Origin of the sequence: Rothia santali (genome assembly GCF_024199905.1) — a bacterium.
In the GTDB taxonomy this organism is placed as follows: Bacteria; Actinomycetota; Actinomycetes; order Actinomycetales; family Micrococcaceae; genus Rothia; species Rothia santali.
Map to the genome: position 1 here is coordinate 1 of NZ_JANAFB010000027.1, position 45,579 is coordinate 45,579.

Annotated in this window: 38 protein-coding genes and 1 pseudogene; 15 read left to right on the forward strand and 24 right to left on the reverse strand. The window is 73.2% G+C overall.

What is annotated here, in order from left to right:
• From NBM05_RS10765 to dinB, 7 genes are all read right to left on the reverse strand, one after another.
• On the reverse strand, window positions 1-965 hold a 965-nt coding region (locus NBM05_RS10765; protein WP_254167179.1), incomplete at its 3' end, for a Mur ligase family protein.
• 140 nt (window positions 966-1,105) lie between these two features.
• Window positions 1,106-2,980 (reverse strand): peptidoglycan D,D-transpeptidase FtsI family protein, encoded by a 1,875-nt coding sequence (locus NBM05_RS10770; protein WP_254167181.1) that lies wholly within the window; start codon window positions 2,978-2,980, stop codon window positions 1,106-1,108.
• Window positions 2,981-3,145: 165 nt separating this feature from the next.
• Window positions 3,146-3,955 carry a cell division protein FtsL gene (gene ftsL, locus NBM05_RS10775; protein WP_254167182.1) on the reverse strand — a complete coding sequence of 270 codons (810 nt, stop codon included), beginning with the start codon at window positions 3,953-3,955 and terminating at the stop codon, window positions 3,146-3,148.
• Window positions 3,952-4,938, reverse strand: a complete 987-nt coding sequence (rsmH, locus tag NBM05_RS10780; RefSeq protein WP_254167184.1) for a 16S rRNA (cytosine(1402)-N(4))-methyltransferase RsmH — start codon at window positions 4,936-4,938, stop codon at window positions 3,952-3,954. Before rsmH ends, ftsL begins: the two co-directional genes overlap by 4 nt.
• Window positions 4,939-5,125: 187 nt before the next feature.
• A complete protein-coding gene (gene mraZ, locus NBM05_RS10785; RefSeq protein WP_254167186.1) occupies window positions 5,126-5,557 on the reverse strand; it encodes a division/cell wall cluster transcriptional repressor MraZ in 432 nt (143 codons plus the stop codon).
• Between the two features lie 269 nt (window positions 5,558-5,826).
• Window positions 5,827-6,210, reverse strand: a complete 384-nt coding sequence (locus NBM05_RS10790) for an SCO2097 family morphological protein (RefSeq protein ID WP_254167188.1) — start codon at window positions 6,208-6,210, stop codon at window positions 5,827-5,829.
• A 75-nt stretch (window positions 6,211-6,285) separates the two neighbouring features.
• Window positions 6,286-7,575, reverse strand: a complete 1,290-nt coding sequence (dinB, locus tag NBM05_RS10795) for a DNA polymerase IV (RefSeq protein ID WP_254167190.1) — start codon at window positions 7,573-7,575, stop codon at window positions 6,286-6,288.
• Window positions 7,576-7,689: 114 nt separating this feature from the next.
• Between dinB and NBM05_RS10800 the strand changes: the two genes are divergently transcribed.
• Window positions 7,690-8,802, forward strand: coding sequence for a polyprenyl synthetase family protein (locus tag NBM05_RS10800; protein ID WP_254167192.1), 1,113 nt, complete (start codon window positions 7,690-7,692; stop codon window positions 8,800-8,802).
• Between the two features lie 39 nt (window positions 8,803-8,841).
• Here the strand turns inward: NBM05_RS10800 and NBM05_RS10805 are convergent, their stop codons facing one another.
• Complete coding sequence (locus NBM05_RS10805; protein WP_254167194.1) at window positions 8,842-9,210, reverse strand: Rv2175c family DNA-binding protein; 369 nt, start codon at window positions 9,208-9,210, stop codon at window positions 8,842-8,844.
• Between the two features lie 67 nt (window positions 9,211-9,277).
• On the opposite strand from NBM05_RS10805, the gene NBM05_RS10810 reads away from it, so the two are divergent.
• The gene (locus NBM05_RS10810; RefSeq protein ID WP_254167196.1) at window positions 9,278-10,609 is read left to right on the forward strand and encodes a protein kinase domain-containing protein; all 1,332 of its coding nucleotides are present in this window, start codon (window positions 9,278-9,280) and stop codon (window positions 10,607-10,609) included.
• Between the two features lie 149 nt (window positions 10,610-10,758).
• Here the strand turns inward: NBM05_RS10810 and NBM05_RS10815 are convergent, their stop codons facing one another.
• Together NBM05_RS10815 and NBM05_RS10820 are read right to left on the reverse strand one after the other, a co-directional pair.
• On the reverse strand, window positions 10,759-12,117 hold the full coding sequence (locus NBM05_RS10815) for a class II 3-deoxy-7-phosphoheptulonate synthase (protein ID WP_254167249.1): 1,359 nt from the start codon (window positions 12,115-12,117) through the stop codon (window positions 10,759-10,761).
• 100 nt (window positions 12,118-12,217) lie between these two features.
• Window positions 12,218-13,165, reverse strand: a complete 948-nt coding sequence (locus tag NBM05_RS10820; RefSeq protein ID WP_302183906.1) for a 1-acyl-sn-glycerol-3-phosphate acyltransferase — start codon at window positions 13,163-13,165, stop codon at window positions 12,218-12,220.
• Between the two features lie 185 nt (window positions 13,166-13,350).
• Between NBM05_RS10820 and NBM05_RS10825 the strand changes: the two genes are divergently transcribed.
• Together NBM05_RS10825 and NBM05_RS10830 are read left to right on the forward strand one after the other, a co-directional pair.
• The gene (locus tag NBM05_RS10825; protein WP_254167200.1) at window positions 13,351-14,181 is read left to right on the forward strand and encodes an alpha/beta hydrolase; all 831 of its coding nucleotides are present in this window, start codon (window positions 13,351-13,353) and stop codon (window positions 14,179-14,181) included.
• A gap of 36 nt (window positions 14,182-14,217) precedes the next feature.
• Window positions 14,218-16,062, forward strand: coding sequence for an AMP-dependent synthetase/ligase (locus NBM05_RS10830; protein WP_254167202.1), 1,845 nt, complete (start codon window positions 14,218-14,220; stop codon window positions 16,060-16,062).
• 23 nt (window positions 16,063-16,085) lie between these two features.
• Here the strand turns inward: NBM05_RS10830 and NBM05_RS10835 are convergent, their stop codons facing one another.
• Window positions 16,086-17,510: a mycothione reductase gene (locus tag NBM05_RS10835; RefSeq protein ID WP_254167204.1), complete on the reverse strand. Its 1,425-nt coding sequence runs from the start codon at window positions 17,508-17,510 to the stop codon at window positions 16,086-16,088.
• A 103-nt stretch (window positions 17,511-17,613) separates the two neighbouring features.
• Window positions 17,614-21,063 (reverse strand): pyruvate carboxylase, encoded by a 3,450-nt coding sequence (locus NBM05_RS10840; protein WP_254167206.1) that lies wholly within the window; start codon window positions 21,061-21,063, stop codon window positions 17,614-17,616.
• A 299-nt stretch (window positions 21,064-21,362) separates the two neighbouring features.
• Here NBM05_RS10840 and NBM05_RS10845 point away from each other — a divergent pair, with 299 nt between their 5' ends.
• Window positions 21,363-22,136, forward strand: a complete 774-nt coding sequence (locus tag NBM05_RS10845) for a ParA family protein (RefSeq protein WP_254167207.1) — start codon at window positions 21,363-21,365, stop codon at window positions 22,134-22,136.
• Here NBM05_RS10845 and NBM05_RS10850 read toward each other — a convergent pair.
• From NBM05_RS10850 to NBM05_RS10875, 6 genes are all read right to left on the reverse strand, one after another.
• The gene (locus NBM05_RS10850) at window positions 22,133-22,669 is read right to left on the reverse strand and encodes a MerR family transcriptional regulator (protein ID WP_254167251.1); all 537 of its coding nucleotides are present in this window, start codon (window positions 22,667-22,669) and stop codon (window positions 22,133-22,135) included. The two genes, NBM05_RS10845 and NBM05_RS10850, sit on opposite strands and share 4 nt — an antisense overlap.
• A gap of 284 nt (window positions 22,670-22,953) precedes the next feature.
• Window positions 22,954-23,715 carry a transcriptional regulator FtsR gene (ftsR, locus tag NBM05_RS10855; RefSeq protein ID WP_302183901.1) on the reverse strand — a complete coding sequence of 254 codons (762 nt, stop codon included), beginning with the start codon at window positions 23,713-23,715 and terminating at the stop codon, window positions 22,954-22,956.
• Between the two features lie 67 nt (window positions 23,716-23,782).
• Window positions 23,783-24,235 (reverse strand): FHA domain-containing protein, encoded by a 453-nt coding sequence (locus tag NBM05_RS10860; RefSeq protein WP_254167209.1) that lies wholly within the window; start codon window positions 24,233-24,235, stop codon window positions 23,783-23,785.
• A gap of 209 nt (window positions 24,236-24,444) precedes the next feature.
• Window positions 24,445-24,831 (reverse strand): glycine cleavage system protein GcvH, encoded by a 387-nt coding sequence (gene gcvH, locus NBM05_RS10865; protein WP_254167253.1) that lies wholly within the window; start codon window positions 24,829-24,831, stop codon window positions 24,445-24,447.
• Between the two features lie 143 nt (window positions 24,832-24,974).
• The gene (locus NBM05_RS10870; protein WP_254167211.1) at window positions 24,975-28,460 is read right to left on the reverse strand and encodes a proline dehydrogenase family protein; all 3,486 of its coding nucleotides are present in this window, start codon (window positions 28,458-28,460) and stop codon (window positions 24,975-24,977) included.
• A 180-nt stretch (window positions 28,461-28,640) separates the two neighbouring features.
• Window positions 28,641-29,600, reverse strand: coding sequence for a sugar-binding transcriptional regulator (locus tag NBM05_RS10875; protein ID WP_254167213.1), 960 nt, complete (start codon window positions 29,598-29,600; stop codon window positions 28,641-28,643).
• A 146-nt stretch (window positions 29,601-29,746) separates the two neighbouring features.
• Here NBM05_RS10875 and NBM05_RS10880 point away from each other — a divergent pair, with 146 nt between their 5' ends.
• The 5 genes from NBM05_RS10880 (at window position 29,747) to NBM05_RS10900 (ending at window position 35,838) form a co-directional block, all read left to right on the forward strand.
• Complete coding sequence (locus NBM05_RS10880; protein ID WP_254167220.1) at window positions 29,747-31,495, forward strand: glycerol-3-phosphate dehydrogenase/oxidase; 1,749 nt, start codon at window positions 29,747-29,749, stop codon at window positions 31,493-31,495.
• 204 nt (window positions 31,496-31,699) lie between these two features.
• Window positions 31,700-32,506 (forward strand): MIP/aquaporin family protein, encoded by an 807-nt coding sequence (locus NBM05_RS10885; protein WP_373689322.1) that lies wholly within the window; start codon window positions 31,700-31,702, stop codon window positions 32,504-32,506.
• Window positions 32,507-32,579: 73 nt separating this feature from the next.
• Window positions 32,580-34,157, forward strand: coding sequence for a glycerol kinase GlpK (gene glpK, locus NBM05_RS10890; RefSeq protein WP_254167228.1), 1,578 nt, complete (start codon window positions 32,580-32,582; stop codon window positions 34,155-34,157).
• 201 nt (window positions 34,158-34,358) lie between these two features.
• Window positions 34,359-35,144, forward strand: a complete 786-nt coding sequence (locus NBM05_RS10895) for an alpha-ketoglutarate-dependent dioxygenase AlkB (RefSeq protein ID WP_254167230.1) — start codon at window positions 34,359-34,361, stop codon at window positions 35,142-35,144.
• Window positions 35,137-35,838, forward strand: coding sequence for a DNA-3-methyladenine glycosylase I (locus NBM05_RS10900; RefSeq protein WP_254167232.1), 702 nt, complete (start codon window positions 35,137-35,139; stop codon window positions 35,836-35,838). The genes NBM05_RS10895 and NBM05_RS10900 overlap by 8 nt, the downstream gene beginning before the upstream one ends.
• Window positions 35,839-36,064: 226 nt before the next feature.
• Here NBM05_RS10900 and NBM05_RS10905 read toward each other — a convergent pair whose 3' ends face one another.
• Together NBM05_RS10905 and NBM05_RS10910 are read right to left on the reverse strand one after the other, a co-directional pair.
• Complete coding sequence (locus NBM05_RS10905; protein WP_254167233.1) at window positions 36,065-37,381, reverse strand: MFS transporter; 1,317 nt, start codon at window positions 37,379-37,381, stop codon at window positions 36,065-36,067.
• A gap of 104 nt (window positions 37,382-37,485) precedes the next feature.
• Window positions 37,486-37,947, reverse strand: a complete 462-nt coding sequence (locus NBM05_RS10910) for a MarR family winged helix-turn-helix transcriptional regulator (RefSeq protein ID WP_254167235.1) — start codon at window positions 37,945-37,947, stop codon at window positions 37,486-37,488.
• A 220-nt stretch (window positions 37,948-38,167) separates the two neighbouring features.
• On the opposite strand from NBM05_RS10910, the gene NBM05_RS10915 reads away from it, so the two are divergent.
• From NBM05_RS10915 to NBM05_RS10925, 3 genes are all read left to right on the forward strand, one after another.
• Window positions 38,168-39,844 (forward strand): ABC-ATPase domain-containing protein, encoded by a 1,677-nt coding sequence (locus NBM05_RS10915; RefSeq protein WP_309248152.1) that lies wholly within the window; start codon window positions 38,168-38,170, stop codon window positions 39,842-39,844.
• Between the two features lie 138 nt (window positions 39,845-39,982).
• A complete protein-coding gene (locus NBM05_RS10920) occupies window positions 39,983-40,339 on the forward strand; it encodes a DUF3817 domain-containing protein (RefSeq protein ID WP_254167237.1) in 357 nt (118 codons plus the stop codon).
• A gap of 121 nt (window positions 40,340-40,460) precedes the next feature.
• Window positions 40,461-41,024 (forward strand): dihydrofolate reductase family protein, encoded by a 564-nt coding sequence (locus NBM05_RS10925; protein ID WP_254167239.1) that lies wholly within the window; start codon window positions 40,461-40,463, stop codon window positions 41,022-41,024.
• Window positions 41,025-41,158: 134 nt separating this feature from the next.
• Here the strand turns inward: NBM05_RS10925 and NBM05_RS10930 are convergent, their stop codons facing one another.
• The 3 genes and pseudogenes from NBM05_RS10930 to NBM05_RS10940 form a co-directional block, all read right to left on the reverse strand.
• Entirely contained in the window at window positions 41,159-42,007 is an 849-nt protein-coding gene (locus tag NBM05_RS10930; RefSeq protein ID WP_309248153.1) for an alanine racemase, read from the reverse strand.
• Window positions 41,938-42,189 (reverse strand): annotated as a pseudogene (locus NBM05_RS10935) (D-TA family PLP-dependent enzyme); the annotation flags it as partial. The pseudogene NBM05_RS10935 and the gene NBM05_RS10930, both read right to left, overlap by 70 nt.
• A gap of 101 nt (window positions 42,190-42,290) precedes the next feature.
• On the reverse strand, window positions 42,291-42,818 hold the full coding sequence (locus NBM05_RS10940) for an SRPBCC family protein (protein ID WP_254167242.1): 528 nt from the start codon (window positions 42,816-42,818) through the stop codon (window positions 42,291-42,293).
• A 65-nt stretch (window positions 42,819-42,883) separates the two neighbouring features.
• Here NBM05_RS10940 and NBM05_RS10945 point away from each other — a divergent pair, with 65 nt between their 5' ends.
• Window positions 42,884-43,489 carry a TetR/AcrR family transcriptional regulator gene (locus NBM05_RS10945; protein ID WP_254167244.1) on the forward strand — a complete coding sequence of 202 codons (606 nt, stop codon included), beginning with the start codon at window positions 42,884-42,886 and terminating at the stop codon, window positions 43,487-43,489.
• Window positions 43,490-43,589: 100 nt separating this feature from the next.
• On the opposite strand, the gene NBM05_RS10950 is transcribed toward NBM05_RS10945, so the two are convergent.
• Entirely contained in the window at window positions 43,590-44,042 is a 453-nt protein-coding gene (locus tag NBM05_RS10950; RefSeq protein WP_254167246.1) for a glycosyltransferase family 2 protein, read from the reverse strand.
• 609 nt (window positions 44,043-44,651) lie between these two features.
• Between NBM05_RS10950 and NBM05_RS10955 the strand changes: the two genes are divergently transcribed.
• Window positions 44,652-45,056 (forward strand): hypothetical protein, encoded by a 405-nt coding sequence (locus NBM05_RS10955; RefSeq protein WP_254167248.1) that lies wholly within the window; start codon window positions 44,652-44,654, stop codon window positions 45,054-45,056.
• Window positions 45,057-45,579: the final 523 nt, after the last annotated feature.

Below are 45,579 nucleotides of genomic sequence, written 5' to 3' on the forward strand. Positions count from 1 at the left end.
CCGCCCCGGGCGCGGCCTACCGCCGGATCGAGATCACCTCGTCGCCGGGGGCCACCCGCTCGGCGGGCAGGCCGTCCACCGCCTCGAACCGCGGGGTGTTGGTGACCAGCACCGGCGTGACGAGGGGTGAACAGCTGGGCCTTGCTGCGGAAGTAGGCCTCCATGCTGCCGTGCTGGTCCAGGTGGTCCTGCGTCAGGTTGGTGAAGCCCGCGACGTCGTACACCAGCCCGTCCACGCGCCGGTAGTCCAGCGCGTGCGAGGAGACCTCCATGGACATCGCGGTGATGCCCCGCTCGCGCATCACGGTGACCAGCGAGTGCACGTGGGTCGACTCGGGCGTGGTGAGGCGGCTGGGGATGCGGTCCTCGCCGGCCAGGATCTCGATCGTCCCGATCAGCCCGGTGGTGCGGCCCAGGGCCTCCAGGAGGGAGTTGAGCATGTAGGTGGTGGTGGTCTTGCCGTTGGTGCCGGTGACCGCGAAGAGCTGCTGCTCGGTCGCGGAGGCGGGCTGGCTCGCGTAGACGCGCCCGGCGACCGGGCCCACGACCTCCCGGACCCGCTCCACCAGGAGCACCGGCAGCCCGACGCCCAGCGAGCGGAGGATCTCCGCCCCGTCCGCGTCGGTCAGGACGGCGCGGGCGCCGCGCTCCACGGCGTCGGCCGCGAAACGGGCCCCGTGGACGTTGGAGCCGGGCACGGCCACGTACAGGTCCCCGGCCTGGACCTCGTGGGAGTCCATGCTGACGCCGCGGATCTCGGTCTCGGGCGCCCCGGTCAGCTCGGCACGGCGTCCGTCCTCGCGGATGAACGCGGCGACCTCCTCCAGGCTCCGGGCGGGGGCCGTGGCGGGGCGCAGCGTCTGGGCGGTGCCCCGGATCCGGCCGGCCGGCTGCGCCGGGTCCGTGCCTGCGGCCTCCCCCGCGCCGGGCGCGGCGGGATGGGCCGGGGATTCCTCGTGGGGCATCTGGGACTTCCTTCTCTGGCGGGCGGACGTGGACACTCTACGCTCCTGGCACCCTGACTCGGGCATCCTCCGCGGGAGCGTGACGCGAAGGGGGCGGGGCGGACCCGCCCGAGGGACGTGACGATTCTAGTCGGGCCTCACTACTGCCCTCCGTCGCGGTCGCCGTCGCCGTGACCGTCTGCGAACTTGGGGATCTCCACCGGGTCCGTCGTCGAGCGGGGCACCCGGTAGTGCTGCAGCACGGCGCGCATGATGCGCGAGAACGCCACCGTGGTGCCGATCGCGGTGACCTCGCCCTGCGGGCGGTGCATGACCACCGCCACCAGGTACTCGGGGTCGTCGATGGGCGCCATGCCCACGAAGGACGTGGTGTACCCGTCGAAACCGCTGCCGTCGTCGGCCGGGGCCTCGGCCGTGCCGGTCTTGCCGCCGACCCGCCAGCCGGGCACGGCGGCCTCCTTGGCGCCGCCCTCGGTGACTACGACCTCCATGATCTCGCGCATCTTGCGGGCCGTGTCGGAGGAGACCACGCGGCTGCCCTCGGGGGCGGGGCGGTCCTCCTCCTCCCCGTCCGCGTCCGTGATGGAGTCCACGATCTTGGGCGTGAGCTTGACGCCGTCGTTGGCGATGGCCTGGTAGGCCATCACGGTCTGGAGCGGGGTCTGCGAGACGCCCTGGCCGAACAGGATGGTGTACTGCTGGCGGACGTCCCAGGAGTCCGGCTCGGCGAACAGGCCCTGGCCCTCGCCGGGCAGCTCGATCCCGGTCGGGCTGCCGACGCCGAACTTCCGGAACCAGTCGTAGCGCTCCTGCCGGCTCAGCTGCTTGCCCGCGAGCACGGTGCCGGTGTTCATCGAGTCGGCGATGATGCCGGCCAGCGTGCGCCGCTCGTCGCCGTGCTCGAAGGAGTCGGTGATCAGCTCGCCGTCGATCCGCAGCTGCGCGGGGACATCGAACTCCGTGGTGGGCTCCGAGTGCCCCGAGTCGATGACCGCTGCGGCCGTGAGGACCTTCTCGGTCGAGCCGGGCTCGGTCAGGTGGGTCACGGCGCGCGGGCTGAAGTCCCCGCCGTCGGCGTCGGAGAAGTCGTTGGGGTCGATCGTGCTGGAGTCCGCGAGCGCCAGGACCGCGCCGTCCGAGACGCGCATGACCACGGCGGTCCCCCACTCAGCGTCGAGCTCCTCGGCGCGGGCGCGGACCTGCTGCTGGGCGAAGTACTGGATGTCGCGGTCGATCGTGAGCCGCACGGTCTTGCCGTTGCGGGCCGGGCGGTTGACGTCCTCGCCCACGGGGATGCGGATGCCGTCGGCGCTGATCTCGTAGGAGCGCTCGCCGTCCTCGCCGGCCAGGTCGGCGTCGAACTGCTGCTCGATCCCGCCGGCCGCGCCCTCCGAGTTGAGGAAGCCGACCACGGATCCGCCTACCGATCCGTCGGGATAGCTGCGCTTGGACACGGCCTCGCCGTAGAGGAACTCGGCGCCGAGGTCCATGACGGCGTTGTACACGTCCGGGGTCACGTCCTCGGCGACGACGGCGTAGCGGCTGTCCCCGTCGAGGGACTCCATCACCTCGCGGTCGGGCAGGTCGAGCAGGTCCGCGAGCTGGTACACCAGCTCCTCGGGGGAGACCTCCTCGATCGCATCCCCGCGGATGCGCGAGAACGAGGTCACGGCGGACTGGTCCACGGTGATCTTGTAGCGCTGGATGGAGCGGGCCAGCACGGCGCCGCCGGCGTCGTGGATCTCCCCCCGCAGCGCGGGCTCCACCTGGGTCCGGCGACGCCGCTCGAGCGCCTGCTCCGCCCGCCCCACCGGATCGATCGCCTGGACGTAGAAGAGGCGCCCGGCCAGGACGGCCAGCACGGCGAGGAAGGCGGAGATGCCGAGGAAGCTGCGGCGCAGGATGCCCTGGGCCGGCCGCGGGGCGGCCTTCGAGGCCTCGGCGCCGGCCCCGTCCCGGGGCTCGCCGCCGCGCTGCTCGCCCGACCTCGGGGGTCGGTCCTCCGTTGAATCCACTGGCTCCTCGTCTTCCTCAGCTCGTCGCGGCGCGCGGCGCGGCACCGCGCGTCGCGAAACTATCAAGTGTAGGGCGCGGGCGCACGGACGCGCGAACGCCCGCGGGCCGGCACGCGGGACCGGCGGGACGGCCCGCACGCGCCGGCGGGGCTGCCCGGCGGCGGTCTATCCGGCCGGGGTCTGGCCCGCGGCCTCGCCGCCGGTGCCTTGGGCGCCGGCGCCCTCGCCGGTGCCCTGGGCGCCGGTCTGCCCCTGGGCGGCGCCGGCACCGTCGTTCCCGGTCCGCTGCCCGGCGTCGGCCTCGGATCCCCGGTCACCGTCCGAGCTCCCGGCCTCGCCGGAGCCTCGGTCGCCGTCCGCCTTGTCCTCCTCGGCGGCCCGCCGCTCGGCCTCCCGGGCGGCGTCGGTGTCGCTGTCCTTCGGCGGGTCGATCAGGTTGACCTGGCCGGAGTGCTCGGCCTCCTCGCGGTCCTCGGCCGGGGGCTGCGCCGGCTGGGCCTCGCCGGACAGCGAGGAGCTCGCGAGGTCCAGCTGGCCCTGGTCCGCGGAGGCGACCATGCCCAGCTGGGAGGCCCGGATCGCCAGGTTCTGGGGCGCCTCCTGGTACTGGATCTCCTGGCCGATCGCCTGGTTCTCCTCCATGAGCGAGCGCTGCTCGCCGCGCAGCTGGACGAGGTCGTACTGGTTGGAGGACATCGAGATGTTCAGCAGCAGGACGAAGCCCAGGGCCACCAGCACGCCGAAGATCGTGGCGATGACGGCCGGGATCCGGCGCCGGCGGCGCGCGGCGGGGGCCAGGGCGAGGGCCGGTCGCGCCGCGGCGGGCGCCGGGTCCGAGGGGGCCTCGGGGGCCTCGGCAGGCGCGGCGGCGCTCACGACCCGCAGGCCGCGCCGCTCCCTGACCGCCGTGAGGTGCAGAGCGCTGGGCGCGCCGTTCTCGGTCTCCGAGTCCGGGTGCCGGGGTTCTGCACTCATCTTGCCGTCCTAGTCTCGCGGATCTTCTCTGCGGCGCGCAGCTTGGCCGACGCCGCGCGGGGGTTGCTCTGGATCTCCTCCTCGGTGGGCGGCTCCGCCCCCCGGGTGAGGATCTTCAGCTCGGGCCGGTGCTCCTCGAGCTCCACGGGGAACCCCTTGGGGGCGGTGGAGACCGCCCGGCTCGTCATCGCCCGCTTGACGATCTTGTCCTCCAGCGAGTGGTAGCTCATGGCCACGACACGCCCGCCGAGCCCGACGGCGTCGAGGGCCGCCGGAACGGCCCGCGTCAGAACTTCAAGCTCTTGGTTAACTTCAATGCGAAGCGCTTGGAAGGTCCGCTTCGCCGGGTGGCCGCCCGTCCGCTGCGACGCCGCCGGGACCGCCCGCGCGAGGATCTCGACGAGCTCCCCCGTCCTGGTAATCCGGTGATCTTCACGAACCTCTACCAGAGCTTTAGCGATGCGGCCGGCGAACCGTTCCTCGCCGAGCTCCTTCAGCACGCGACGCAGCCGGGCCTCGTCATATTCGTTCACGATCTGCTCGGCGGTCAGCTCGTCCTCGGCGTTCATGCGCATGTCCAGCGGGGCGTCGTAGGAGTAGGCGAAGCCGCGCTCCCGCTCGTCCAGCTGGAGGGAGGAGACGCCGAGGTCGAACAGGACGCCCTCCACCGACGCCCGTCCGATGCTCTCGAGGACCTCGGGGATCTCGTCGTAGACGCCGTGGAAGGGGACGAACCGGTCGCCGAAGCGCCGCAGCCGGGCCCCGGCGAGCTCGTGCGCCTGGGGGTCGCGGTCGACGCCCACGACCCGCAGCCGCGGAAAGGCCTCCAGCAGCGCCTCGGTGTGGCCGCCCATCCCGAGGGTCGCGTCGACGACGACGGGACTCTCGCCCGCGAGGGCGGGCTCCAGCAGGCGCACGCACCGCTCCAGCATCACCGGAACGTGGCGCTCCTGCGCCGGCCGCTGATTCTCAGAGGTCTGCATCGGGGGTCTCGGCCTCCATGTCGTAGATCGTCGGCACCGGGCCGCCCGTCGGGCCCGGCGAGGGTGTCCTGCTCTCTCACGCCTGATCCCCATCCAAACGCTTCCGCCCGCCCGCACCCTGCCTCAGGGGAAGATGAGTCAGGAGGCGGCGCACCGAAAGCATCGGCTGGAGATCACACGCCAGACGTCACAGCAAACCCGGGAGCACCTCCTCGTCGGTCTCGGAGAACTCGTTCTCCTTCTCGGCCAGGTAGGCCTCCCATGCTCCGGCGTCCCACACCTCGGCGCGGGTCCCCGCCCCGATCACGGCCAGGTCCCGCTCCAGCCCGGCGTAGTCCCGCAGCGCCTGAGGGATGGTCACCCGGCCCTGCTTGTCCGGGACCTCGTCCGATGCCCCCGAGAGGAACACCCTGATGTAGTCCCGGGCCTGCTTGGAGGAGATCGGAGCCTGCCGCATCTGCTCGTGGACCCGCTCGAACTCGGCCTGGCTGAACACGTACAGGCAGCGCTCCTGCCCGCGGGTCAGTACGAGGCCCTCGGAGAGCTCCGCACGGAACTTGGCCGGGAGGATGAGGCGACCCTTGTCGTCCAGACGGGGCGAGTGGGTTCCGAGAAACAACTCACCACCTCCGCGACTGAGCAAGGGACGATCACCTGAGCATCCGGGTCGGGTATGAGCTATACCTCTCCCGTGCGCTCCACTTTACTCCACTTCACACCACAGACACCACGATGACCTCCACCTGACACACTTTCGGTGGGTTTTCCCAGGCGCGTTCCGGCGCGCGCCGTTTCGGGCACGCATGCGAAAGGACCGGCGGCCGACGCTGATGCGTCGGCCGCCGGTCCTTCTGCGCGGGGTATGGGAGTCAGAACACGCCGGCTGGGCTACGGCCGCTCCTGCCTCTTGTCCCACTGGTGCTCGAGACGGGACATGAACGAGGACTGACCGGACGAGGCACCCCGGTCCGCGCGACCGGAGGCTCCGGCCTCGCGCTTCTTGCCGAGCGTCGCGAGGTACACGCCCGCCCCCATGATGACGAATCCCACGACGCCGATGATGATGAGCTTGGTCGCGACGCCGGCGATGACGGCCGCGAGGCCGATCACGGCGACCACGACGCCCAGGACGATGTGCCGGACCGAGGGCATCCGCACCGTACCGGATCCGCGGGTCTCCCCGTGCATGCTCTCGGCAAACTTGGGATCTTCGTGGTTGAGCTGCTGTTCGAGCTGCTCCAACAACTTCTGTTCACGCTCAGATAGGGGCATGATGTTCTCCTCTTCCCGTGGAGGCGCCTTTCATGAGGTGCGGGCCGGCGACTCCGTCTCTTAAGGATAGTGGTTTTAGGGCGTCTTTTCATCGGACACGGGGGACGGATCCTCACGCGATCCGGAGCGTCCGTCCGGGGCGTAACGCGGCGAGATCTTCCCCGTGACCAGGCGGGCCGGCTGGAGCCCCTGCGGGCCGAACTTCTCCCGGATGACGTCCATCGCGCTCTCCGCCCCGTCCCACTCGGGCGCGTCGTGCAGCCCGGCCGCGCCGTCGCCGTCCCAGAGGGAGAGCTGCCGGCCGGCGTCGCCCTCGTCCAGGCGCTCCACGCGCACCCCGATCAGCCGGACGCGGGAGGGCAGCGGGCCCATGTCCTCCAGGAGCCGCCGCGCCGCCTCGTACACCTCGCGCCCGGTGGTCACGCCCTGGTCGAGCGCGCGGGAGCGGGTGTGAGTCGTGAAGTCGCGGTCCCGGACCTTGATCGCGACGCCGCGCGCCCGCCGCCCGGAGCGACGCAGCCGGCGCGCGACGTCGTGGCTCAGCTGCAGGACGACGGCGAGGATCTCGCGCAGGTCGTCCGTGTCGTAGGAGAAGGTGTGCTCGGCGCCCATGGACTTCTCGAGCCGCTCGACCACCACGGGCCGGTCGTCGATGCCCCGCACGATCTGGTGCAGGTGCGTCCCGGCGGCCTGGCCGAGCCGGCGCCTGAGGTACTCGAGCCCGGCGCCCCGCACGTCCGCCGAGGTGCGCAGGCCGGCGTCGTCGAGGCTCGCGGCGGTCTTCTCCCCCACCCCCCACAGGCGGCGGACCGGCAGCGGGTCCAGGAACTCGAGGATCCGGCGGTCCGGCACGAGCCACAGGCCGTCCGGCTTGGAACCGGTCGAGGCCATCTTGGCGATGAACTTGTTGCCGGCCACCCCGATCGAGGCCACGAGCCCGGTGGACTCGAGGATCTCCCGCCGGATCCCCCGGGCGATGGCGACCGGGCCGCCGAGCCGGCGCCGGGCCCCCGTGACGTCCAGGAACGCCTCGTCCACGCTCACCTGCTCCACGAGGTCGGTGACCGAGCGCAGGATCTCCATGACCCGGCGGGAGTACTCGCGGTAGCCGCCGTGGGAGGGCTCGAGGTACACCGCGTGGGGCGCGAGGCTCCGGGCGCGGGCGGTCGGCATCGCCGAGCCCACCCCCAGGGCGCGCGCCTCGTACGAGGCCGAGAGCACGACCGAGCGCGGCCCCGAGCCGGCGACGACGACCTGCCGCCCCCGGAGCTCCGGCCGCTGCAGCAGCTCCACGTTGACGAAGAACGCGTCCATGTCCACGTGCAGGATCACCCGATCCCTGAAGTCCGGCTCCGCGTCCGCCACGGTCCGCTCACCCCCTCGCCTCTCGCTCGTCGCCTACACTGAAGAGCAGTGCTCAAGCCACAACTATTCCCCGGGGCCGCGTGCGGGCGGCCACGGGAGGACAGGACCGCGCCCGTGAACTCCCCCGCCCACAGCCTCGCCCCCGAGACCGCCCTCAGCGCGCAGGAGCAGCGCTACGTCGAAGCCGTGGAGCGGGTCCTGCTGGACCACACCACGCGGCAGCGCCTGCTGCTCACCGAGGTCTCCCTGGACGCGCTGCCCCTGATCGACGCCATCGAGGACCTGTGCCGGGGCGGCAAGCGCCTGCGCGCGCTCTTCGCCTACTGGGGATGGCGCTGCGCCGGCGGGGACCCCGAGGCCCCGGAGATCGTCCGGGCCGGTGCGGCCATCGAGCTGTTCCAGGCGGCCGCCCTCATCCACGACGACATCATCGACCACTCGGACACCCGCCGGGGCCGCCCCTCGGTGCACCGCCGCTTCCAGGGCGCGCACGAGGCCGAGGGCTGGCGGGGCAGCGCGGCCGGCTTCGGCGAGATGGCCGGGATCATCGCCGGGGACCTGTGCCTGTCCTTCTCCGAGGCGGTCTTCGCCTCGATCGGCACCCAGCCGGCCGCGAGCGGCAAGGCCCGGCGGATCTTCGACACGATGCGCACCGAGGTCATGGCCGGGCAGTACCTCGACGGGCTGTCGGAGGCCATCGGGGGCGAGGACCCGGAGGTCGCCCTCGAGCGAGCCAGCACCGTGATCCGCTTCAAGTCGGCGAAGTACTCGTGCGAGCACCCGCTGGCGATCGGCGCCGCCCTGGCCGGGGCCGCCGAGCCGCTGCTGAGCCAGCTGCGCGGCTTCGGGCTGCCGCTGGGCGAGGCCTTCCAGCTGCGCGACGACGTCCTCGGCGTCTTCGGCGAGCCCGAGCGGACCGGCAAGCCGGCCGGCGACGACCTCCGGGAGGGCAAGCGCACCGTCCTGATCGCCCTGACCGAGCAGCGCGGCGGACCCGACGACGCCGCGCTCCTCGACGAGGCGCTGGGCGACCCGGAGCTCGACGCCGCCGGCATCGAGCGGCTGCGCGAGGTCATCCGGGCGACGGGGGCGCTGACCGAGCTCGAGGGCATCATCGACGCCACCGAGCGCCAGGTGCGGGCGGCCCTGCGGCGCATCGAGGCGGACCCGGAGAGCAAGCGCGCCCTGGAGGTCATGGCCTCCAGGGCGCTGCACCGGGCCTCCTGAGGCCGGGCGGCCGGGGCACCGGCCGGGCGGGGACGGGTCCTACCAGGCCAGGGCCTGGGCCCGGCGTCGGACCTCGGTCTTGCGGCCGTCGTGCAGGGCGTCGATGGGCCGGCCCGGCAGCGACTCGTCCTGGGTGAACAGCCAGGCGATGGCCTCCTCGTCGGAGAACCCGGAGTCGGCCAGCACCACCAGGGTCCCCTTGAGGGACTCCAGCACGCGGTCCTCGCGCATGAACAGCGCGGGGACGCGCCGGACGCCGTCGGCGTCGCGCACGGCCAGCAGCTGGCGCTCCGAGATCAGCGTGTGGACCCGGGTGACCTTGAGGTCGAGGGTCTCGGCGATGTCGGGGATGGTGATCCAGTCCTGCACCAGATCGAAGAGCTCTGTGGAATTTTCTGTTGCACTCACGCTCCCAGCGTAGACCAGGCCCGGGCCGTTCCGGCACGCGCCGCGACATCGCCTAGAATCGGTGGTCATGAAACCAACGGCACCGGGACCCCACACGGGTCGGACCCTCGACGGCCGCTACCTCCTGGGCGACCTCATCGCCCGGGGCGGCATGGGCGCGGTGTACCGGGGGCTGGACGAGCGGCTGAACCGCGCCGTCGCGGTCAAGCTGCTCAAGGAGTCGCTCAGCACCGACGCCGTCACCGTCCGGAGGTTCGCCGAGGAGGCGCGCGCCGCCGCGGCGATCGCCGACCCGCACGTGGTCTCGGTGTGGGACCAGGGTCTGGACGAGAGCGGGGAGACCCCGCTGGCGTTCCTGGTCATGGAGCTGGTCGACGGCGCCACGCTGCGGGACCTGGTCAAGCGCCGCTCCCCCATGACCGTGCGCGAGATGCTGCGGGTGGCGATCCCGCTCGCCCGCGGGCTGGCCGCGGCCCACCGCTCGGGGCTGGTGCACCGGGACGTCAAGCCCGAGAACGTGCTGGTCTCCCCGCGGGGATCCGTCAAGGTCACCGACTTCGGGCTGACCCGCCAGGTCCAGGCCGAGTCCGCGACCGTGACGCTGGTCGGCTCGGCCAACTACATCGCACCGGAGCTGGTCAAGCGGGAGCCGGCCGGGACCGCGGCGGACACCTACTCGGTCGGCATCGTGCTCTACGAGATGCTGACCGGCGTGCCACCGTTCCGCGGCGCGACCCCGTACGCCGTCTCGATGGCCCACGTCAACGACCCGATGCCGGACATCGGCCGCCGCTTCCCGGGCCTCGACCCCGAGATCGCGGAGGTCATCGCCTGGTGCTGCGCCAAGGACCCGGACAACCGGCCCCAGCACGCCGAGGACCTCCTGGGCGAGCTGCTGCACATCCAGGAGGACCTGGGCGACGAGGCGCTGGACCGGCAGCCGCCGGGGTACCGGGTGGACGCGCGGGACCTGTTCAGCGTGCTCAGCACCGACTCGCACACCGCCGCCGTGGACCTGGTGGGAGCGGAGGGGCCGGTCACCGGTCCCACGGTCGCCGTGCCCTCACGGGAGGAGCCCGACGCCGCCGCGGACCCGGGCGGGGAGGACGCCACCCGGGTCTTCTCCCCCGGGCAGCTCCCGGTCGGCCGCGGGGGGCGTGATCCGGTCCCGGAGCGGCCCGAGGAGCCGGGCGATCCGGCCGTCCCGCTGCACACGCTCGGCCGGAGCGGCCAGCACCGCGGGTGGGTGTGGCTGCTGGTCTTCGTCCTGGCGGCGTGCACCGCCGGGTACCTCGGGTGGCTGCTCGGCGTCGAGATCCTGTCCCACCAGCAGATCGGCGCCGCCGTGCCGGCATCGGCGGCCGGGCTCGCCACGGGGATCGCGGCGGGGGTCGGGTGAGGGGCGCGACCTGACCCCCCCATCGGCGGCGCCGGTGTGGCGCGGTCCTGGGCTCCGTCCCGGCACGCACAACGCCCCGGACATCGACCCCGCAGGGTCGGCGTCCGGGGCGTCGTGCTCACCGGAGGGGGCGGTGTGGCCCCTCTCGATCAGCGCCGGGCCAGGAACTCCGCGACCAGGAACGCGACCTCGAGCGACTGCATGTGGTTCAGGCGCGGGTCGCACAGCGTCTCGTAGCGGTCGGCGAACGCGGCCTCGTCCACCGCGTCCGAGCCGCCGAGGCACTCCGCGACGTCGTCGCCGGTCATCTCCACGTGGATGCCGCCCGGGAAGGTCCCGAGCGCCTCGTGGACCTCGAAGAAGCCGCGGACCTCGTCGATCACGTCGTTGAAGCGGCGGGTCTTGAAGCCGGAGGGCACCGAGATGGTGTTGCCGTGCATCGGGTCGGTCACCCACACGACCTTCGCGCCCGAGTCGCGCACGCCCTGGACCAGGCCGGGCAGGTTCTCCCGGATCTTGGAGGCGCCCATGCGGGTGATGAAGGTCAGGCGGCCGGGCTCGCGCTCCGGGTCCAGCTTGTCGATCAGGCGCAGCGTGTCGTCGACCTGGGTGTTCGGCCCGAGCTTGACGCCGATCGGGTTGCGCACCTTGGACAGGAAGTCCACGTGGGCGTCCTCGAGCCCGCGGGTGCGCTCACCGATCCAGAGGAAGTGCGCGCTCGTGTCGTACGGGAGGTGGGTGCGGGAGTCGATGCGGGTCAGGGCGCGCTCGTAGTCCAGCAGCAGGGCCTCGTGGCCGGCGTAGAACTCGGTGCTCTTCAGCGCCTCGAAGTCCGCGCCGCAGGCGTCCATGAACATGATCGCGCGGTCGATCTCCCGCGCCATCGTCTCGTAGCGGGCGTGCGCCGGGTTGGAGATGAAGCCCTTGTTCCAGGCGTGCACCAGGCGCAGGTCGGCGAAGCCGCCGGTGGTGAACGCGCGGATGAGGTTCAGGGTCGAGGCGGAGGTGTGGTAGCCCTGCACCATGCGGTTGGGGTCGTGGACGCGGGAGGCCTCGGTGAAGTCGAAGCCGTTGACCATCTCTCCGCGGAAGGAGGGCAGGGTCACGCCGTCGCGGGTCTCCATGTTGGAGGAGCGCGGCTTGGAGAACTGGCCCGCCATGCGGCCCATCTTGACCACGGGCATCGAGGCGCCGTAGGTCAGCACCACGGCCATCTGGAGCAGGGTGCGCACGCGGCCGCTGATGCGGTCGGCGGTGGCGCCCTCGAAGGTCTCGGCGCAGTCGCCGCCGGTCAGGAAGAAGGCCTTGCCCTCGGCGACGTCGGCCAGGCGCTGGCGCATCCGGTCCGTCTCCCCGGCGAAGACCAGGGGCGGGACCGCCTCGAGCTCGCCGACGACGCGGCGGAAGTCCGGGTGCTCGGCCCAGGTCGGCTGCTGGTCCACGGCACGCTCGCGCCACTCGTCGAGGCCCGGATAGTCCTTGGCCGAGGGAGCGGGTTCGGTGGGCATGCTGTGCAGCGCGGTCTGGGTCTGATTCACCATGGTCACCAGTGTACGAAACCCTGGCGCGTGCGGACTATGACGACCGCCATTCTGCTCACAGAGTGAGCTACCGGCCCCGTTCCGGCCCCGTGCCGCCGTCCTCGCGCCCGGGATGGCGCAGCTCCCGGACCCGCTCCTTGGCGTTCTCGACCGTGGCCTGGGTCCGCTCGCGCGCGTTCTCGACGGTCGCCTGGGTGCGCTCCCGGGCGTTCTCGACGGTCGCCTGGGTCCGCTCGCGCGCGTTCTCAACGGTGGCCTGGGTCCGTTCCCGGGCCCGTTCGAGCAGCTGCGCCACGGCCAGCTTGGCGTCGGCGACGCGCTGCTTCTCCATCAGCGACTTCACGGAGGAGGCGTAGACGTCCACGTACTCCTGACCGGAGAGCTCGCGGATGGCGGCGGCGATGTCGTCGGCCGCGGCCCGCTGCACGGCGCGGCCCAGGCCGCGGTCCCGGTACGCCGAGAGGTCGACCGGCGGGCCGAGCACGGTGCGCACGGGCTCGATCCGGCGCCCGTCCTGCGCCCTCCGGCGGGGCAGCCGGGCGCCGATCGGCTGGACGCCGTCGGTGTTGACCATCGCCACGGGGATCACCGGGACGCCCGACTCCAGGGCCAGGCGCGCGACGCCGAGCTTGGGGCGGTAGAGCCGCCCGTCCGGGGACCGCGTGCCCTCCGGGTAGATCCCGAGCACCCGCCCCTGCCGCAGGGCCTCGGCGGCCGCGCTCAGCGAGGCCTGGCTGCCGCTGCCGCCCGAGCGGTCCATGGGGATCTGCTGGATCCCGCGGAAGAACGCCGCGGTGGCCCGCCCCCGCAGCCCCCGCCCGGTGAAGTAGTCCGACTTCGCCAGGAAGAACACCTGCCGCGGGACCGAGACGGGCAGGAAGACCGAGTCGGAGAAGGACAGATGGTTGGAGGCGAGGATGACGCCGCCGCCGGCGGGCAGGTGCTCCAGGCCCTCGACCTCGGGGCGGAACACGCGCTCGACGACCGGGCCGACCACGAATCTCTTGAGGAACATGTACAGCACGGCGGCTCCCTTTCGGGGTGGGACGGGACGGACCGGCGTCGGGACCGCGCTCGGCGGTGCGCCCGACGCCCTTCCGCCCCAGCCTATCCGCCTCCTCACCCCGCGCTCCGCTAGGAGCGAAGGGGCACGCCACGGGATGTCCGCGAAGCCGCGACGCCCCATGACAGAATGGCTTTATGGGATACCTCACAGCAGCGGCCGGTCCGGCGTCGACGGACGTCGCGGCGCGCTCGGGGGATCCCGCGACGCTGATCGACACGAGCCCGGGCGCCTGGGAGGGCGGGCCGGACGGGATCCTGGTCCTGCACGGCTTCACCGGCTCCCCGCACAGCGTGCGCCCCTGGGCCGAGAGCCTCGCCGCCGCCGGATACGCCGTCGAGCTCCCCCTCCTGCCCGGCCACGGCACGAGCGCCGAGGATCTCGCCGGGCGCGGCTGGCGGGAGTGGACCGAGGCGGTCGACGCCGCCTACTGGCGCCTGCGGGGCCGGGCGGACCGAGTCGGCGTGGCCGGACTGTCGATGGGAGGCGCCCTCGCCCTGCATCTCGCCGCGCGGCGCCCCGTCGCGGCGGTGTCGCTGGTCAACCCCGGCGTCGTCTCCCCCACGCCGCTGCTCTCGGTGGCGCGCCTGCTGGCGGCGGCCGTGCCCACGGTCGGCGGGGTGGGCGACGACATCTCCCTCCCCGGGCGGCGCGAGGGCGCCTACGAGCGCACCCCGGTCCGCGCCGCCGGGGAGCTGCACCGCCTGTTCCGCGCCGCCCGCCGCACCCTGCCGGCCGTGACGGCGCCGGTCCAGATCTTCAAGTCCCTCGTCGACCACGTGGTGCCGCAGGACAGCCTGGACCACCTGGTCCGGCGCCTCGGCCGGACCCCGGAAGTGCTCGAGCTGCACAAGAGCTTCCACGTCGCCACGCTGGACCGGGACGCTCCCCTCATCTTCGAGAATTCACTCAGGTTCTTCTCCCACGAAGGCCTGCGGGCCGGCGACCCCGAATCCCCCGGCCGGTGAACCCAACGCCGCTCCACGGCAGATCAGGAGGCACTCATGCAAGAGACCGCGATGGAGCTCGACCTGAGCTTCGACCCGGACGGCAACGTCACCGACCTGCTCGAGCGGAAGATCCGTGACGGCCGGGACCCCGTGCTGTTCGAGATCCAGGCCTCCCCTGGCCAGTGGCGGCACGTCACCGCGGCCCAGTTCCACGCGGAGGTCACCGCGCTCGCCAAGGGCCTGATCGCCGACGGCCTGCGGGTGGGCGAGGCGGTCGCGATCATGTCGCGGACCCGCTACGAGTGGGCCGTGATGGACTTCGCCATCATGTACGCGGGCGGCGTCGTCGTGCCGGTCTACGAGACCTCCTCGCCCTCCCAGGTCGCCTGGAACCTCACCGACTCGGGGGCGCGGCGGATCGTGGTCGAGTCCGAGCGGCACGCCGGGGTGGTCCGGCGCGCCGTCGAGGAGCAGGACGCGGCCGAGCAGTCGGTGTGGCGGATCGAGGCCGAGGACGACGCCGGGGACTCGCTGGCCGCGCTGAAGCGGGCGGGCGAGGGCGTCGCCGACGAGCAGCTGGAGCGGGCCCGCACGGCCGCCGGCCTCGAGGACGTGGCGACCATCATCTACACCTCGGGGACCACGGGCCGGCCCAAGGGGTGCGAGCTCAGCCACGGCAACTTCGTCCGGCTCTCGGGCTCGGCGCGCGTGGCGATCCCGGAGGTGGCCAACAGCGACAACTCGACGCTGCTGTTCCTGCCCCTCGCCCACGTCTTCGCGCGCTACATCCACGTGCTGTGCATCGACGCCGAGGTCACGGTGGGGCACAGCCCGGACATCACGCACCTGGTCGAGGACATCGCCTCCTTCTCCCCGGACTTCCTGCTCGTGGTGCCGCGCCTGTTCGAGAAGATCTACAACGGGGCCCGGTCCAAGGCCCACGAGGCCGGCGCCCTGAAGGGGAGGATCTTCGACCTCGCCGAGCAGACCGGCGTCGAGTGGTCGAAGGCCGTGATGTCCGGCGGCCGCGTCCCCCCGCTGCTCGCGGCGCGCTACCGGCTCTTCGACCGGCTCGTGTTCAGCAAGCTGCGGGCGGCCATGGGCGGCCGGGCGAAGTACGCGGTCTCGGGCGGCAGCCCGCTGTCCCCGCGGCTCGGCCACTTCTTCCACTCGGTGGGCATCAAGATCCTCGAGGGCTACGGCCTGACCGAGACCACGGCCCCCGCGACCGTGGGCACCGTCAAGGACTTCCAGATCGGCACGGTGGGGCCGCCCCTGCCCGGCATGGCGCTCAAGATCGAGGATGACGGCGAGGTGCTGGTCCGCGGCGTCGGCGTCTTCCACCACTACCACCGCAACGCGGGCGCCGACGCGGAGTCATTCACCGAGGACGGCTGGTTCCGCACCGGCGACCTGGGCGAGCTCACGGACGGCGGCATGCTCCGGATCACGGGGCGCAAGAAGGAGATGATCGTGACGGCGGGCGGCAAGAACGTCAGCCCCTCCACCTACGAGGACGTCATCCGCTCCTCGCCCCTGGTCTCCCAGTGCGTGGTGGTGGGCGACAACCGCCCGTTCATCGCGGCCCTGATCACGCTGGACGAGGAGACGCTGCCGAAGCAGCTCTCCGGCCTGGGCCTGGACCCGGGGCTCGACGCCGCGGCGGCCGCCGAGCGCCCCGAGGTGCGGGAGGCGGTCCAGCGGCTCGTCGACCGGGCCAACGACACCGTCTCGAAGGCCGAGTCGGTCCGGGCATTCCGGATCATCCCGCGGGACTTCACGGAGGAGTCGGGGCACCTGACGCCGTCGATGAAGATCCGCCGGCCGCGGATCGTGAAGGACTACGCGGACGTCATCGAGGAGATCTACGCGGCGGGCAAGCCCGCGGCCCACGGCTGAGGCCGGGGCCGCGGCCCGCGGGCTCAGTTCCCCGGGACCTCGAGCCCGAGCAGCGCGTTCTCCACGACCTCGGCCAGCGCGGGATGGATCCAGTACTGGCCCCGCGCCATCCGGTGCGCGGGCAGGCCGAAGCTCATGGCCTGGATCAGCGGCTGGATGAGGTTGGAGGCCTCCGTGCCGATGATGTGCGCGCCCAGCAGCTCGCCGGTGTCCCGGCGCGCGATGAGCTTGACCAGGCCCTGCTTGTCCTCCATCGCCCAGCCGTAGGCGACGTCGCCGTAGTCCTGGACCTTGACCGCGACCTCGTACCCCTCGCGGGCGGCAGCCTCCTCGGCCTGCTCCTGCGTCTGGCCCACGGCCGCGATCTGCGGGGTGGTGAACACGGCGTGCGGGACGTAGCGCTCGTCCGTGGCGGCGAGCTCGTCCGGGTGCAGCAGGTTGTGGGAGACCGTGCGGGCCTGCGCGTTGGCGAGGTGCTTGAGCTGCGTCGTCGAGCTGACGTCGCCCAGGCCCCAGAGGCCCGGCACCGGCTCGCCGCCGGAGAGCACGCGCTGGTGCTCGTCCACCGCGAGGACGCCGTCGACGACGTCGAGCCCCGCCTCCTCCGCGCCCAGCAGGTCCACGTTGGAGCGGCGGCCCGTGGCGACCAGGACGACGTCGGCCCCCACGGTCTCCTCGCCGTCCTCGCCGCTCAGGGTCACGGCCAGCCGCTCCCCGTCCCGCTCGATCCGGGCGATCTCCGTGTTCAGCCGCAGGTCCCACTGGCGGCCGGCCTCGCGGACGTAGCGCTCCGCGATCTCCGCGTCGTGCTCGCGCAGGACCCGCTCGGAGCGGTTGGCCTGGATGACGCGGGAGCCCAGCCCGGTGAAGATGCCGGCGAACTCCGCGGCGATGAACCCTCCGCCCAGGATCACGACGTCGCGCGGGAGCTCCTCGAGCCGCATGACCGTGTCCGAGGTGTGGACCCCCGGCAGGTCGGCGCCGGGGATCTCGGGGACGACGCTGCGGGAGCCGGAGGCGAACACGATCTGCTCGCCGCGCAGCCGCGCGCCGGAGGCGGTCTCCAGGACGTGCGGCTCCACGAGCCGGGCGTACTCGGTGTAGACGTCGACGTTCTCGAGGCCCTCGCGGTACTCCAGGCCGCCCTGGGAGATCGCGTCGATCCGGCCGAAGACGCGGTCGCGGATCGCGGGCCAGCTGACGCCGGTGCGCTCCATCCCGACGCCGAGGCGGTCCAGCTCCAACCCGTGCAGCGCGGTCGCCGAGGGGTAGACGTACATCTTGGTGGGGATGCACCCGACGTTCAGGCAGGTGCCGCCGAAGACGCCGCCGTCGACGATGGCAACCCTCCGCTCGTCCCACGCGTCGGTGATCAGGCTGTTGCCCGACCCCGACCCGACGATGATCAGGTCGTAGTCCTCGGTCTCCCGCTGGGTCTGCTGGGTCATTGCTCTCCTTCGCGTGGTGGCTCTGGGCGGTCCCCACGCGAGGACCGCCCAGTCAGGCCAACCTCCCGGCGGGGCGGTTCATTCCCGGCGGGCGCCCGGGCCCCTAGGCGGGATCCAGCTCCACCACGAGGTCCCCACCGGCGACCTGCTGCACCCCGCCCAGCACCACGCGCTTGACGGTGCCCCCGGCCGGGGCCGTGATGGAGGCCTCCATCTTCATCGCCTCGATCGTGGCGACCTGCCCGCCGGGCTCCACGGTCTCGCCCTCCTCGACGGTGACCGTGACGGCCCCGGCGAAGGGCGCCGCGACGTGCCCGGCCCGGTTCGGATCGGCCTTCTCGGCCGCGGCGACCGAGCTCTCCACCGACTCGTCGCGCACGTCGATCGAGCGCTGCTGGCCGTTGAGCGTGCACAGCACCGTCCGGTAGCCCTTCTCATTCGGCTCCGAGATCGCCTGCAGCGTGGCCAGCAGGCGCACGCCCTTGCCCAGCGAGATCACGTGCTCGCGCTTCTCGACCAGCCCGTAGAGGTAATCGCGGGTGTGCAGCATCGACACGTCGCCGAACTCCGAGCGGATCCGCTCGAACTCCGCGGTCGGGGCCGGGAAGAGCAGGCGGTTGAGCACCGACCGGCGGGTCTGCGAGTCGGCGGTCAGGGCCCGCCGGTCCTCCTCGCTGATCTCGGTCACCCGCGGCGTGGACTTGCGCCCGGCCAGCGCCTTGGACCTGAACGGCTCCGGCCAGCCGGCCGGCGGGGTGCCCAGCTCGCCGTTGAGGAACCCGATCACCGAGTCCGGGATGTCGAAGCTGCCCGGGTCCGCCTCGAACTCCGAGGGGTCGACCTTCATGCCCACCAGCTGCAGCGCCAGGTCGCCCACGACCTTCGAGGACGGGGTGACCTTGACGATGTCGCCCAGCATCCGGTTCGCGGCGGTGTACATGTCCTCGATGGCCTCGAAGTGCTCGGCCAGGCCCAGGGCCGTGGCCTGCGCGCGCAGGTTCGACAGCTGCCCGCCCGGGATCTCGTGGGTGTAGACCCGCCCGGTCGGCGAGGACAGTCCCATCTCGAAGGGCTTGTAGATCGAGCGCACCGACTCCCAGTAGGGCTCCAGGGCGCACACCGCCTCCAGGGACAGCTCGGTCTCCCGACCGGTGTCGTCGGTGGCCGCGACCAGCGCCGAGGCCGCGACCTGGCTGGTCGTGCCGGCCAGCGAGGCGCTGGCGGTGTCCACGGCGTCGACCCCGGCCTCCGAGGCGGCCAGCAGCGTCGCCAGCTGCCCGCCCGCGGTGTCGTGGGTGTGCAGGTGCACCGGCAGGTCGAAGCGCTCGCGCAGGGCGGTGACCAGGCGGCGGGCCGCCTCCGGGCGCAGCAGCCCGGCCATGTCCTTGATCGCCAGGATGTGCGCGCCGGCGTCGACGATCCGCTGGGCCAGCTCCAGGTAGTACTCGAGGGTGTAGATCTTCTCCTCGGGGTCCAGCAGGTTGCCGGTGTAGCACATCGCGACCTCGGCGACCGCGGTGCCGGTGTCCCGGACCGCGGCGATGGCCGGGGCCATCTGCGAGACGTCGTTCAGGGCGTCGAAGATCCGGAAGATGTCCACCCCGGCCTCGGCGGCCTCGGCGACGAACGCGTCGGTGACCTCGGTGGGGTACGGGGTGTAGCCGACCGTGTTCCGGCCGCGCAGCAGCATCTGGATCGGGACGTTGGGCAGCGCCGCGCGCAGCAGCTCCAGGCGGCGCCAGGGGTCCTCGCCGAGGAAGCGCAGCGCGACGTCGTAGGTCGCACCGCCCCAGGCCTCGACCGAGAACAGCTGCGGCAGGGTGTGCGCCACCGCCGGGGCCGCGGCGAGCAGGTCGCGGGTGCGGATGCGGGTGGCCAGCAGCGACTGGTGGGCATCGCGGAAGGTGGTGTCGGTGACCGCCAGCGGGCCGTGCTCGCGCAGGGCCTGCGCGAAGCCCTCGGGGCCCCGCTCGAGCAGGGTCTGACGCCAGCCGGCCGGCGGCTGGTGCTCGGTGGGCCCGTCGAAGGGGCTGCGGAAGGGCTCGGCGACCTTGTCCCCGGGGAAGCGGGGCAGCTTCTCGCGAGGGTCGATGCCGTCGATGCGCGGGCCGTTGGGCCGGTTGACCGTGACCCCGGCCAGGTAGGTCAGGGCCTTGGTGGCCCGGTCCGAGGAGTGCTTCTTGGTCAGCAGCTCCGGGTGCTCGTCGATGAACGGCGTCGAGACGTCACCGGCGCGGAAGGTCGGGTCCTCCAGGACCGCCTGGATGAACGGGATGTTGGTGGCCACGCCGCGGATGCGGAACTCGGCCAGCGCGCGCTGGGCCCGCTGGACGGCGGTGGTGAAGTCCTTGCCGCGGCAGGTGACCTTGCACAGCATCGAGTCGAAGTGCGGGGAGATCTCCGCGCCGGCGTAGACGGTGCCCCCGTCCAGGCGGACCCCGGCGCCGCCGGCCGAGCGGTAGGCGCTGATCTTGCCGACGTCGGGCCGGAAGCCGTTGGTCGGGTCCTCCGTGGTGATGCGGCACTGCAGAGCCGCGCCGCGCACGCGCAGGCCCTCCTGGCGGATGCCGAGGTCCGCGAGGGTCTCGCCGGCCGCGATGCGCATCTGGGACTGGACGAGGTCGACGTCGGTGATCTCCTCGGTGACCGTGTGCTCGACCTGGATGCGCGGGTTCATCTCGATGAACACGTGCTGACCGGCCCGCTCCCCGGCGGTGTCGACCAGGAACTCCACGGTGCCGGCGTTGACGTAGCCGAGCTCGCGGGCGAACTTCACGGCGTCGCGGTGCAGGGCCTGGCGGATCTCCTCGTCCAGGTGCGGGGCCGGGGCGATCTCCACGACCTTCTGGTGCCGGCGCTGCAGCGAGCAGTCGCGCTCGAACAGGTGCACGGTCTCGCCCGTGGAGTCCGCGAGGATCTGGACCTCGATGTGGCGCGGGCGCAGCACGGCCTGCTCGAGGAACACGGTGGGGTCGCCGAAGGCGGTCTCTGCCTCGCGCATGGCCGCGGCCAGCGCGTCGGGCAGCTCGGCGGCGGTGTTGACCCGGCGCATGCCGCGCCCGCCGCCGCCGGCGACGGCCTTGACGAAGATCGGGAACCCGACCTCCTCGGCCTGCTCGATCAGCGTCTGCGGGTCGGCCGAGGGCTCGGTGGAGTCCAGCACCGGGATCCCGGCCTTGCGCGCGGCCTTCAGCGCGGCGACCTTGTTACCGGCCAGGTCCAGGACCTCCGGGGGCGGGCCGATGAAGGTGATGCCGTTCTGGGCGGCGGCCACCGCCAGGCGGGGGTTCTCCGAGAGGAAGCCGTAGCCGGGGTAGATGGCGTCCGCCCCCGACTCCTTCGCGACCCGGATGATCTCGTCCACGTCCAGGTAGGCCCGGACCGGGTGACCCTCCTCCCCGATCGGGTAGGCCTCGTCGGCCTGCTGGCGGTGGATGGAGTTCCTATCCTCGTAGGGGAAGACGCCGACGGTCTTCGCGCCGAGCTCGTAGGCGGCGCGGTAGGCGCGGATCGCGATCTCGCCTCGATTGGCGACCAGGATCTTGGAGAACATGCACAGTCCATTTCCTGCCCCGGCGCCCCGTCAGGGGGCGCGGGAGGGCACGTCGAATCACAATGACATGGGAGTGTCCTGACCCATAGTAGGGGCGATCACACCCGCTCGTCGCGATTGACCATGCCGCACGTCACAGAACGAGACGCGGACCGGGGCGCGGGCCGGGCGCGGGCCGGGCGCGGGCGGCGCCTCCGCCGCCGGTCCCCGAGGTGAACGGCGCGCGCCGGGCGGATAGGATGGGTGACCGTCCCCCGTCGAATCGTCATCGTGAGGTATACGTGACCCAGGTCGTCAGCATGAGCTCCCTCAAGGGCGGGGTCGGCAAGACCTCCGTGACCCTGGGCCTGGCCTCGGCGGCGCTGCGGCGCGGCGTCGACACCCTCGTGGTGGACCTGGACCCGCACGGCGACGCCAGCACCGGCTTGGGGCTCTCCGCCGCCGCGACGAAGGAGGCCGACGCCGCCGCCGTCCTGGCCGCCCCGAAGAAGGTCTCCTTCGACCGCAACGCGGTTCCCTCCGGCTGGGCGCGCGTGCCCGGCCTCGGGGACCGGGCCAGGCTCGACGTCGTCGCCGGCTCCGCCCGCGCGCTCCCCTACGACCGCCTGCCCGGAACGGCGAAGAACCTCGGCCTGCTCCGGCGGGCGCTGGCGCGCACCGACCGCTACGACCTGGTGCTCATCGACTGCCCGCCCACCGTGAACTCGCTGACCCGCATCGGCTGGGCGGCCTCGGACAAGGTGCTCTCCGTCGCGGAGCCCAGCCTCTTCTCGGTGGCCGGCACCGAGCGGACCATGCGCGCGATCGCCCGCTTCGAGACCGAGAGCGAGTTCAAGGTGCGCGCCGCGAGCGTGGTGCTGAACAAGGTGCAGCGGCACTCGGAGGAGCACCGGTACCGCACCGAGGAGCTGCGCGGCATGTTCGGGCGGCTGGTGGTCTCGCCCAGCATCGCCGAGTCGGGCGTGTGGCAGCAGGTGCAGGGCGCCGCCTACCCCGTGCACGGGTGGCCGGGCGCCGAGGCCGCGGAGGCGGCCCGTGGGTTCGACGCGATCCTGGAGGGGCTGCTGGGCTAGCCGGCGTCGCGCTTGGACTGGCGGCGGGCCGAGAGCTCGTCCGCGGGGAAGGCAGCGCCCTCCGCCTCCTCGGCCGCGCGCAGGTCCTCGCCGGGCATGCTGGCCAGGTTGTTCTCGAGCTCCCGCCAGACGCGCCCGACGGCGATGCCGAAGACGCCCTGGCCGGCCTGCACCAGGTCGATGACCTCGTCCGGCGAGGTGCACTCGTACACGCTCGCCCCGTCCGACATCAGCGTGATCTGGGCGAGGTCCTCGACCCCGCGGGTGCGCAGGTGCTCCACCGAGGAGCGGATCTGCTGGAGGGAGACGCCCGTGTCGAGCAGGCGCTTGACGATCTTCAGGACCAGGACGTCGCGGAACGAGTAGAGCCGCTGCGTGCCGGAACCGCGGGCCCCGCGCACGGTCGGCTCGACGAGCTTGGTGCGGGCCCAGTAGTCCAGCTGGCGGTAGGTGATGCCGGCGGCCTTGCAGGCCACCGGACCCCGGTAGCCGATGTTCTCGTCCAGGGCGACCAGGTCCTCGTCGAAGAGCATTCCCTGGCGGCCGGTGGGCGGCGCCGGCTGACCCTCGGCTTCCAGGCCGGGCAGCTGCTGCTCGTCGAAGGCCGGGGCGGGGGTGACGCGGAGGTCGGCTCGGGAGCGACCGGCCCGGGGGTCGTCGTGTGATCCTTCGTGGCCCACCCGGGTCCTCCTCGGCTGATCAGTCATGGTCTCGCGGGAAACATCGTGCTGTCGTACGTACTGACGTTAGAGCCATGACCCGTGCTGGTCAAAGACATCCGCCCGTGTCCCCCGGCGGCGGGGCGGGGCAGCGCCCGTCACCAGCTCTTGGCGACCTGCTCGCGCACCAGCGCGGTGTGGAGGTCGGTGCACAGGCCCGAGATCTCGCGCGCCGCGGCCGCGGCGCGCTCCCGGGAGGGCTCGTCCCGCCGGCTCGCCCACGGCGCCACCGCCTGCTGGACCAGGCCCACCTCGCGGTCGGCGGCGGCCCGGAAGAACCGCAGGTGCCGCGGCTCGAAGCCGTGGGAGGTCAGCCGGGCGCACAGCGAGGCCACGCGGGCCGCGTGCTCGTCGAACTGCCCCTGCTCCCCCTCGGCGATCAGGCCGTAGTCGATGAGCTCCCGCACCGTCGGAAGCGGGACCCCGGTGTGGTTCGCCAGGTCGCGCATCGAGTAGGTCCGCCCCGTCCCGCTGCGCTCGAAGCCGGGCGGGACCTCCTCCGGGTCCGACGCCGCCGCGGGCCCGGCCGAGGAGCCGGCGCCCTCCAGCTCGTCCACCTTCTGCTTGATCACGCGCAGCGGCAGGTAGTGGTCCCGCTGCAGCGTCAGGATGTAGCGCAGCCGCTCGACGTCGGCGCTCGAGTACTTGCGGTACCCGGTGCTGGTCCGCTGCGGGTACACCAGGCCCCGGTCCTCCAGGAACCTGATCTTCGAGGCGCTGAGACCCGGGAAGTCGCCGTCCAGGTGGCTCAGCACCTGCCCGATCGTCTTGTCCTTGCGGTCCCGGCCCTCCGCGTCCGCCGCGGCGGGGACGACGTCGGGCCCGGCCGGGCTCGGAGCGCTGCGATCGGGCGTGGTCATGGATCCTGGGGTCCCTTCCTGCGGCCCTGCGGCGCGCTGACCCTCCGGGCGGTGCCGCCCGGAGCGGCTAGTGGGCGGTGCTGGCGTAGTAGACGAAGACGAACTTGCCGATGCGGACCTCGTCGCCGTTGGTGAGGGTCACGTGGTCCACGCGGTCGCCGTTGACGTAGGTGCCGTTGAGCGAGCCGATGTCCGTGAGGTCGAAGGTGCCGGCGTTGAACTGGAACAGGGCGTGCTTGCGGGAGACGGTGACGTCGTCGAGGAAGATGTCCGCCTCGGGGTGACGCCCGGCGACGATGCCCTCCTCCGTGCGGGAGGACTGGGACAGGTCCGCGTCCAGCAGGAACCGGGCGCTGTTGTTGGGACCGCCCTGGGCGATCAGCAGCGCGGACTCGGCGGGCAGCGCGTTGATCGCGGCGACCTCCTCCTCGGCCAGCTGGCGCTTGCCCCCGACGGAGGCCGCGGAGTGCGTGACCCCGATGGCGGTGGTCTCCGGACCCGTTTCGTGCTTGTCAGACATGTGTTCCCCTCGTTCAGGCCCTCACGCCCGGTGGCGCTCGGGTGGATGCCGCACTCGGACGGAGTCGGTTCACCCCGCCCGGTGGCCGCCGGTGCCGCCCCGAGGCGCCGACCGCCGCCCCATCGTGATGACTCGCGGGCTTGGTAGCCAATTCTAGCCGGAGACCGGCGCCGTGACGGCTAGCCCACAGTGAAATTCGCGGGCGCGCCCTAGGCGATCTCCGCCGCGTAGCCCTCCGCGTCGAGCAGGTGGTTCAGGGCGTCCGCGCTCGCCGGGCGGATCTTCACCAGCCAACCGGCTCCGTACGGGTCCTCGTTGAGGCTGCCCGGCTCGTCGGCCACGGCGTCGTTGGTCTCCACGATCTCGCCCTCGACCGGCATGTACAGGTCCGAGACCGACTTGGTCGACTCGACCTCGCCGAAGGTCTCCCCCGCCGCGACGCTCGTGCCGGCGTCGGGCAGGTCCACGTAGACCACGTCCCCCAGCTCCTGCTGGGCGTGGTCGGTGATGCCCACGGTCACCACGCCCTGGTCGTCGGGCGCGGAGACCCACTCGTGCTCGGCGGTGTAGGACAACTCTGGGGGGATGCTGCTCATCATGGCCTCTCAAGCGGTCGACGGCGACGAAGGTGACCGGCGCCCGCCCGCGCGGGGCGACGCCGGTCACCAGTATTTCACACCGGGTCGCGAGTGGGCGTCAGCTCACACCCCGACCCGCTCCCGCGGCCCGCGGACGCCCCTCAGATGACCCCTTCCGAGAACCGGTCCGGGTTGCCGTACCGGTGCGCCGTGATGGAGACCGCCTGCTCCTTCAGGAACGGCAGCATCTCCACGCGCCCGGCCTCGGTCACCTCGCCGTCGTAGACCCCGACGTCGGGGCGCCCGCCGAGCGCCTCGTAGACCGAGGAGGCGTCCCCGCCCACGTAGCGGATCCGCGCGCCCTCGAAGCGACTGCCGGCGAGGTCCGCCAGCGGGGTCCGCGCGATCGCCCGGAGCTCCGTCCGCCACGCGGCGTCGTCCTCCTCCCGGACCTCGACGCCGGCCTCGGCCAGCGCCCCGCCGATCGCGACCGGCAGCGGCCGCGCCGTCGACAGGCTCACGGGGGCCCCGGCGGTCAGCCCGGCCGCGACGACCCGCAGCGCCTCCGCGAGCGACCCGTCCGCGTCGAGGCGCACCTGCGCCTGGTGCGGCACGTAGCGCAGGATGTTGCGCTCGACGCCCAGCCGCGAGGGATCGTGGCGCACGCCGAACTCCGCGGCCCAGGCGGCCGCGTCCGAGGAGGCGGAGCGGGTCACGAACTCGATGTCGTCCCGCCCGAGGGCGTGCGGCTCGCGGATGCGCTTGAGCAGGTTCCGCACGTGCTCGCCGGACGGGGAGGCGATCGAGCGGGAGGGGCGGCGCGTCCAGTTCCCCAGCGCGACGAGGTAGTTGGGCCCGCCGGCCTTGGTCCCGGTGCCGACCGCCGACTTCTTCCAGCCGCCGAAGGACTGCCGCCGCACGATCGCCCCGGTGATGCCGCGGTTGACGTAGACGTTGCCCGCCTCGACCCGGTCGATCCACCGGGCGAGCTCGTCGGAGCTCAGCGAGTGCAGCCCCGCGGTCAGGCCGTACTCGGGCGCGTTCTGGAGCTCGATGGCCTCCTCCAGGGTCTCGGCGGTCATGACGCCGAGGATGGGCCCGAAGTACTCCGTCAGGTGGTACTCGCTGCCCGGCCGCACCCCGGCCCGGACGCCCGGGGACCACAGGCGCCCGGTCTCGTCGAGCTGGCGGGGCTCCAGGATCCAGCGCTCTCCCTCGCCCAGCGTCGTCAGGCCGCGGGCGAGCTTGCCCTCGGGCGGGGCGATGACCGGCCCCATCTCCGCGCGGACGTCCGTGGGGTGCGCGACGTGCAGGCTGCGCACCCCGTCGACGATCTGGCGGTGGAAGCGCTTCGAGGTGGCCACCGAGCCGACCAGGATCACGGTCGAGGCGGCCGAGCACTTCTGGCCCGCGTGGCCGAAGGCCGAGTTCACGACGTCGCGCGCGGCCAGGTCCAGGTCCGCGTTGGGCGTGACGATGATCGAGTTCTTGCCCGAGGTCTCCCCCAGCAGCGGCAGGTCCTGCCGGAAGGAGCGGAACAGCTCCGCCGTCTCGTAGCCGCCGGTGAGGATGACCCGCTCGACGTCGGGGTGGGAGATCAGCCGCCGGCCGTGCTCCTTCTCCCCGACCTGGATCAGCTGCAGCACGTCCTCCGGGACGCCTGCCTCCCACAGCGCCTCGGCGATCACGGCGCCGCACCGGCGGGACTCCCCCGCCGGCTTGAACAGCACCGCGGAGCCGGCCGCGAGCGCGGCGAGCGTGGACCCGGTGGGGATCGCGACCGGGAAGTTCCACGGCGGCGTCACCACCGTGACGGCCACCGGGTGGTACTCGGCGCCGTCGACGTCCTCCAGGCCCTCGGCCAGCTCGGCGTAGTAGTTCGCGAAGTCGATGGCCTCGGAGACCTCCGGGTCGCCCTGGTCCAGCACCTTGCCGGCCTCGGAGGCCATGACCTCCAGCAGCTCGGCGCGGCGCAGGCCCAGCCGGCCACCGGCCCGGCGCAGGATCTCGGCGCGCTCGGAGGCCGGGCGGGCGCCCCAGCGGCGGCCGGCCTCGCGGGCCCGCTCGACCGCGGCGTCGACCTCCTCCTCCGTCTCCAGGCGGGAGGCCTCGATGCGCTCCTCGCCCAGGTGGGAGTCCCGGGCCCGCTCGAGGATCTCCCGGCCCCACGCGCGGTTGTGGGCCAGCGTGGTGTCGGTGTCCGGGGCGTTGTCGAAGCCGTGCTCGGGGCGGAACACGGTCTCCTCGGTCTCCTCCGCCCGGTTCTGGGTCCGGTTGGGGCCGGGGACCTCGTCGGTGACGTCCTCGAGGGAGCGGCGGAAGCGCTCGCGCTCGCGGTCGAAGAGGAAGCGGCTGTCCGCGATGTCGAAGACCGCGGACATGAAGTTCTCGCTCGAGGCGTTCTCCTCGAGCCGGCGGACCAGGTAGGAGATCGCGACGTCGAACTCCTGCGGGCGCACCGCGGGGGTGTAGAGCAGCAGCTGCCCGACGTCGCGCCGGACCACCTCGGCCTGCTGGGCGGCCATGCCGATCAGCATCTCGAAGTCGATCCGGTCCTCGACGCCGCGCTCCCGCGCCAGCAGCAGGGCGAAGGCGATGTCGAAGAGGTTGTGGCCCGCGACGCCGATCTTGACGAACTCGGCGCTCTCCGGCCGCAGCGCGTCGTCGAGGATGCGCTTGTAGTTGGCGTCCGTGGCCTCCTTGGAGGGGCAGGTGGTCAGGGGCCAGCGGTGCACCGCGGCCTCCACGAGCTCCATCGAGAGGTTGGCGCCCTTGACCAGGCGCACCTTGATGGGCGCCCCGCCATCCTCGACCCGCCGCTTCGCCCACTCGCGCAGCTCCCGCAGGACGCCGAGCGTGTCCGGCAGGTAGGCCTGCAGCACGATCCCGGCCTCCAGGCCCTTGAGCTGCGGCTGCTCGAGGATGCGGCGGAAGACCGCGGTGGTGAGGTCGAGGTCCTTGTACTCCTCCATGTCCAGGTTGATGAACTTGGGCGTCTCGGAGCGGGCCGCGTACTCGTAGAGGGGCGTGAGGCGCTCGACGGCGTGCTCGACCACCTCGTCGAAGGCCCACGGCGAGTGGGGGCCGGTCACGGAGGAGACCTTGATCGAGACGTAGTCGACGTCGTCCCGGCGCAGCAGGCGCTCCGTCTCGGCCAGGCGGCGCTCGGCCTCGTCGTCGCCGAGGACGGCCTCGCCGAGCAGGTTGATGTTCAGGCGGTTGCCGCCCGCGGTCAGGTGCTCGATCACCGCGCCGAGCTTGTCCTCCCGCGCGTCGACGATCAGGTGACCGACCATCCGGCGCATCGCGGTCCGGGCGATCGGGATGATGGGCCACGGGAGCCGAGGGGCGACCAGGCCGCCGCCGCGCACGGCACCCAGCAGGTGGGCGGGGAGGAACTTCGGCACGATCGGGGCGAGCTCGCCGAGGTTGCGGCCCGCCGCGGCGTCGTCCTCGGGGCGGATGACGCCGTCCACGAAGCCCACCGTGAACTCCAGGCCGTGCGGGTCCTTCAGGACTCCCGCGAGGTGGGCCGCGGCCGGGTCCTCGGGGACGGCCCGGGACTCCTCGACCCAGCGGCGGACCAGCTCCACGGCCTCCTCGGCCATCGCGCGGTGTCGCTCGTCGGTGAACTGGTGGGTGGTCATGCGGCCTCCTCGGGCGTCCGTTCAGCTGCGGTTCGGCGCCTGCCCGGCGAGGTCCATCGGATGTGATGCGGATCGCCGCGGCACTCTCCTCCCAGTATGGGAGCTCGCGCCGAGCGGCGGTAATCGCTCCCCGCGGGCCCGCGGCGTGTTCGCCGAGGGCACAGGGGCCGCGATGCGGGCTCAGAGCCCCTCGGCCCGGTCCAGCAGGAGCTTGGCGGTGAGCTCGTCGACCACCAGGTCCGTCACGGCGCGGGCCCGCAGCGCGCCGAGCAGGGCGGGGGTCCGGTGCGCGCCGGCCACCACGCACAGGCGGTGCTCGATCCGGGACAGCTCGTGCGGCGTCGGGCCCGTGGCGCGGCTGTTCATCTCGACGTCGGCCCACGTGCCGTCCTCGCGCAGCAGGACCGTGCAGACGTCGCCCACCACGTTGTCCCGGGCGAGGCGGGCGTAGTCCTCCTCGTCGAAGTAGCCCGAGCTGTAGACGTGGGAGGGCACGGTGCCGTAGAGGGCCCCGACGCCGAAGACCGCGACCGTCGCCTGGGCCTGCAGCGCGAGCACGCCGCGGATGCTGCGCTCGCGCCACATGGCCCGCTTGGTCTCCGCGTAGTCGAAGAACGCCGGGACCGGGAAGTGCACCACCTGCGAGCCGAAGGCCTCCGCGGCCGAGTTGAGGATCGCCCCGGTGTACGGGATCCCGGAGCGGCGCGCGCTGCCCGCGCCGTTGAGCTGGACGACCACCGACTCGGGGACCCGCCGGGGGGTGAGGTGACGCGCGAGCTCGGTCATCGTGGACCCCCACGCGAAGCCCAGGATGGTGCCGGGCTCCAGGAGGGTGTCCAGCACGGAGGCGGCCACCTTGGAGACCTGCTCGAGCCGCGCCGCCTCCGAGGCCGCCCCGCGCACCTGCACGACGTGGGCCGTGATGCCGAAGGTCCGCTCCAGCTGCCGGCCGAGCACGTCGGTTCCCCGCGAGACCTCTGCGACCGTGATCCGCACGAGGCCGGAGTCGCGGGCGTGCTTGAGCAGCCGGGAGACCGTGGCCCGGGAGACCCCGAACTCCTTGGCGATGGCGTCCATCGTCTGGTCCTGGACGTAGTACATGACGGCGGCGGAGTGAGCCAGGTCATCACGTTTGTGCAAGAGACGTCACACCTTTCTGCACGTTCGTGCAAGGGTCGTGCTCATTCTTTCACGATTCGGTAAGAATGGAACCAGTTCCGCACCCGGAAAAGATCACACGCCATGCGACGTACCGCCTAGCGGGCGCCGAGTATCAGGAGGAACCCATGAAGATCTCCGCGAGCCATCTCACGGCCGAGAACCGGTCCCGCGCCCTCGAGGCCATGTCCGACGACGAGGGGGTGGACATCCTCGTCATCGGCGGCGGCATCACCGGGGCGGGCATTGCGCTCGACGCCGCGACGCGCGGGCTGCGCACCGCCGTCGTCGAGGCCGGCGACTGGGCCTCCGGCACCTCGTCGTGGTCCTCCAAGCTCGTCCACGGCGGGCTGCGCTACCTCTACAACCTGGACTTCCACCTCGTCTCGGAGGCGCTGACCGAGCGCGGGCTGCTGCTGAGCCGGATCGCGCCGCACCTGGTCAAGGCGCAGCCCTTCCTGTGGCCGCTCAAGATGCCCGTGATCGAGCGGACCTACTCCGCGGTGGGCATCGGGATGTACGACGCGCTGGCCCGGATCGGCGCCCGTGGCCGGAAGATCCTGCCGAACCAGCGCCACTACACCAAGAAGGGCGCGCGGCAGCTGTTCCCGGACATCAAGTCCGACGCGCTGACCGGCGCCATCCGCTTCTTCGACGCCCGGGTCGACGACGCGCGCCTCGTCGTCGACGTCGTGCGCACCGCCGCCGGCTACGGCGCCCTGGCCGCCAACCGCACCCAGGTCACCGAGCTGCTGAAGTCCTCGACCGGCCGCGTCGTCGGCGCCCGGATCACCGACCTGGAGACCGGGACCGAGCGGACGGTCACGGCCCGCCACGTGGTCAATGCGACCGGCGTGTGGACCGAGCAGACCGAGCGGCTCGGCGGCACCGAGGCCGGGCTGAAGGTGCTGGCCTCGAAGGGCATCCACATCGTGGTGCCCCGCGACCGGATCAACGCCGAGACCGGGATCTTCCTGCGCACCGAGAAGTCGGTCCTGTTCATCATCCCGTGGCAGCGCTACTGGGTCATCGGCACCACCGACACCCCGTACGAGCAGAACTACTCCCGCCCCGTGGCGACCCGGGAGGACATCGACTACGTCCTGGAGCACGCCAACGCGATCCTCGACACCCCCCTGACCCGCGACGACATCCTCAGCACCTACGCCGGGCTGCGGCCGCTGCTGCAGCCGGTGGTCGAGAAGGAGGACGAGACCCAGTCCACCAAGGTCTCCCGCGAGCACACGGTCACCGAGGTCGCCCCGGGGCTCTCGGCGATCGCGGGCGGCAAGCTCACGACCTACCGCGTGATGGGCCGCGACGCCGTCGACTTCGCCCTCGGCGCCACCGCCAAGGCCCGCCCCTCGGTCACCCAGGACATCCCCCTGGTCGGCGCCGAGGGCTTCGAGGCCGCCCGCAACCGCGCCGACGCGATCGCCCGGGAGCGCGGCTGGACCGCGGCTCGGGTCGACAGCCTGCTGGAGCGCTACGGCTCCGAGATCGACGACGTCCTGGAGCTCATCGACGAGGACCCGACCTGGGGGCGCCCGCTCGAGCACGCGCCGGCCTTCCTGCGGGCCGAGGTCCTGCTGGCGGTCCGCTACGAGGGCGCCCTGCACCTCGAGGACATCCTGATCCGCCGCGTCCGCCTGGACATGGAGCAGCGGGACCGCGGGCTCGCCGCGGCCGAGGAGATCATCGAGATCGCCGCCGCCGAGCTGGGCTGGAGCCAGGAGACCCGCACCAAGGAGCTGGAGACCTACCGCCGCCGCGTCGAGAGCATGGCCGCGGCCGAGACCCACGACGACGACGCGAGCGCCGCCGCCGAGGTCACCGCCGACACCGAGATCGCACCCAAGATCGCGCTGCACTCCTGAGGCGGCCGGGGCTGCACCGCCCCCGCCCGCCGGGCCCACCGGCCCGAGGAGCCGCCCGGTCCCGCCGGACCCCGTCCGGCGGGGCTGGGCACCCGCCCAGACCACCCGTCCGAACGACCCATCAATCCTCCCGGGACCCGCGACCGCGGACGCCGGGGCACCTATGAAGAATGGCACGACGTCGTGTCAGGAAAGTGAGTGGCCATGTCGCTTCCGCTCCTCGCCTCAGACGCGGTGGGGATCCTCGGGATCTCCCCCGCCTTCGTCCAGGACGGCGTGCCGACGCCGCTGGGGATGTTCACCTCGGAGTTCCTCGGGACCGCGATCCTGATCCTCCTCGGCGCGGGCGTCGTCGCGGGGCAGCTGCTGCCCCGGACGAAGAACCACGCCGGCGGCTGGCTGATGATCGCGTTCGGCTGGGGCCTCGGCGTCTACGCCGGCGTGTACGCGGCCTACCTCACGGGCGGGCACCTCAACCCCGCGGTGACCCTGGGCCTCGCGGTCTCCGGCCAGGACCTCACGACCGGGGTCCCGGCCACCTTCGTCAACATCGTCATCTACATCGCCGGCCAGATGGTCGGGGCGTTCGTGGGCGCGGTCCTGTGCTGGCTCGCCTACAAGCAGCACTTCGACCAGGACGAGGAGCCCGCGCTGAAGCTCGGCGTGTTCTCGACCGGCCCGGAGATCCGCTCCTACGGGTGGAACCTGGTGACCGAGGTCCTGGCCACCTTCGTGCTCATCGCCTTCGTCCTCTACTCGGGCATGACGCCGGCCGAGCTGGGGCCGCTGCCGGTCGCGCTGGTCGTCGTCGCCATCGGCGTCTCGCTCGGCGGGCCCACGGGCTACGCCATCAACCCCGCCCGCGACCTCGGTCCCCGCATCGCCCACGCGGTGCTGCCGATCCGGGGCAAGGGCGGCTCCGACTGGTCCTACGCCTGGGTCCCCGTGCTGGGACCGATCCTGGGCGCCATGCTGGCGGCGCTGGTCGTGCCGCTCCTCGTCGCCCTCTGACCCGATCCGGCGACGACGCCGGTACACAGCCACGGCCTCCCCGCGAGGGAGGCACCACCGAAAGGAAGCCACCATGGCGCAACAGGAAGAAGCGGGCGGCCCCGCCCTGTACTCCGAGACCCTCGGCACCGACAAGAAGTACGTGCTCGCGATCGACCAGGGGACCACGAGCTCCCGCGCGATCCTTTTCAACAAGAAGGGCGAGATCGTCTCGGTCTCCCAGTACGAGCACGAGCAGATCTTCCCCAAGGCGGGGTGGGTCGAGCACGATCCGCAGGAGATCTGGCGCAACGTCCGCCGCGCGGTCGCGCAGTGCCTGACCGACGCCGACGTCAACCACCACAGCATCGCGTCGGTGGGCATCACCAACCAGCGCGAGACCGCCGTGGTGTGGGACAAGAACACCGGCGAGCCGGTCTACAACGCGATCGTGTGGCAGGACACCCGGACCCAGAAGATCTGCGACGAGCTGGCGGGCGACGAGGGGTACGACAAGTACCGCGACCGCGTCGGCCTCGCCCTGACCACCTACTTCGCGGGCCCGAAGGTCAAGTGGATCCTCGACAACGTCGACGGCGCCCGCGAGCGCGCCGAGAAGGGCGACCTGCTCTTCGGCACCACCGACTCGTGGGTCATGTGGCAGCTGACGGGCGGCACCGACAACGGCATCCACATCACCGACGTCACCAACGCCTCGCGGACCATGCTGATGAACATCCGCACCCTGGAGTGGGAGGAGGACATCGCGAAGGACTTCGGCATCCCGATGTCGATGCTCCCGGAGATCCGCTCCTCCTCCGAGGTCTACGCCAAGGGCCGGGTGGGCGGCATGCTGCGCGGGACGCCCATCGCGGGCATCCTGGGCGACCAGCAGGCGGCCACGTTCGGGCAGGCCTGCTTCGAGAAGGGCATGTCCAAGAACACCTACGGCACGGGCAACTTCATGCTCATGAACACCGGCGAGGAGCCGGTGATCTCGGAGAACGGGCTGCTCACGACCGTCGCGTACAAGCTGGGCGACCAGAAGCCGGTCTACGCGCTGGAGGGCTCGGTGGCCGTCTCGGGCTCGCTGATCCAGTGGCTGCGGGACAATCTGGGCCTGATCGCGAGCGCGGGCGAGACGGAGGCGCTGGCGACCTCAGTCGAGGACTCCGGCGGCTGCTACTTCGTGCCCGCCTTCTCCGGGCTCTTCGCGCCCTACTGGCGGCCTGACGCCCGTGGCGCCCTGGTGGGCCTGACCCGGTACTCCCGCAAGGAGCACATCGTCCGGGCGGCGCTGGAGGCCACGGCCTTCCAGTCCCGCGAGGTGCTGGACGCGATGAACGCCGACTCCGGGGTGAACCTGACCGAGCTGCGCGTGGACGGCGGCATGACCGCCAACGAGTTCCTCATGCAGTTCCAGGCCGACGTGCTGCGGGTGCCGGTCATCCGGCCCAAGGTCATCGAGACCACGGCGCTGGGCGCAGCGTACGCGGCCGGCATCGCGGTGGGCTTCTGGAGCGGGGAGTCCGACGTCACCGAGAACTGGCAGGAGGACAAGCGCTGGCAGCCCGAGGCCGACGAGGCCGACGTCGAGCGCCAGTACCGGCTGTGGAAGAAGGCCGTGCAGCGGACCTTCGACTGGGTCGACGACGACGTCCGCGAGGGCTGACGCCGACGACGCCGCCTCAGGGCCCGTCTCGCCGGTGCCGCCGCGCCGGAGAGACGGGCCCTCGGACGCGACCGCGCCGGGCCGCCGCCCCGCACCCCACGCAGGGGCCGCGGGGCGGCGGCCCGGCGTCGTCGTCTCCGGGGGCGACATTGAGTCGTCGCATCCGGGGGTGACGTGGAGTCGTCGTCCCCGGGGGCTACGATGGCGAGCATCCGGTGGCGCGCTCGTGCGCTCACCGCCTGGGGGGAGGAGGCCGCCGTGGAGGAGGCGCTGTTCGGGGACGGGGATCTCGAGCGCCGGCCGCGGGAGGTGCTGCCGGGGGTCGTGCACGTCCCGGCCTGGCTGAGCCTGCGGCAGCAGCGGTGGATCGTGGACCGGTTCGGCGAGTGGGGCAGGGGGCCGATCGCGCCGCACTCCCCGCTGGTCGGCGGGCACCCGATGTCGGTGCGGATGGTCTCGCTGGGGCTCGCGTGGGGCCCGGGCGGCTGGGGCGAGCGGTTCGGCGCGGAGGGCGTGGCGCCGCTCCCCCTGCCGGGGTGGCTCGTGCGGCTCTCGCGCGACGCCCTGCGCCGCGCGTTCGACCGCCGGATCGCGCCCACCTGGCCGGGGCTCGAGGCCGAGCGGCTGGAGGCCTGGGCCGGTGCGTACGCGCCCGACGTCGCCCTGGTGAACTACTACCCGCCCGGCGCGCGGATGGGGATGCACCAGGACCGTGACGAGTCCTCCTCGGACCCGGTCGTGAGCCTCAGCATTGGGGATACCGCCCTCTTCCGCGCCGGGAACACACAGACCCGCTCCCGGCCGTACACGGACCTGCGGCTGGCCTCCGGGGACCTGATAGTTTTCGGAGGACCGAGCCGCTACATGTTCCACGGGGTCCCCAAGATCCTGGCGGACAGCGCCCCGCCCGAGTGCGGGGTGCGCGGCGGTCGGGTCAACATCACGGTGAGGTGCACCGGACGGGCGACGGGAGGCGGGAATGGCTGAGGCACGGGACGACGTCGAGAGGTCGGCGTGGGCCGGGGGCAGCGCGATGATGCGCGAGTACTACGACCGGGAGTGGGGCCGGCCGGTGACCGGCGAGGCGGAGCTCTTCGAGCGGGTGAGCCTCGAGGGCTTCCAGGCCGGGCTCTCGTGGGCCACCATCCTGGCCCGGCGGGAGGGGTTCCGAGCCGCGTTCTCCGGCTTCGACCCCGAGGCCGTGGCGCGCTACGGCGAGGACGACGTCGAGCGGCTGGTGGGCGATGCCCGCATCATCCGCAACCGGCCCAAGATCGAGGCGACCGTCGGCAACGCGCGCGCGACCCTCGCCCTGCGGGAGGCCGCCGCCGGGGAGGAGTGCCTGGCCGGCTTCGGCCTCCCCCTGCGCGGCGGGGGCGAGCTGCGGATCCCCCCGGGGCTGCCCGCGCTGATCTGGCGGCACTGCCCCGCGCGGACCCCTGTGCCCGCGGCGGCCGAGGAGGTGCCCACGGTCTCGGCGGAGTCGCGGGCGCTGGCGGCGGAGCTCAAGCGCCGGGGCTTCCGCTTCGTGGGGCCCACCACCGTCTACGCGCTGATGGAGGCGTGCGGGCTGGTGGACACCCACTGGCTCCGCAGCCACCTGCGCGGCGCCTCGGGGGTGTTCCTCGAGGACGGGCGGCGGGCCGGTGCGCTGCCCGGGGAGGCCGCCGAGTCCCGCTGAGTCGAGGGGGGCGCGGCGTCGAGGGGGCGGCGCCGAGTTCAAGGGTGGGGGGATGGCCCCTCGGGCCGATGCGAAGAGCCGGGCGTCCGTCCGGTGAGGACGGGCGCCCGGCTCGGCGGGGCGGCGTCGGCCGCGGGGTCAGGTCCCCCGGGGCGGCGCCATGCGCGGGGTCAGGTCCCGCGGGGCGACGGCGGCGGGGAGGTTCCCGCGGGTGCCGCGCGGCGGGTCACTCGGACCCGACGGCGATGGCCTCCGCCTCGGCCTCCGCGGACTCGTGGGGGCGGGCCGGGCCGGAGAGGTGCCGGCCGCCGATCGCGAGCACGAGGACCGCGATCGCGATCGTCACCACCGCCAGCCAGTAGGGCACCTCGGCGCCCAGCGCCTCGGAGAGCGGGCCCGCGACGGCCGGGGCCACCGCGCCGCCGAGGAAGCGCACGCCGGAGTAGGTCGAGGAGGCGATGGAGCGGGGCAGCTCGGTGGCCTCCATGACGGTCTCCGTCAGGGCGGTGTTCATGACGCCCTGGAACAGCCCGGAGAGCACGATCATGACGATCAGGGTGGGCAGCGAGTCGATGGCGAGCGCGGCCACCGCCATGCACGCCGCCAGCAGGACCAGCATCGTGTACAGCACGGGGCGCAGGCCGAAACGGCGCGTCAGCATCGGCGCGAGGAACACGGAGGCGATGGCCAGGGCCAGGCCCCAGCCGAAGAACACCAGGCCGAGCTCGTGGGCGCCGAACTCGGCACCGTGGGCGGCGGCCGCGGACTCCAGCGGGTAGGGGCTGTAGGCCAGCAGGATGAAGAACGCGAAGTTGTAGAACAGGGCGGTGAGGGCGAGGACGCGCAGGGCCGGGTCCTTCAGGGCGCTGAAGCCCGCGGTCAGGGAGACCCTGCCACCGGTGGTCGGGGCGTTCTGCGGCCCGCGCAACAGGGCCATGACGGCGATGAAGCCGACGGCCATGAGCGCGGCGGTGCCGAAGAAGGGCCCGCGCCAGGACAGGGAGCCGAGCAGCCCGCCGAGCAGCGGGCCGACCGCCATGCCGACGCCGAGGGCGGCCTCGTAGAGCATGACCGCCTGGCTGCTGCCGCCGGCGGCCGCGCCGACGATGGCCGACAGCGCGGTCGAGATGAACAGCGCGTTGCCCAGGCCCCAGCCGGCGCGGAAGCCGATAATCTCGCCGACGCTGCCGGAGGCACCGGCGAGCGCCGCGAAGGCGACGATCAGCACGAGCCCGATCATCAGGGTCTTCTTGATCCCGATCCGGCTCGAGACCCAGCCGGTGAAGAACATCGCGATGCCGGTGATGAAGAGGTAGCTGGTGAACAGCAGCATCGTCTGGCCGGGCGTCGCGTCGAGCTCCTGGCTGATGGCCGGCAGGATCGGGTCGACCAGCCCGATGCCCATGAAGGACACCATGCAGGCGAAGGCGATGGCCCACACGGCGATCGGCTGCTTGAGGATCGAGGGCTTCCGGGGCGGCGCGGCGTCGGCCTGCTGCGCGGCCGTCCCCTGCTGCGGGGTGGACGAGGTGCTGAGTGACATCTGTCGAGCGTTCCTTCGAATCTGCGTTTTGGTTTGCAATGCTATATATCGGCCCGAAAAAGAGCCGCCGGCCGAGGGGGGTCGACCGGCGGCGGGCCGGGCGGCTACTCGCTGTCGAGCTCCGCGGTGACCTTGGTCAGGATGCGGGCGGCGCTCCACAGCACCGACCGCTCCTCCTCGCTCAGGTGGGTGAGGGCCGGCTCGACCCGCGCCGCGGCGCGGGAGCGGAACTCCTCGAGGACGCCGAGGCCGGCGGGGGTGATGGCCATGAGCCAGGCCCGGCCGTCGTCGGGGTCGCTCTCGCGGGCCACCAGGCCCTCGAGCTCCATGCGCTTGACGACGCCGGTCATGGTCGGCTGGGTGATGTGCTCGGCGACGGCGAGGTCGCCGATGCGCATCGGGCCGCTGGCCTTGAGGTTGGACAGCGTGCGCAGCACGATGGGCGAGCGGTCCATCCCGCGGTGGCGGGACGCGGCGCGGACGAACCGGCTGGCCGCCACGATCAGCTCGCTGGCGCGGCGCTCGGTCTCCTCGCTGGGCCGGGAGGTCTCCTGCTGTGTCTGCATGTCATCCATCCTAGCGCTTTTTACATAGCTTGGCTATCTTAATCCCGCATAACCCGAGCCACATCCCCCTGAATCGGGGGTCGCGTGACCCTCGCTCCCCCATTCTATCGCCTCACGACAACCTCGAGAGATTGTTAAGGCGATCTCCCAGGCGGCGCCCCGGTGCGCTTGCTACGGTGGGCGGGACCCCGACCCCGCGCCGCCGACCCGTGAGGACCACGTGCCCGAGAGCGACCAGCTGCAACAGACCCTGATCCGCATGGACGGCTCGGGATACGGATCGTACAAGCGCCTCGTCGGGCGCTACGACCTCGGCCCGTGCGACCTCGTGATCGACCACGTGCAGAGCGACCCCTACGCCCCGCCGTCGTCGATCCGCGCGGTGGTCTCGCTGGCCGAGTCCGCGGTCCCGGACGACGTCGTGGCCACGCGGGCGCAGCGCACCGCGGTGGCGGACTTCCTGGCCCGCGACGTCAGCCAGCGGCTGCGCGCGGCCTCCCGCGACCTGCGGATCACCGAGCCCGGGCAGGAGGTCCTGGAGCGCAGCAGCGTCGTCGTGGTCGGCGACGCCGTGGAGGTGCGGCTGACGGCCGCGCTGCCCGCCGCCGGACGGCGCGTCAAGGGGCGCGCCGCGGCCCGGCTGCTCACCGAGGAGCTGCCCGGGATCGTCGAGGGCTCGGCCCTGCTGGGCGGGATGGACGAGGAGCGCCTGCGGGACCACGTCCGCCTGCACCTGGACCAGCTGGAGCTCCGCGAGCTGATCGCCGAGCGCGGCCTGGTGGCCTTCGTCGGCGACGGCGCGGTGCTCCCCCGCCGCTCGGGCGTCTCGGACCTGCCGCTCGAGGACGGCGTCCCGTTCGCCTCCCCGGAGACGCTGCGCACCGGCTTCACCCTGGCCAGCGGGCGCACCGTGACCGGGATGGGGATCCCGCGCGGCGTCACGGTCGTCGTGGGCGGGGGCTACCACGGGAAGTCGACGCTGCTGCGGGCGATCGAGCGCGGCGTCTACCCCCACCTCGCGGGAGACGGCCGGGAGTGGGTGCTCACCGTCCCCGACGCCGCGAGCATCCGCGCCGAGGACGGCCGCTCGGCCGCCGGCGTCGACATCTCCCCCTTCATCTCCGGCCTGCCCTCCGGGGCCGACACCACCGCGTTCACCACGGCCAACGCCTCCGGCTCGACGTCGCAGGCCACCAACCTCGCCGAGGCCCTGGAGGCCGGGGCCTCGGCCCTGCTGATCGACGAGGACACCTCCGCGACCAACTTCATGATCCGGGACCGGGCCATGCGGGAGCTGATCCCGGACGGCGCCGAGCCGATCACCCCCTTCGTGGACCGGGTGCGGGCCCTCTTCGACGAGCGCGGGGTCTCCACGATCCTGGTCGCCGGCGGCTCGGGGGCGTTCTTCCCGGTCGCGGACCACGTCGTCGCGATGAGCGCCTACGTCCCCGAGGAGGTCACCGGCCGGGCCCGCGAGATCGCCGCCCGGCACGCGGCCGACCTGCCCGAGCCCGACGACGCCGAGCGCTTCGGCCGTCCGTTCCGCCGCGTCCCGGCCCGCGGCTGCCTCGACGTCTCGGGCCACCGCAAGCCGCCGCGCTCCCGGGGGCGCGAGACCATCCAGGTCGACCGGGACGACATCGACCTGGCCTACCTGTCCCAGCTGGTCGACGCCGCGCAGACCGCCGCGATCGCCCTGCTCCTGGGCCGCGTGGGCCGGGCCCTCGACGGCGGCACGGCGCTGGACCGGGCGGTCGACGAGGCGCTCGAGTCCGCCCGCGCCGAGGGCCTCGACGGCCTCACCGGGCCGCGCCGGATCCGCGGCGACCTGGCGATGCCGCGGCGGCACGAGCTGCACGCGGCGGTCAGCAGGTACCGGCGACTCGCGATGCGCTGAAGCCGCCTCTCCCCCGCCGTCCACCCCCCCGCCCCCGACATCCGGCCCCGCGTCACGGCCCGCCCCGACATCCGGCCCCGCCGCCCTCCCCGACATCCGCCCCTCAGCCCCTTCCCCGAGAAAGCGAGCACCACCCCCATGAAGCACCCCGTCAGCCCCCTGGGCCGCACCTACGCCACGATCGCCGTCATCGAGGCCCTGACCTGGGCGGGACTGCTGGTCGGCATGTTCCTGAAGTACGTCACGCAGACCACCGAGATGGGGGTGACCATCTTCGGGTACGCCCACGGCTTCGCGTTCATCGCCTACGTCCTGATCACGGTGGCGGCGGCCGTGCGCCTGCGCTGGGGCCTGCTCACGGCCTTCGTCGCGCTCGCGGCCTCGGTGCCCCCGCTGTGCACTATCCCCATGGAGATGTGGCTGCGCCGCCGCGGCCGCCTCGCCCGCCCGGAGGCCGCCGCCCGCCGGGAGCCGGTGGGGGCCGACGCCGCGTAGTCGCGTCCGCGCCCGGGTCTTGTCCGCCGCGCGCGGGTTTTGCCCGCCGAGCGCGGGTCTTGTCCCCGCACCCGCCGGGTCCTAGCGTGGAGGCACATCGTCTCGCGAGGAGGGCGGCGCCGTGCGCACACTGGTCTACGGCATGAACGTGTCCCTGGACGGCTTCGTGGCCGCGCCCGGCGGCGACCTCGACTGGAGCGCTCCGAGCGACGAGCTGTTCCGGTGGTGGCTGGAGCAGGAGCAAGCGATGGACCTGCTGCTCTACGGTCGCCGGCTGTGGGAGGCCATGAGCTCCTACTGGCCGACCGGCGACCGGCGGCCGGGCGCCACCCCCGACGAGGTGGCGTTCGCCCGGAACTGGCGGGACACCCCCAAGGCGGTGTTCTCCTCGACGCTCGGCTCCGTCGGTTGGAACGCCCGGCTGGTCACCGGCGACGCCGTCGCGGAGATCGCCCGGCTCAAGGAGGGCGAGGGCGGCCCGATGCGGGTCGGGGGCGCCACGCTCGCGGCGGCGGCCCTACGGGCCGGGCTGGTCGACGAGTACACGGTGGTCACCCATCCCGTGCTGCTGGGGGCCGGGGCTCCGTTCCTCGCCCCGCTCGAGCGGCGCGCACCCCTGCGCCTGACCGAGACGCGGACCTTCCCCGGCGGCGTCGTCATGACCCGGTACGAGACCAGGCCCTGACGCGGTACGAGACCACGTCCTGGCGCAATGCGGGACCCGGCCGTGAGCCGGCGGGCCGAGGCCGAGGAACCGCCTCAACGCCGCCGCGGGTCTGCCGACCCGGCGGCACGGACCGCCCCTCGCCCGCCAGGGTTTCAGCCGTTGCGCCCCCGGGCCGCCACGCGCCAGGTCAGCAGGCCCTCCGCGCCCGCGTCCACGAGCACCTCGTCCACCAGGTTGGGGACCAGGCACACGTGGTTGGGGATGACCCGCAGGCGGGTGCCCAGGGTGGGGAGCTCCTCCCCCTCCGGCCACAGGACCGTGGCGTGGTGCTCGGAGAGCGCGCTGATCCGGGCCCCCGGATGCTCCGCGAGCCGGCCGTAGCCGCTCGCCCAGGCCGGGCGGTCGCCGCCCAGCGTCTTGGTCCCGGCGTCCAGGACCACCCGCCGCGACCCCTCGGGTCCCTCGGGATCCTCGTGGCGGCTGACGACCGTGGACCACACCGTCAGCGCGACGTCCTCCGGGGCGCACCGGCCCAGCTCCACCTGCTGGGCGTCGCCGAAGACGTACACGCCGGGGCGGATCTCGGTGGCACCGCAGGGCTCGGTGAGGAGGGCGCTCGGCGTCGAGCCCCCGCTGCGGCGCGCGACGTCGAACCCCGCCGCCTCGAGCCTCTCCGCGGCGTCGTTCAGGGCCTCGCGCTCCTGCCGGGCCACCTCTGCGGCCGCGCCCGGGGCGTAGCTGTGGCCCGGGAAGGTGAAGACCCCGGCGATCCGCAGGCCGCCCGCGCGGGCGGCCTCGGCCACGTCCGGCGCGGCGGCGGGAGCGACGCCACTGCGGTGGTGCCCGCTGTCGACCTCGACCAGCACCTCCAGACCGGGCGCCCCGCCTCGGCCAGCCGGCGGGCGGCGTTGCGGGCGCCCTCGACGGAGTCGACGCCGAAGCTGATCCGCGCGCGCCCGGCCACGGCCGCCAGCCGGCGGGCCGTGCGCTCGGTGAGCCACAGCGGGTAGGCGATGAACAGCTCCCCGATCCCGTGCTCGGCGAAGACCTCGGCCTCGCCGACGGTGGCCACGGTCAGCCCGCGGGAGCCCGCCTCGACCTGCAGGCGCGCGATCTCCGGGATCTTGTGGGTCTTGGCGTGCGGCCGCAGCTCCAGCCCGGCGGCCGCGACCGCCTCGGCCATGCGCCGGACGTTGCGCTCCAGGACGTCCCGGTCGATGACGACGACGGGCGTGTCGGGTCCCTCGAGACCGCGGCCCGCGCGCTGCGGCACCCCCTGATCCGTCACGCGGCGGCCCCGGGCCCGCTCCGGTCGAAGACGTCGCGGAGGCGCTCGACGGTGCGGGCGACCTTCTCGGCGTCGACGATCGGGAACCCCTTCTCGGCGCGGACCTCCGAGGAGGTGCGGGACCAGTCGCAGTAGTTGGTGACCCGCGACCCGGCCCCGGAGGGCTCCACGATCCACCCCCATCGCCAGCCCTGGGGCTCCTCGCCGTAGTCGGCGACCTCCCACTCGATGCGGTCGGGGCCCAGCGCCGTCACGGTGTTCTCGACCCGGTACCGCGTGGCGCCGTCCGTCCAGAGCATCTCCATGACGAAGAGCTGGCCCTCGGCGCTCAGCGGGCCGCCGTGGGCCTCACCGCGCGAGCCGGCGTCGTCGCTCGCGGCCCGGATCATCCCGGACCCGTCGACCTCCGCCTGGCGGGCGGGGTCCCGCAGCAGCGCCAGGACCTCCGCGGGGGAGGCGGGGACCTCGGCCGTCACGGAGACCGAATCCTCGGTCGTGTGCTTCTCGATGCTCTGTCGTGTCATGTCATCATGTTGTCAGCAGCGCTTCATCCGGTCCAGGAGGCCTCCCCGATTGCTAGTGTGACGTTGTGACTAGCAGAAAAGTAGGGCGGCCCTTCCAGACCGGCATCAGCGAGGCGCTGATGCAGGCGGCCGAGCGCATCATGGCCGACGAGGGCTACTCCCACCTGTCCGTGGACCGGCTGGTCACCGAGATCGGCACGACGCGGCCGACGTTCTACCGCCGCTACCCCAACCTCGCCCACCTGGTGCTGGACGTCATGCGCAGCCGCTATCCCGTGGGCGAGTACCAGACCTCCGGGGACCTGCGGGAGGACCTGCTGCGCTTCCAGCGCGACGAGATCACGGTCTTCTCCGCCCCGCTGTTCCGCAACAACCTGGCGGGCCTGATGGAGCCGCTGCGCCTCGATCCCGAGACCCGCGACCTGTTCACCGAGTACTTCACGGTGCCCCGCCGCGCCCGGCTCGAGGCCATCCTGGCCGCGGCCGTGGGGCGGGAGGAGATCGTGCGCGACGCCGTCCCGGTCGACACGGTGCGCGACCTGCTGATGGGCCCCATCCTGGCCCGGCTGGTGCTGCCCCTGGGGGCCCCGATCGACGACGCCCTGGCCCGCAACACGGTCCTGGCGGTGTGCGAGCTGCTCGAGGCCCCGCGGGAGGCCGACCGCGGGTGAGCCGGCCCTGCTGCGGGCGAGCCCGCCCTGTTGCGGGTGAGCCGGCCCGGCTACGGGTGAGCCGGCCCGGCCGCTGGGTGAGCCCGCCGCCCCGGGCCGCCTAGGCGCCCGCGTCCGCCCTGACCCAGCCCTCCGCGGTGCGTCGCACCGCGCCGGCCTCGGCGAAGGCCCGCAGCCAGCCCTCCATCGGCCAGGCGCCCCAGCGCCGGGCGAAGACCTCGCCGTTGCGCAGGATGTCGTCGAGGTGGCGCCACGGGGGCTTCGACGTCGGGTGCCACTGGTGGTAGGCCTGGGCGCCGCCGACCCACGCCATCGGGACCCCGCGCGCCCGCGCCCGCCAGCCGAAGTCGGTGTCCTCCGCGCCGTAGCCCTCGAAGGCCTCGTCGAAGCCGCCGATGCGCTCCCAGGTGCCCGCGGTGAGCGCGAAGGACAGCGACCAGAACAGGTCGTACTCCTCGGCCGCGGCGTCGAGCTCGACGCCGTCCGCGGGCGCCGGACGCGCCGGGTGCGGGCGGGTGAGGCCGGGCAGCTCGGCCACGGTCCCGGGCCGCACGCCCTCGTCCAGGTAGGTGACCGGGCCGCTGAGGATCGCCTCCGGGCGCCGGGCGGCCGCCTCGCGGTAGCGGTCCAGCAGCTGGGGGCCGGCCAGGCAGTCGACGTCGAGGAAGACCAGCAGATCCGCGCCGCGGCGCAGCGCCTCCTCCGCGCCGCGGTTGCGGCCGGCCGCGACGCTGAGCCCGTGCGCGCCCGGTGGGACGTGGAGCGGCGTCGTGCCGGGGCCGCGGCCCGGAGCCCGCGGCCGGCTCCTCGGCGTCGAGCCAGACCACCACCCGCTCGCAGGCGGGGTCCCAGACCTCGGCGAGCAGGGTCTGCTGGCGGGCCAGGTGCTCGCGCCGGGCCGCCGACGCCGTGGTGATCACCGCCGTCCTCATCGGCCCGTCCCTCCGGGTCGGCTTCTGCGGACTCGCCCGGGGCGCCGGTCCCCGCCCGCCGCGCACCGCGCCGGCGATGATCCGCGCGGCCGGGCGGCGGCGCCCTCGGTGCGCCACACGGACCAGTCGGGGCGGTGGCCGCCGCGCGCTCGAGCGTGGCGACCAGCTCGCCGTCGGCGGGCCACTCGTCGAGGACCACGGCGTCGACGGCCGCGCGCACGGCGTCCCCCATGGCGCGCTGCTCCGCGAACGGGCGCTCCTGCGGGATCAGCACCACGCGGGCGCCGGCCGCGGCGAGGTCGGCGACGCTGTTCTGGCCCGAGGCGCTCACGACCACGGCGCTGCCCGTGATCGAGCGCCACGGGTCCGGGTCCCAGGTGCTCGGCGAGCTGCCCGCGAAGCGCAGCCGCCAGCCGCCGCGGGCGGCCTCGGCGATGCGGAGGTGCTCCTCCTCGGGCGGCATGGTCCGGCCCAGCACCAGCGCGGTGCGCTCCTCGGGCGCGGCCGGGCGCTCGCGGCCGTCGAAGCGCGAGATGCCGCCGGACCAGAGGACGGGCGCCGCGGCGGCGTCGAGGGCGGCCGAGGGCACCGCCTCCCGGTCCCAGGGGGCCAGGATCCGGTCCGCGACGCGGTAGGCCAGGCGGTGCGGCGCGTCGGTGCGCTCCCCGGGCTGGGAGACCACCACCACGGGCACGCCCAGCAGCCGCACGAAGAGCGCGACCTCCACGGAGACGTCGACCACGAAGGCGTCCAGGAACTCCGCGTGCGCGATGCGGGCGATCTCCGCCAGGCGCTCCCGGTGGCCCCGGTGGCCGAGCGGCGCCCAGTGGAGGGCGCCGAGGGCCTCCGGGTCCTGCTCCCGCGGGTCGAGGAGGGCGCCGCCGGGGCCCTCCTCCACCGCGGCGTCGGGGGCCAGGCGCACCCACGCGGTGCGGTCCGGGAGGGCCGCGGGCGGGGCGAGGGAGGAGAACACCGTCACCTCCGCGTCGAGGTGCGGGCGGACGGCGAGGAAGCGGGTCAGGTGCCCGTTGCCGTGGTGGTGGACGTACCAGCCGATGCGGGGGCGGGGGCTCATCGGGCGGCCCCCGCGCGGACGACGCCGGCGTAGAGCTCCGCGTGCTCGGCGCGGACCGCGCGCAGCTGCTCGGCGCGCTCGAC

Bases quoted from the DNA above. Each gene is read 5' to 3' on its own strand.
- ftsL (WP_254167182.1), bottom strand. From the start codon at position 3,955: ATGAGTGCAGAACCCCGGCACCCGGACTCGGAGACCGAGAACGGCGCG.
- rsmH (WP_254167184.1), bottom strand. From the start codon at position 4,938: ATGCAGACCTCTGAGAATCAGCGGCCGGCGCAGGAGCGCCACGTTCCG.
- NBM05_RS10790 (WP_254167188.1), bottom strand. From the start codon at position 6,210: ATGCCCCTATCTGAGCGTGAACAGAAGTTGTTGGAGCAGCTCGAACAG.
- NBM05_RS10810 (WP_254167196.1), top strand. From the start codon at position 9,278: ATGAAACCAACGGCACCGGGACCCCACACGGGTCGGACCCTCGACGGC.
- NBM05_RS10815 (WP_254167249.1), bottom strand. From the start codon at position 12,117: ATGCCCACCGAACCCGCTCCCTCGGCCAAGGACTATCCGGGCCTCGAC.
- NBM05_RS10820 (WP_302183906.1), bottom strand. From the start codon at position 13,165: ATGTTCCTCAAGAGATTCGTGGTCGGCCCGGTCGTCGAGCGCGTGTTC.
- NBM05_RS10825 (WP_254167200.1), top strand. From the start codon at position 13,351: ATGGGATACCTCACAGCAGCGGCCGGTCCGGCGTCGACGGACGTCGCG.
- NBM05_RS10830 (WP_254167202.1), top strand. From the start codon at position 14,218: ATGCAAGAGACCGCGATGGAGCTCGACCTGAGCTTCGACCCGGACGGC.
- NBM05_RS10835 (WP_254167204.1), bottom strand. From the start codon at position 17,510: ATGACCCAGCAGACCCAGCGGGAGACCGAGGACTACGACCTGATCATC.
- NBM05_RS10840 (WP_254167206.1), bottom strand. From the start codon at position 21,063: ATGTTCTCCAAGATCCTGGTCGCCAATCGAGGCGAGATCGCGATCCGC.
- NBM05_RS10845 (WP_254167207.1), top strand. From the start codon at position 21,363: ATGAGCTCCCTCAAGGGCGGGGTCGGCAAGACCTCCGTGACCCTGGGC.
- NBM05_RS10850 (WP_254167251.1), bottom strand. From the start codon at position 22,669: ATGCTCTTCGACGAGGACCTGGTCGCCCTGGACGAGAACATCGGCTAC.
- ftsR (WP_302183901.1), bottom strand. From the start codon at position 23,715: ATGACCACGCCCGATCGCAGCGCTCCGAGCCCGGCCGGGCCCGACGTC.
- NBM05_RS10860 (WP_254167209.1), bottom strand. From the start codon at position 24,235: ATGTCTGACAAGCACGAAACGGGTCCGGAGACCACCGCCATCGGGGTC.
- gcvH (WP_254167253.1), bottom strand. From the start codon at position 24,831: ATGAGCAGCATCCCCCCAGAGTTGTCCTACACCGCCGAGCACGAGTGG.
- NBM05_RS10870 (WP_254167211.1), bottom strand. From the start codon at position 28,460: ATGACCACCCACCAGTTCACCGACGAGCGACACCGCGCGATGGCCGAG.
- NBM05_RS10880 (WP_254167220.1), top strand. From the start codon at position 29,747: ATGAAGATCTCCGCGAGCCATCTCACGGCCGAGAACCGGTCCCGCGCC.
- NBM05_RS10885 (WP_373689322.1), top strand. From the start codon at position 31,700: ATGTCGCTTCCGCTCCTCGCCTCAGACGCGGTGGGGATCCTCGGGATC.
- glpK (WP_254167228.1), top strand. From the start codon at position 32,580: ATGGCGCAACAGGAAGAAGCGGGCGGCCCCGCCCTGTACTCCGAGACC.
- NBM05_RS10895 (WP_254167230.1), top strand. From the start codon at position 34,359: ATGGCGAGCATCCGGTGGCGCGCTCGTGCGCTCACCGCCTGGGGGGAG.
- NBM05_RS10900 (WP_254167232.1), top strand. From the start codon at position 35,137: ATGGCTGAGGCACGGGACGACGTCGAGAGGTCGGCGTGGGCCGGGGGC.
- NBM05_RS10905 (WP_254167233.1), bottom strand. From the start codon at position 37,381: ATGTCACTCAGCACCTCGTCCACCCCGCAGCAGGGGACGGCCGCGCAG.
- NBM05_RS10910 (WP_254167235.1), bottom strand. From the start codon at position 37,947: ATGCAGACACAGCAGGAGACCTCCCGGCCCAGCGAGGAGACCGAGCGC.
- NBM05_RS10920 (WP_254167237.1), top strand. From the start codon at position 39,983: ATGAAGCACCCCGTCAGCCCCCTGGGCCGCACCTACGCCACGATCGCC.
- NBM05_RS10940 (WP_254167242.1), bottom strand. From the start codon at position 42,818: ATGACACGACAGAGCATCGAGAAGCACACGACCGAGGATTCGGTCTCC.
- NBM05_RS10955 (WP_254167248.1), top strand. From the start codon at position 44,652: ATGGCGCGCTGCTCCGCGAACGGGCGCTCCTGCGGGATCAGCACCACG.